This window comes from Enterobacteriaceae endosymbiont of Donacia cinerea, assembly GCF_012569925.1.
Taxonomy (GTDB): domain Bacteria; phylum Pseudomonadota; class Gammaproteobacteria; order Enterobacterales; family Enterobacteriaceae.
In genome coordinates this window covers 412,488-462,896 of record NZ_CP046204.1, presented here as the reverse complement: position 1 = coordinate 462,896, position 50,409 = coordinate 412,488, and the positions used below count along the sequence as shown (strand labels likewise).

At 17.9% G+C, this 50,409-nt stretch carries 45 protein-coding genes (1 of these 45 cut by a window edge); 17 read left to right on the top strand and 28 right to left on the bottom strand.

Translation table 11 applies throughout. The features are described from left to right. Positions 1-109: 109 nt before the first annotated feature. The 6 genes from cgtA to rplM form a co-directional block, all read right to left on the bottom strand. On the bottom strand, positions 110-1,132 hold the full coding sequence (cgtA, locus tag GJT94_RS02235; protein WP_168894504.1) for an Obg family GTPase CgtA: 1,023 nt from the start codon (positions 1,130-1,132) through the stop codon (positions 110-112). A 77-nt stretch (positions 1,133-1,209) separates the two neighbouring features. Further along, the gene (rpmA, locus tag GJT94_RS02230) at positions 1,210-1,467 is read right to left on the bottom strand and encodes a 50S ribosomal protein L27 (protein WP_168894503.1); all 258 of its coding nucleotides are present in this window, start codon (positions 1,465-1,467) and stop codon (positions 1,210-1,212) included. 11 nt (positions 1,468-1,478) lie between these two features. Beyond that, a complete protein-coding gene (gene rplU / locus GJT94_RS02225) occupies positions 1,479-1,796 on the bottom strand; it encodes a 50S ribosomal protein L21 (protein WP_168894502.1) in 318 nt (105 codons plus the stop codon). A 106-nt stretch (positions 1,797-1,902) separates the two neighbouring features. Beyond that, on the bottom strand, positions 1,903-3,165 hold the full coding sequence (murA, locus tag GJT94_RS02220; protein WP_168894501.1) for a UDP-N-acetylglucosamine 1-carboxyvinyltransferase: 1,263 nt from the start codon (positions 3,163-3,165) through the stop codon (positions 1,903-1,905). 129 nt (positions 3,166-3,294) lie between these two features. Further along, positions 3,295-3,693, bottom strand: a complete 399-nt coding sequence (rpsI, locus tag GJT94_RS02215; RefSeq protein ID WP_168894500.1) for a 30S ribosomal protein S9 — start codon at positions 3,691-3,693, stop codon at positions 3,295-3,297. Positions 3,694-3,717: 24 nt separating this feature from the next. Continuing rightward, positions 3,718-4,140 carry a 50S ribosomal protein L13 gene (gene rplM / locus GJT94_RS02210; RefSeq protein WP_168894499.1) on the bottom strand — a complete coding sequence of 141 codons (423 nt, stop codon included), beginning with the start codon at positions 4,138-4,140 and terminating at the stop codon, positions 3,718-3,720. 204 nt (positions 4,141-4,344) lie between these two features. Here rplM and argR point away from each other — a divergent pair, with 204 nt between their 5' ends. Further along, complete coding sequence (gene argR, locus GJT94_RS02205) at positions 4,345-4,824, top strand: transcriptional regulator ArgR (protein WP_168894498.1); 480 nt, start codon at positions 4,345-4,347, stop codon at positions 4,822-4,824. A gap of 37 nt (positions 4,825-4,861) precedes the next feature. Here argR and serS read toward each other — a convergent pair whose 3' ends face one another. Continuing rightward, entirely contained in the window at positions 4,862-6,145 is a 1,284-nt protein-coding gene (gene serS / locus GJT94_RS02200; RefSeq protein ID WP_168894497.1) for a serine--tRNA ligase, read from the bottom strand. A gap of 149 nt (positions 6,146-6,294) precedes the next feature. Between serS and trxB the strand changes: the two genes are divergently transcribed. After that, positions 6,295-7,263, top strand: coding sequence for a thioredoxin-disulfide reductase (trxB, locus tag GJT94_RS02195; RefSeq protein ID WP_168894496.1), 969 nt, complete (start codon positions 6,295-6,297; stop codon positions 7,261-7,263). Positions 7,264-7,337: 74 nt separating this feature from the next. Here the strand turns inward: trxB and infA are convergent, their stop codons facing one another. The 5 genes from infA to ppa all read right to left on the bottom strand — a co-directional run bounded on the left by infA (position 7,338) and on the right by ppa (position 13,031). Further along, positions 7,338-7,556: a translation initiation factor IF-1 gene (infA, locus tag GJT94_RS02190; protein WP_168894495.1), complete on the bottom strand. Its 219-nt coding sequence runs from the start codon at positions 7,554-7,556 to the stop codon at positions 7,338-7,340. Positions 7,557-7,592: 36 nt separating this feature from the next. Further along, entirely contained in the window at positions 7,593-9,344 is a 1,752-nt protein-coding gene (locus tag GJT94_RS02185) for an ATP-binding cassette domain-containing protein (protein WP_168894494.1), read from the bottom strand. A gap of 42 nt (positions 9,345-9,386) precedes the next feature. Then, on the bottom strand, positions 9,387-11,093 hold the full coding sequence (locus GJT94_RS02180; protein WP_168894493.1) for an ATP-binding cassette domain-containing protein: 1,707 nt from the start codon (positions 11,091-11,093) through the stop codon (positions 9,387-9,389). Between the two features lie 73 nt (positions 11,094-11,166). Then, a complete protein-coding gene (gene eno / locus GJT94_RS02175; protein ID WP_168894492.1) occupies positions 11,167-12,414 on the bottom strand; it encodes a phosphopyruvate hydratase in 1,248 nt (415 codons plus the stop codon). 83 nt (positions 12,415-12,497) lie between these two features. Beyond that, positions 12,498-13,031, bottom strand: a complete 534-nt coding sequence (gene ppa, locus GJT94_RS02170; protein ID WP_168894491.1) for an inorganic diphosphatase — start codon at positions 13,029-13,031, stop codon at positions 12,498-12,500. A gap of 161 nt (positions 13,032-13,192) precedes the next feature. Between ppa and rpoZ the strand changes: the two genes are divergently transcribed. Beyond that, the gene (gene rpoZ, locus GJT94_RS02165; protein ID WP_168894490.1) at positions 13,193-13,444 is read left to right on the top strand and encodes a DNA-directed RNA polymerase subunit omega; all 252 of its coding nucleotides are present in this window, start codon (positions 13,193-13,195) and stop codon (positions 13,442-13,444) included. Between the two features lie 78 nt (positions 13,445-13,522). Here the strand turns inward: rpoZ and gyrB are convergent, their stop codons facing one another. Next, positions 13,523-15,934, bottom strand: a complete 2,412-nt coding sequence (gyrB, locus tag GJT94_RS02160) for a DNA topoisomerase (ATP-hydrolyzing) subunit B (protein WP_168894489.1) — start codon at positions 15,932-15,934, stop codon at positions 13,523-13,525. A 38-nt stretch (positions 15,935-15,972) separates the two neighbouring features. After that, entirely contained in the window at positions 15,973-17,100 is a 1,128-nt protein-coding gene (dnaN, locus tag GJT94_RS02155) for a DNA polymerase III subunit beta (RefSeq protein WP_168894488.1), read from the bottom strand. A gap of 144 nt (positions 17,101-17,244) precedes the next feature. Here dnaN and rpmH point away from each other — a divergent pair, with 144 nt between their 5' ends. From rpmH to mutM, 5 genes are all read left to right on the top strand, one after another. Further along, positions 17,245-17,397 carry a 50S ribosomal protein L34 gene (gene rpmH, locus GJT94_RS02150; protein ID WP_168894487.1) on the top strand — a complete coding sequence of 51 codons (153 nt, stop codon included), beginning with the start codon at positions 17,245-17,247 and terminating at the stop codon, positions 17,395-17,397. A gap of 2 nt (positions 17,398-17,399) precedes the next feature. After that, positions 17,400-17,747 carry a ribonuclease P protein component gene (gene rnpA, locus GJT94_RS02145; protein ID WP_168894486.1) on the top strand — a complete coding sequence of 116 codons (348 nt, stop codon included), beginning with the start codon at positions 17,400-17,402 and terminating at the stop codon, positions 17,745-17,747. A 75-nt stretch (positions 17,748-17,822) separates the two neighbouring features. Then, positions 17,823-19,463 (top strand): membrane protein insertase YidC, encoded by a 1,641-nt coding sequence (gene yidC / locus GJT94_RS02140; RefSeq protein ID WP_168894485.1) that lies wholly within the window; start codon positions 17,823-17,825, stop codon positions 19,461-19,463. A 19-nt stretch (positions 19,464-19,482) separates the two neighbouring features. Beyond that, positions 19,483-20,847, top strand: a complete 1,365-nt coding sequence (mnmE, locus tag GJT94_RS02135; protein ID WP_168894484.1) for a tRNA uridine-5-carboxymethylaminomethyl(34) synthesis GTPase MnmE — start codon at positions 19,483-19,485, stop codon at positions 20,845-20,847. Positions 20,848-20,852: 5 nt separating this feature from the next. Continuing rightward, positions 20,853-21,671 carry a bifunctional DNA-formamidopyrimidine glycosylase/DNA-(apurinic or apyrimidinic site) lyase gene (mutM, locus tag GJT94_RS02130; protein WP_168894483.1) on the top strand — a complete coding sequence of 273 codons (819 nt, stop codon included), beginning with the start codon at positions 20,853-20,855 and terminating at the stop codon, positions 21,669-21,671. A gap of 19 nt (positions 21,672-21,690) precedes the next feature. Here mutM and potC read toward each other — a convergent pair whose 3' ends face one another. The 5 genes from potC to argS all read right to left on the bottom strand — a co-directional run bounded on the left by potC (position 21,691) and on the right by argS (position 27,406). After that, positions 21,691-22,491: a spermidine/putrescine ABC transporter permease PotC gene (gene potC / locus GJT94_RS02125; RefSeq protein WP_168894482.1), complete on the bottom strand. Its 801-nt coding sequence runs from the start codon at positions 22,489-22,491 to the stop codon at positions 21,691-21,693. Continuing rightward, the gene (potB, locus tag GJT94_RS02120; protein ID WP_168894481.1) at positions 22,484-23,350 is read right to left on the bottom strand and encodes a spermidine/putrescine ABC transporter permease PotB; all 867 of its coding nucleotides are present in this window, start codon (positions 23,348-23,350) and stop codon (positions 22,484-22,486) included. Before potB ends, potC begins: the two co-directional genes overlap by 8 nt. Further along, positions 23,325-24,452 (bottom strand): spermidine/putrescine ABC transporter ATP-binding protein PotA, encoded by a 1,128-nt coding sequence (gene potA, locus GJT94_RS02115; RefSeq protein WP_168894480.1) that lies wholly within the window; start codon positions 24,450-24,452, stop codon positions 23,325-23,327. The genes potB and potA overlap by 26 nt, the downstream gene beginning before the upstream one ends. A 46-nt stretch (positions 24,453-24,498) precedes the next feature. Beyond that, the gene (mnmA, locus tag GJT94_RS02110) at positions 24,499-25,596 is read right to left on the bottom strand and encodes a tRNA 2-thiouridine(34) synthase MnmA (RefSeq protein WP_168894479.1); all 1,098 of its coding nucleotides are present in this window, start codon (positions 25,594-25,596) and stop codon (positions 24,499-24,501) included. Between the two features lie 76 nt (positions 25,597-25,672). Then, complete coding sequence (argS, locus tag GJT94_RS02105; protein ID WP_168894478.1) at positions 25,673-27,406, bottom strand: arginine--tRNA ligase; 1,734 nt, start codon at positions 27,404-27,406, stop codon at positions 25,673-25,675. Positions 27,407-27,803: 397 nt separating this feature from the next. On the opposite strand from argS, the gene aspS reads away from it, so the two are divergent. Continuing rightward, on the top strand, positions 27,804-29,552 hold the full coding sequence (gene aspS, locus GJT94_RS02100; RefSeq protein WP_168894477.1) for an aspartate--tRNA ligase: 1,749 nt from the start codon (positions 27,804-27,806) through the stop codon (positions 29,550-29,552). 32 nt (positions 29,553-29,584) lie between these two features. Next, entirely contained in the window at positions 29,585-30,301 is a 717-nt protein-coding gene (locus GJT94_RS02095; protein ID WP_168894476.1) for a YebC/PmpR family DNA-binding transcriptional regulator, read from the top strand. Positions 30,302-30,839: 538 nt separating this feature from the next. Here the strand turns inward: GJT94_RS02095 and crr are convergent. From crr to GJT94_RS02080, 3 genes are all read right to left on the bottom strand, one after another. Then, positions 30,840-31,343, bottom strand: coding sequence for a PTS glucose transporter subunit IIA (crr, locus tag GJT94_RS02090; protein WP_168894475.1), 504 nt, complete (start codon positions 31,341-31,343; stop codon positions 30,840-30,842). Positions 31,344-31,346: 3 nt separating this feature from the next. After that, positions 31,347-33,080 carry a phosphoenolpyruvate-protein phosphotransferase PtsI gene (gene ptsI, locus GJT94_RS02085; protein WP_168894474.1) on the bottom strand — a complete coding sequence of 578 codons (1,734 nt, stop codon included), beginning with the start codon at positions 33,078-33,080 and terminating at the stop codon, positions 31,347-31,349. A 131-nt stretch (positions 33,081-33,211) separates the two neighbouring features. Beyond that, a complete protein-coding gene (locus GJT94_RS02080; RefSeq protein WP_168894473.1) occupies positions 33,212-33,466 on the bottom strand; it encodes an HPr family phosphocarrier protein in 255 nt (84 codons plus the stop codon). 278 nt (positions 33,467-33,744) lie between these two features. On the opposite strand from GJT94_RS02080, the gene lysA reads away from it, so the two are divergent. Next, positions 33,745-35,016, top strand: a complete 1,272-nt coding sequence (gene lysA, locus GJT94_RS02075) for a diaminopimelate decarboxylase (protein WP_168894472.1) — start codon at positions 33,745-33,747, stop codon at positions 35,014-35,016. A 21-nt stretch (positions 35,017-35,037) separates the two neighbouring features. On the opposite strand, the gene GJT94_RS02070 is transcribed toward lysA, so the two are convergent. Then, complete coding sequence (locus GJT94_RS02070) at positions 35,038-35,721, bottom strand: MutH/Sau3AI family endonuclease (RefSeq protein ID WP_168894471.1); 684 nt, start codon at positions 35,719-35,721, stop codon at positions 35,038-35,040. 72 nt (positions 35,722-35,793) lie between these two features. On the opposite strand from GJT94_RS02070, the gene lgt reads away from it, so the two are divergent. The 4 genes from lgt to recD are packed head-to-tail and all read left to right on the top strand — an operon-like array spanning position 35,794 to position 45,252. Next, a complete protein-coding gene (lgt, locus tag GJT94_RS02065; protein WP_168894470.1) occupies positions 35,794-36,651 on the top strand; it encodes a prolipoprotein diacylglyceryl transferase in 858 nt (285 codons plus the stop codon). Position 36,652: 1 nt separating this feature from the next. Further along, complete coding sequence (locus GJT94_RS02060) at positions 36,653-39,808, top strand: exodeoxyribonuclease V subunit gamma (protein WP_168894469.1); 3,156 nt, start codon at positions 36,653-36,655, stop codon at positions 39,806-39,808. A 15-nt stretch (positions 39,809-39,823) separates the two neighbouring features. After that, the gene (gene recB / locus GJT94_RS02055; protein WP_168894468.1) at positions 39,824-43,366 is read left to right on the top strand and encodes an exodeoxyribonuclease V subunit beta; all 3,543 of its coding nucleotides are present in this window, start codon (positions 39,824-39,826) and stop codon (positions 43,364-43,366) included. Positions 43,367-43,395: 29 nt separating this feature from the next. After that, positions 43,396-45,252, top strand: a complete 1,857-nt coding sequence (gene recD, locus GJT94_RS02050) for an exodeoxyribonuclease V subunit alpha (protein WP_168894467.1) — start codon at positions 43,396-43,398, stop codon at positions 45,250-45,252. 25 nt (positions 45,253-45,277) lie between these two features. On the opposite strand, the gene rplS is transcribed toward recD, so the two are convergent. From rplS to GJT94_RS02025, 5 genes are read right to left on the bottom strand one after another with little or no spacing between them, the layout of a single operon-like run. Then, complete coding sequence (gene rplS / locus GJT94_RS02045; RefSeq protein ID WP_168894466.1) at positions 45,278-45,634, bottom strand: 50S ribosomal protein L19; 357 nt, start codon at positions 45,632-45,634, stop codon at positions 45,278-45,280. Continuing rightward, positions 45,635-46,411, bottom strand: coding sequence for a tRNA (guanosine(37)-N1)-methyltransferase TrmD (trmD, locus tag GJT94_RS02040; protein ID WP_168894465.1), 777 nt, complete (start codon positions 46,409-46,411; stop codon positions 45,635-45,637). Between the two features lie 26 nt (positions 46,412-46,437). After that, complete coding sequence (rimM, locus tag GJT94_RS02035; protein ID WP_168894464.1) at positions 46,438-46,965, bottom strand: ribosome maturation factor RimM; 528 nt, start codon at positions 46,963-46,965, stop codon at positions 46,438-46,440. Between the two features lie 16 nt (positions 46,966-46,981). Continuing rightward, positions 46,982-47,221 carry a 30S ribosomal protein S16 gene (rpsP, locus tag GJT94_RS02030; RefSeq protein WP_168894463.1) on the bottom strand — a complete coding sequence of 80 codons (240 nt, stop codon included), beginning with the start codon at positions 47,219-47,221 and terminating at the stop codon, positions 46,982-46,984. A gap of 9 nt (positions 47,222-47,230) precedes the next feature. Further along, a complete protein-coding gene (locus tag GJT94_RS02025; RefSeq protein WP_168894462.1) occupies positions 47,231-48,601 on the bottom strand; it encodes a signal recognition particle protein in 1,371 nt (456 codons plus the stop codon). Between the two features lie 151 nt (positions 48,602-48,752). Here GJT94_RS02025 and GJT94_RS02020 point away from each other — a divergent pair, with 151 nt between their 5' ends. Together GJT94_RS02020 and GJT94_RS02015 are read left to right on the top strand one after the other, a co-directional pair. Continuing rightward, positions 48,753-49,499, top strand: a complete 747-nt coding sequence (locus GJT94_RS02020) for a Nif3-like dinuclear metal center hexameric protein (protein WP_168894519.1) — start codon at positions 48,753-48,755, stop codon at positions 49,497-49,499. A gap of 115 nt (positions 49,500-49,614) precedes the next feature. Further along, positions 49,615-50,409 carry the 5' portion of a basic amino acid/polyamine antiporter gene (locus GJT94_RS02015; protein ID WP_168894461.1) on the top strand. Its footprint extends 594 nt past the window's final position, so only the first 795 of its 1,389 coding nucleotides appear in the window; it begins with the start codon at positions 49,615-49,617; its stop codon lies off the right edge, out of view.

The window sequence follows — 50,409 nt, the reverse complement described above, 5'->3', positions numbered from 1 at the left end:
TTTAAGATCCAAATTAAATAAAATTTAATTTAATATAATTCTTTTATAAAAGAATATAAATAAATAATATAAATAATTTAAATAGTGAATCTAACAAAATCGATTTATATTATAAATTTTTATTTAATAAATATTTTAAAATATCCATACATAATATTTCTATTCCGATATTTTTTTTTGATGAAATAAAATAAAATTTTTTTATAAATTTATATTTTTTTAAAATTTTATTAATATGTAAAATAAAATTATTTTGATTATTTATCAAATCAATTTTATTTAAAATAAGCCATTGCTCTTTTAAAAGAATTTTTTTATTATATTTTTTAATTTCAGAATTAATTATATCTATAGCATTAGATATGCCAATATTATTCTTAATAATTGATATATCTATAAAATGTAGTAATAAATTACAATATTTAAAATGTTTAATAAAATTTAATCCTAATCCTTTTCCAATTGAAGATTTTTTTATAATGCTAGGGACATCTAATATTGAAATAGGAGAACTATTTAATTTATTTTTAATAATTCCTAAAATAGGTTTTGTAGTTGTAAAAAAATAATCACCTATTTTAGTATTAGCAGAAGATATTTTTCTTATAAATGTTGATTTCCCAACATTAGGTAAACCTAATACACTTATATCTGCTTTTAAAATAAAATCTAATTTTATTTTTTTTTTTTGTCCTAAACAACCTTTAGTACTTTTATATGGAGTTCTATTAATAGAAGATTTAAAATTAATATTACCTAACCCTCCTTTTCCTCCTCTTGCAACTAAAAATTTTTGTTTATCTCTTTTTAGAGATATAAGAATAAGTTTTTTTTTTGTATCAATAATACTTGTACCTATTGGGACATAAATAATTAAATTTTTACCATTTTTTCCTGTACGTTGATAATTTTGTCCTTTTAATCCATTTTCAGATATATAATTTTTTTTACGATAGAAATTATTTAAATTATTAATATTATTATTAGATATAAAATATATATTTCCTCCCTTACCTCCATTACCTCCATCAGGACCTCCTTTCGGAATAAATTTTGCACGATGAAAACTAATACATCCATCTCCTCCATTACCTGCTTTTATATGTATAATTGCTTCATCAAAAAATTTCATTATAACTCCATTTTATAAAAAATATATGTTTTACAAATTAAAACATTATTTAATATTTAATTAAAATAAATAAAAAATTATGTATTAATAACATTGATATATTTTTTTTTTCTGATTCCTCTAATAGTAAATTTTACAACTCCATTTATTTTTGAAAATAAAGTGTGATCTTTACCACATCCTACATTATTTCCAGCATGAAATTTATTACCTCTTTGTCTTATAAGAATAAATCCGGGTTTTACTTTTTCCCCTCCAAAACATTTAACACCTAATCTCTTAGAATGTGAATCTCTACCATTTCTAGATGAACCACCAGCTTTTTTATGTGCCATAGAATATTCTCCTAAACTAAATATTGAATTTTAAGAATTTTTATATTGGTAAATAACTGACGGTGTCCTTGTGTCTTACGAAAATGTTTTCTTCTACGAAATTTAATTATTTTAATTTTTTTATTTTTACCATGTAAAATAATTTGTGCTATTATTTTTGCTCCTGGGATAATAGGATTTCCTATATTTAGTTTATTTTTTTCATATATTATTAAAATATTTTTAAATTCAATTTTATCTCCAATTTTTCCCGTAATTTTTTCTAATTTAATAGTCTGTCCTTGGATCACTTTATATTGTTTACCACAACTGTCAAAAATAGCATACATTTATTATTATCCTTATAATATACTTTAAAAAATAAATAACTAATAATATAAAATATTCTATAAATTTATTAAATAATTTAATTATTACATATTTTAATATTATTAATTATTTATTTTCTAATCTTTTAATTTTTGCACCTAAAGAAATTAATTTATTTTCTATATTTTCATATCCACGATCAATATAATTAACATTATTAACAATTGTTTTTCCTTTAGCAATACATCCAGCTAATACTAAACTAATTGATGCTCTTAAATCTGTTGCTTTAATTTTTGCACTATATAATGATTTTATTCCTCGACAAAATACCTTATTATTTTTTATAAAAATTTTTGCTCCCATTTTAATTAATTCATGTATATATAGAAACCGATTTTCAAAAATAGTTTCTTGTATTATACTTTTACCTAAAGCAATACAGTTTAACAAAGTAAACTGAGGTTGCATATCTGTAGGAAAACTAGGATATGGTCCAGTTATAATATTTACCGCTTTTGGTTTTTTATTATTCATGTTAATACTACACCAATTTTTTCCTGTTTTAATATCTGCTCCTGTATATTTTAATTTTTTTAAAACTATTTTTAAATTTTGAGGATTAGTATTTTTACATATAATATATCCTTTAGATATGGCAGCTGCTATTAAAAAAGTTCCTGTTTCTATTCTATCATCCATTATAGTATAAACTCCTCCTTTTAATTTTAAAACACCTTTAATTATTATTTGATTAGTTCCCTCTCCTTTTATATTAGCACCCATAGTTTTTAAAAAATGAATTAAATCTTTTATTTCTGGTTCTTTAGCTGCATTATCAATAATAGTTATATTTTGAGCATAAATTGCAGCTAAAATAATACTAATTGTAGCTCCTACACTATTTTTTTTCATTATTATATGAGAACCTATAAAATTTTTATTTATAGATGCAATAATACGATTATTTTTAATATAAATATTAGCACCTAATTTTTTTAAGTATTTGATATGTAAATCAATAGGTCTCATACCAATAGAACAACCTCCTGGTAAAGATATATTTATTTTTTTAAAACGTACTAGTAAAGGACTAATTAACCAGATAGAAGCTCTAATAGATTTTATTAAATTTTCAGGAAAATTAAAATTAGTATATAAATTCCTTGTATTAATTATTAGTGATTTACCATTCTTAATTTTTACTCCTAAATTTAAAAATAATTTTATTACTACATCTATATCTTTTAATCTAGGAATATTTTTAATCTCTATTATTTCTTTTATTAAAAGGGAAGAAAATAAAATAGGTAAAGCAGCGTTTTTAGATCCAGAAATATTAACTTCTCCTTTTAATTTTACTGGACCTTTTATTATAAATTTATCCATTTTTCTCTGAAAATATTAATAAAATTATAAAACAAAAAATAAAAATCATTTTTTAATAAACAAAAATATTAAAATAAATTAAATTTTAATAAAATATTATTTTATATAATAATTAAATAAAATTTAATTTTAACGTTTAGAAAATTGAGGACTACGTCTAGCTTTTTTAAAACCTACTTTTTTACGTTCTACTTTTCGGTCATCACGTGTTAGAAAACCTTGTTTTTTAAAATTTTTTCTAAAAAAATTATCATATTTTACTAAAGCTCTTGTAATTCCATGTCGAATAGCTCCTGCTTGTCCTGAATTTCCCCCTCCTTTAACAGTAATATATAAATCTAGTTTATCCTCCATTTTTATTAATTTTAAAGGTTTCATTATCATAATACAATATGTTTTTCTAGGGAAAAAAACATTTATGTTTTTTTTATTAATCGAAATATTACCATTACCTTTTTTAATAAATACTCTAGCAGAAGAACTTTTTCTTCTTCCTGTTGCATTATAATCATAATTTATTTTTTTCATAAATTAATATCCTTAATAATATTATTAAATATTTAAAATATTTTTTTTTTGTGCTATATGATTATGTATTATTCCTGAATAAATTTTTAATCTATTTAACATTAATAATCTAATTTTATTTTTAGGTAACATTCCTTTAACAGAATGTTGAAGTATTTTACAAGGATTTTTTATAATTAATTTTTCAAACGAAATTTTTTTTAATCCTCCAGAATAACCACTATGACTAAAATAAATTTTATCTTTTTTTTTATTTCCTGTAATTTTAATTTTATTTGCATTTATAATTATAATATAATCTCCTATATCCATATGGGGAGAATATAAAATTTTATGTTTTCCCATTAAATAATGGGTTATTATACTTGATAATCTTCCTAAAACTTTATTTTTTGCATTTATAAGATACCATTGACGATAAACTTTTTTTTTTAATAAAATACTCATTTATATATCCAAAATATAAGTAATTAATGTAGTTATATTATTTATTTTTTAATTTTTTAATAAAAAAATATAAATTTTCATTAAAATATGATAGTATAGTTATATTATAAATGCAATTAGTCTTTTTTATTTTGATATTATATATTTTGTAATATCTAAAAATAATTTCTTACTTTAGATAAGTAGTATTTTTTTGGTGGCTTTATGAATATAATTTCTATAAAAAAAAAAGAAGCTAATTTAATTAAAGTATTTAAAAATTTAATAAAACAAGAAAAATTTGGAACACAAACTGAAATTGTATATGCTTTACAAGCAGCCGGATTCCATAATATTAATCAATCTAAAGTTTCTAGAATGTTAACAAAATTTGGAGCCGTAAGAATTAGAAATACAAAAATGGAGATGGTATACTGTTTTCCTTTAGAATTAGGTGTGCCACACACTACTAGTCCATTAAAAAATTTAGTATTAGATATTGATTATAACGATATTTTAATTATAATTCATACGAGTCCAGGAGCTGCTCAATTAATAGCTAGATTATTAGACTCTTTAGGAAAAGCAGAAGGTATATTAGGTACAATTGCAGGAGATGATACTATTTTTGTAGTGCCTACTCGTTTATTTAAAACTATTCAATTATATAATTCTATACAAAATTTATTTGAACAAACATTATAAAATAAATATAAATGTAAATGTAGTTTACTTAATTTTTTTATTTTATATACTTTAATCCCTGCATATATGGTCTTAAAATTTTAGGTATTTTAATTTCTCCATTTTTAAGTTGATAATTTTCCATAATAGCTGCTAATGTTCTACCAATTGCTAATCCAGAACCATTTAAAGTGTGTATAAAAGAGATTTTTTTATCTTTTATTCTTCTGTATCTAGCTTTTATTCTTCTTGATTGAAAATCCCACATATTAGAACAAGAAGAAATTTCATAATATTTATTTTTTGAAGGAAACCATACTTCTAGATCATAAGTTTTACTTGATGAAAAACTCATATCACCTGTACATAATAATATTTTTCTATATGGTAATTTTAATAATTGTAATATTTTTTCTGCATTTTCAGTAATTTGTTCTAAAGCTTTAATAGAATATTTAGGTTTAACTAACTGTACTAATTCTACTTTATCAAATTGATGTGTTCGTATTAATCCTTTATTATATTTTCCATATGAACCTACTTCAGATCTAAAACAAGGACTATGTGAAACTAATTTAATTGGTAACTCTTTTTCTTCAATAATTTTGTTATACACTAAATTAGTTAACGGTACTTCTGCTGTAGGAATTAGAAAGTAATCTTCTATATCAGAAGATTTAAATTTTTTTATATGAAAAAGATCTTCACTAAATTTAGGTAATTGTCCAGTACCATATAAAGCTTTTTTTTTTACTATATAAGGAACATAAATTTCTTTATAATTATGATTATTAATATGAATATCTAACATAAATTGAATAAGGATTCTATGTAAATATGCTATTGATCCTTTCAATACAAAAAATTTTGATCCACTTAAATTAACTCCTGCTTCTAAATCGATACCTTTATTTAAAAGACCTAATTCAATATGATCACGTATAGGAAAATTATATTTTATTATTTTACCCCATTTTTTTATTTCTTTATTTTCTTTTGAATTATTTCCTATCGGTACATCATTTAATGGTAAATTAGGTATTATGTCATAAATTTTATTTATGTTTTTTTTAATATCATTTAATATAGTTTTATTATTTAAAATTTGATTATTAATATTAATTACTATCATTTTAAGTTTAGATATATTATGAATATTTTTTCTAAATAAATTTTTCGTTATCTGATTTTTTTTAATTTGTAATTGTTCTATCTTAATTTGTAAAATTTTTCTTTTTTGTTCTAATTTATTTATTAAATTAATATCTAAATAAAAATTTCTTTTTTTTAAAATTTTATACACATAATTAATATTATTACGTAATAAATTTATATCTAACATAATATTTTCCATATATGTAAATATATAAGAATACTACATAATTTTAGCATAAAACTTTTTTTATACATATTTAAATTTTTAAAAATATTTGATATTTAATATCATATATTTTATATATAATAATTAAAATATTAAAATAGTAAATATATATGAAAAATAATAAAAAAACAAAACTTCTTATTTTAGGATCTGGTCCTGCTGGTTATACATCAGCAATATATGCTGCAAGAGCTAATTTAAATCCTATAATAATTACAGGAAATCAGATTGGAGGACAATTAACACAAACTTTTAATATAGAAAATTGGCCAGGAAATTTTCCAAATATAACTGGACAAAAATTAATGAATCAATTATATAATCATGCATTATATTTTGGTACTAATATTATAAATGATACAATAATAAAAATTATTAATTTAAATAAAACACCTTTTATTGTACAAGGTAATTTATTCACATATAAATGTGATAGCATGATTATTGCAACAGGATCATATCCAAAATTTTTGGGTTTGGATTCTGAAAAAAAATTTATAGGAAAAGGTGTTTCTTCCTGTACTGTATGTGATGGTTTTTTTTACCGAAATAAAACAGTTGCAATTGTAGGAGGTGGTAATTCTGCAATAGAAGAAGCATTATATTTATCAAAAATTACCTCTACAATACATTTAATTCATAGAAAAAGTAAATTTATCGCTGAGAAAATATTACTTCAAAAATTAAAATTATTAGTAAAAAGTAAAAAAATAATATTACATGTTCCTTATATAGTCAAGGAAATACTAGGTAATGATACTGGAGTGACAGGAATAAAAATTTCTTCTTTAAATAATAAAAACATTAAAATTATACCCGTATATGGAGTATTTATTTTAATTGGTACAATACCTAATAGTTTTTTATTTCAAAAAATATTAAATTTAGATAAAAATGGTTATATTTTAACTAATAAAAATAATTTTAAAAATTCAAATTTTACAGAAACAAATATAACTGGAATTTTTGCTGCTGGTGATGTTATGGATAATACTTATAGACAAGCAATCACTTCAGCAGCTACAGGATGTATGGCTGCACTAGATGCTAAAAAATTTTTAAGTAAAATTAATAAATAATTAGTTTTTTTTAAAATAATTAATAATATTATATAAATTATAATTTTTTAAAAAATTATTTAATTAATATTAAATTACCGACTACGAAAAATAATTCTACCTTTTTTTAAATCATAAGGTGTTAATTCAACAGTAACTTTATCTCCTGTTAATATACGAATATAATTTTTTCTCATTTTACCTGAAATATGAGCTGTTATTATATGTCCATTTTCTAATTTTACATGAAAAATAGTATTAGGTAATGTATTTAATACTACACCTTGCATTTCTATATTTTCTTCTTTAGACATTATTGTACCTTATAATATAAAATATTATGATTATAATCATATATTATTTTTTATATAATGCCAATAATATCCTTTTTTATTTATTAAATCATTATATTTACCTTTTTCAACTAAAAAACCATTATACATAAAATAAATACAATCCATTTTTTTCATAATATTAATATTATGTGTAATAAATATAATTGTTTTTTTTTTAAAAATAGTTAAAATTAAATTAACTATTTTAATAGATGAAATTTGATCTAATCCTTCTGTAAGTTCATCTAATAAAATTAAATTTCCATTATGAAATATAATTCTAGCTATTCCTAATTTTTTTAATTCTCCCCCTGAAAGGATTCTCCCTCCTTCTCCCATCCATTGATCTAAATTAAAATTTTTATTTTTATTTAATAATTTTTTTAAACCTACTAATTTTAAAATTTTCACTAAATATTTATTATTAATCTCTACATTATCTTGATTATTTAATAAAATATTATTTTTTAACGTATCACTAAATAAATATATTTTTTGAGGTAATACACTTATATTTTTTCTTAATGAAAATAAATCCCATTTTTTTAAATTATATTTATTTAAGTAAATTTTCCCTTTTACAGGATCCCATGCTCGAGTTAATAACATAAATAATGTAGATTTTCCACTACCATTATATCCAGTAATAGCCACTTTTTGTTCTTTTTTTATATATAAAGAGATATTTTTTAATATATATGGATATTTTTTATTATAATAGAAAAATAGATTATTTATATTTAATTCTATAGGATAATTAATATTATTTTTATTTTTGCTTTTTTTTATAAAATAGATAGTTGTTTTTTTATTTATAATACTAAAAATTTTTTTAGCAGAAAAAAAAATTTCATGAATATTTTGGAAAACATTATTTAGAGGAAATAATATTTTGGAAAATGTTATTAAAAATAATATAAATACTATAATTTTATATTGTAATATTAAATCATAAATATATATATGATTGTATAATAATATAATAATTATATTAATATCAGTTATAATATTTATTAATAGTTGCGAGTTAATATTTAAATTATTTTTTATTAATTGGATTTTTTGCCATTTTAATTCTAAAATATTAATTTTATTAGATATATAATTTATACCTTCAAAGATTTTATATTCTACACAATGTGATAAAAAATTATTTATTAAATAATAATATTTTTTTTTTATATCTATATTTTTTTTTCCTATTATTTTACCATTTTCATAAAAGTAAAAAACATAAAATATTATTAATATAGTAATATTAACAAATAAAATAATAAAAAAAATTATATTAAATAAAATTAAATATAATAAAATTATTAAAGTAATAATACTTATTATTAAAACAGGTGTAATTATTTGTAAATATAAAAAATCTAATGTTTCGATATCTGAAATTAACATATTTAATATTTCAATATTATCAATAAAAATTAAATTTGATGGATATAAAGGAAAAATTTTATTTAAAATTAAAATTCTTAAATTTTTTAATAAATATAAAGTATTATTATGTTGAATTATTTTTTCAAAATATTTAGTAATAATTTTTATTATTGAAATAAATCGAATAATAGTTGTAGGTATAATATAATTATAATATACATTATTATTTTTAATATTTAATAAAAAAGTAGAAGATAGTAAATATCCAGATATTATAGATAAAAACAAATTCATTAAATTATTTATTATAGATAAAAAAATTCCTAAAAAAATTTTTTTAATATATTCTTGATAATTTTTTAAAAAATAAAATAAATAAAACATTTTGAAAATTCTTTATTTTAATAAAAGTTTATTTTTAAAATATTAAAATATTTTTTTTATAATCTTTCCATTTTTCATATACCAAATTTCATTATAATAATTTATTTTATATATTTTATGTGTAATTGTTATATTAATTTTAAACGGTGAAATATTTTTTTTTATTGATTTAATAATATCACATTGACTTTTAATATCAATATTAGATATTGGTTCGTCTAATAATAATATTATATGATTTTTAATTAATGCTCTAGCAATTGCGATTCTTTGTATTTGACCTACTGATAAATATATATTTTCTTTATATAAAGATGTATTTATCCCCTTAGGTAATTTTTTTAAAAAACTTGTTATACCAATTTCTTTTATAATTTTTTGTATTTTATTTTTATTTAATTTTTTATTAAAAAATAAATTTTTTTGAATTGTTATAGCAGGTAATATAGGATTCTGTTTTACACATGAAATTTTTTTATACCAATTATATAAATCTATATCTTTAAATTCAATATTATTAATTTTAAATGAACCATCGTATGGTAATATACCTAAAAATAAATTAAATAATGTTGTTTTTCCACATCCATTTGGACCTGTAATAACTATATTTTGTCCAGAAAATATTTTAAAAGACACAGGGCCTATTAATATATGACCTTTTTTATTTTTGATAATTAAATTTTTAGCTTTTATTTCTAATTTATTTACTTTTTTTAAAAAAATTTTTTTTTTATTTTTTAAATTAATATATTTTTTATTATTTAATAATTTTATAATATCATTAGCTGCGCCAATTGCTTTAGATTTTATATGATATAGTAATCCTAAATTACTAAAATTTTGAAAATACTCAAAAATCAACATTAATATAAAAAAACTATGTAATATTTTAATGTTTTTATTATAAAAACCAAAATTTATTATGTGTAAATATGTAAAACTAAAGTACATAATAATAAAAGCTAAAGAAATAGAAGAAAGAAACTCTAAAATAGCTGAAGTTAAAAAGATAATTTTTAATATTTCAATATTTTTTTGTCTATATTTTTCTATATAAAAAGAAATTTTTTTTATTTCGATTATAGAAAAATTAAATAATCTAATAGTTTCTATACCTTTTAATCTATCAAAAAATAATCCATTTAAAATGGATAATATTTTAAAATTTTTTTTATTTTTTCTTGTTGCTTTTTCCCCAATTAATATTATAAAAAAAATTGTTACTACACTAATAATAACTAGTATTAAATCTATTATCCAACTAATATAAAAGATGATAATTAAAATTAGTAATGTTGTTACTTTAGTAGTAAAAAAATTAGGTATATATTGATTATAATAATTTTGTAAATTTTCTACTTGATTTATAATTAATGATATATCAGATCCTGATGTTTGATTTGTAAAATGTTTATAGTATATAGATTTTAGTCTATTTAAAATTTTTTTTCTAATAGAAATTTTTATTATTTGACTATAATAAAAATTGATTTTATTTATTATAAGAGTTATAAATGTTTTTATTATAAAACATAAAAATAATATTATATAATAATAAAAAATTTTATTTTTATTTTCTTTTAAAAAAAAAGTCTGTATTTGTTTGGATAATATCCAATTTTGAATAATTAATATACATATATTAATAAAATTTAATAAATAAGATATTTTTAAGAAATTTTTAGCAAAAAAACTTTGTTTTTTTAACCACAAAATTATTTCTTTTTCTGTATATTTTTTTTTCATTTTAAATTATTTATTTAATAAAATAATATTTTACTATGTTGGATATATACACAACATAGTTTATAAAAATAATTTATAATTTTTCTTCAATCCTAATTAATTGATTATATTTTGCATTTCTATCAGAACGACTCATTGAACCAGTTTTAATTTGATCAGCATTTGTTCCTACAGCTAAATCAGAAATAAATGTATCTTCTGTTTCTCCAGATCTATGTGAAATAATAATTTTATATCCTGCTTTTTTAGCTATTTTAATAGTAGATAATGTCTCTGTAAGAGATCCAATTTGATTTAATTTTATTAAAATAGCATTAGCAACTTTATTTTTAATACCTTTTTTTAAATATTTTTTATTAGTAACAAATAAATCATCTCCTACTAATTGTATTTTATTACCTAATACTTTTGTTTGGTATATAAAACCATTCCAATCATTTTCGTCTAAACCATCTTCTATTGAAGTAATAGGATATTTTTTAGTTAAATTATATAAAAAATCTGTAAATTCTTTTGAAGAAAGATTAATATTTTCACTATTTAAATAATATTTATTATTATAAAATAATTCTGAAGCAGCACAATCAATTGCAAAAGTAATATCTTTTCCAAGAATAAGACCAGCATTATTCACTGCTTTTGACATCATATTAAATGCTTCACTATTATTTTTTAAATTTGGAGCATAACCTCCTTCATCTCCAACAGAGGTAATTAATTTATTTTTTTTAAGTACAATACATAAATGATGAAATATTTCTGCACCATAACGTATGGCTTCTTTTATATTTTTTGCACCAATAGGTTGAATCATAAATTCTTGTATATCTAAATTATTATCAGCATGTTTACCACCATTAATAATGTTAATCATTGGTAAAGGCATAAAAAATTTTTTTTCTGTATGATTAATATCACTAATATATTGAAATAATGGAATATTATTAAATAAAGCAGATGCTCTAGCATTAGCTAAAGAAACAGCTAAAATTGTATTAGCTCCAAAATTAGACTTATTTTCAGTATTATCTAAATTAATCATGATTTCATCAATATTTGATTGATTTAAGGAATTTTGATTAATTAAATATTTATTAAAAATAGTATTAATTATTTTAACAGATTTTAAAACTCCTTTACCTAAAAATCTTTTTTTATTTCCATCACGTAATTCTATTGCTTCTTTAGATCCAGTTGATGCTCCAGAAGGAACAGAAGCCATACCAATTATGTTATTATTTAAATGTACTTCTGCTTCAATAGTAGGATATCCTCTAGAATCAATAATTTCTCTACCTACTATTTTTTTTATTTTAGACATCTTATTTCCTTAATAAATTTAATAATATTAATAATATATTTTTATATAATAATAATATAAATTTATAAAAATATTAATTAATATTATTTTTTTTGCTGAAATCTTTGTACAGAAAGTAAAATTTCTTTTTGTGCGTCAAAAACATTTCCCCAATTATTTACTTGACACCATTTTTTTGGTTCTAAATCTTTATAATGTTTAAAAAAATATATAATTTTTTTTTGTAATAATACTGATAAATCAATAATATCTTTTATTAAAATAAATTCTTGAGAAATCTTATTATGTGGAACTGCAATTATTTTTTTATCATCTCCTGCTTCATCTATCATATTTAATAAACCTATAGGACGACATCTTATTACAGATCCTGGTATAATTGAATAATTAGTTATGACTAATACATCTAACGGATCTTTATCTAAAGATAAAGTATTATTTATATATCCATAATTACATGGATAAAATATAGGTATATTAATAAATCGATCTACAAATAATATTCCATATTTTTTATTAACTTCATATTTTATTCCATTAGAATTAGAAGATATTTCAATAATTACATTAATATCATTAGGGATATTCTTACCAGCAGGTATACTATTAAGGTTCATATAATAATTTCCTTAAAATATAAAAGATATTTTTAAAAATATTAAAATTTCATGTTTAAAAAAAACATGATATAATAATTAACATATTTAGTATCATATTTCTTTAAATAAAATTAATAATTAAATTTATTAATTTTTTTATAAAAAATGGTTTATTAATTATGGCTAGAGTTACTGTAGAAAAAGCTGTGAAAAAAATAGGTAATAGATTTGACTTAGTTATAATAGCCTCTAAAAGAGCTAGACAAATTCAAATTAGAGGTAAAATTCCATTATTACCTGAAAAAAATGATAAAACAACTATATTAGCATTAAGAGAAATTGAACAAGGATTAATAAATAAAAAAATTATAGATAATTATGAAAAAAATATAGATAAAAAACTGCAATCTGTTGATATATATAATTATTAATCTATTTTTCCATAAATTATATTTTATAATAACACTTTTATTATTTATAAATTCTTACTTTTTTAAAAAAGTAATATATTAAATATCAATATTAGTCACTTTTAAAGCATTTTTTTTTATAAATAATCTTCTAGGTTCAACTTCATCACCCATAAGAGTAGAAAATAATTTATCTGCTTTTATTGCATCTTTAATTGTTACTTTTAACATATTCCTAGTTAAAGGATTCATCGTTGTTTCCCATAATTGATTAGGATTCATTTCTCCTAATCCTTTATATCTTTGTACAGTAAAACTTTTTTTTGATTCTTTTAATAACCATTCTAGACCTTCTTCAAAAGAGTTAATATATTGATATTTTTTACCTTTCTCTACACGAAAAATTTTTTTTTCTTTTAAAGAAATTAATTTATTACCTAATAAACATATTTTATTATATTCATTACTAATAAAAAAATTATAATCTAGTAAATATTTACTTATATTACCATATTTATCTTCATAAATTATTGGTTCAAAAATATTTTTTTGTATATTATTATGTATATTTCCTGAAAAATTAATATTACTATATTTTTTATTTAAAAATAATAATAAATTATTTATCCACAAATTTACATTATCATAGTTGTTTAATTTTTCTAATTTTAGATTATATAATAAGGCATTTAATATTTTATTAGAAAAAATATATTTTAAAGATTTCATATTTTTTTTTATAATATTATATTCATTCACTAAATTTAGTAATTTTTGATCTGACAAATTTTTTTTTGAATTTTTAAAAAAAAATATAGCGTTATTTAAAGCTATATTTAATGTAAAAATTTCCATTTCTGCATTATTTTTAATATATAATTTTTTTTTACCTTGTTTTATTCTGTATAATGGAGGTTGAGCGATATATATATATCCTTTTTCTATAATTTTAGGCATTTGACGATAAAAAAATGTTAATAATAAAGTACGAATATGTGCTCCATCCACATCTGCATCTGTCATAATAATAATATTATGATATCTTAATTTATCCAAATTATATTTTCCAGAATGTATATTACAACCTAAAGCAGTAATTAATGTAATTATTTCTTGAGAGGAAATAATTTTATTAAAACCAGCTTTTTCTACATTAAGAATTTTCCCTTTTAAGGGTAAAATTGCTTGATTTTTTCTATTTCTACCTTGTTTAGCAGAACCTCCTGCAGAATCACCTTCTACTAAATAAATTTCAGATAATTTTGGATTATTTTCTTGACAATCAGATAATTTTCCTGGTAATCTAGATATACTAAGAATGTTTTGATTTTTTATAATATCTTTTGTTTTTCTTGCTAAATCTCTTATTTTTGCTGCACGAATTATTTTTTCTATTATTTTTTTAGCATCACTAGGATTTTCTAATAAGAAAAACATTAATTGTTGATTAACATAACATTCTACTAAAGATTTTATTTCTGATGAAATTAATTTTTCTTTAGTTTGAGAGGAAAATTTAGGATTTAAAGTTTTAATAGATATAATTGCAATTAAACCTTCTCTTGTGTCTTCTCCTGTTATATTTATATTTTTTTTTTTATTATAACCTTCTTTATCTATATACAAATTAATTGTACGTGTTATAGCTGATTTTAATCCAGATAAATGAGTTCCTCCATTTTCTTGTGGTATATTATTTGTAAAACAATATACTTTTTCTTTAAAAGAATTATTCCATTGCATAATAATTTCTATATTTGTTTTATCATTTTTATTATGACAATAAAAAATATTTTTATGTATAAGATTATTATTTTTATTTAAATATTTAATAAATTCTTTTATTCCTCCGTAATATTGAAATGAATCATATTTATTATTTTTAATATCGGTAATGGAAATAAACAATCCTGAATTTAAGAATGATAATTCTCGTAATCTTTTAGATAAAATTTTATAATTAAAGGTTTGAATATTAGTAAATATATTATAATTAGGCCAAAATCTTATATTAGTACCTGTATTTTTACTTATACCAATTATTTGTAATTTATTTTGTGGTATTCCATAATAATATAATTGTTTATACAATTTACCATTTCTTTTAATAACTAATTCTAATTTTTTAGATAAAGCATTTACTACAGAAATACCTACACCATGTAATCCTCCTGATAATTTATAAGATTTATTATCAAATTTACCTCCTGAATGTAATATCGTCATAATTACTTCAGCAGCTGATATTTTAGCTTCTTTATGAATATCTGTAGGTATACCTCTCCCATCATCACTAATAGAAATAGAATTATCATTATAAATAACAACATGTATATTTTTACAATAACCAGAAAGAGACTCATCAATAGCATTATCTATAACTTCAAATACCATATGATGAAGTCCAGTACCATCATCTGTATTTCCAATATACATTCCTGGTCTTTTTTTAACTGCATCTAATCCTTTTAAAATTTGAATACTTGATGAATCATAATATTTATTTTTCAAGTTTAACTCTCATTTTTATATAAAAAATAGTACAATTTTTAAATTTTCATTGGCATAATTAAATAAATTCTATTTTTTTCATAATTATCTTCGATTTTAATACTAGAAATATTATTAGTAAAAGAAATTTTAATAATACTACTTTCTAATACATTAATAACATTTATTAAATAATTAATATTTAAAGATATATTTATATTAAATTCTTTACCATCATTATTTTTTTCTATTTCTAATATTTCTTCAACTTTTTCATTATTAATATTATTACTAAATATTTTTAAATAATTATTATTAAATAATAATGTTACTCCTTTAGTTCTTTCATTAACTAGAATAGATATTCTATTTAAAGAATTTTTTAATTCTATACGATTAATTTTTATAGTTTTGTAAAAAAATTTAGGTATAATTTTTTTATAATTAGGAAAATTACTTTCAATTAATTTAGATATAAATTTTAAATTATTAAAAATGAAACAAATATTATTACAATTAATTTTAATATTAATTAATTCATCAGTATTATTAAGTAATTTAAATAATTCAAAAATACTTTTTTTAGGAATTATAACATAATAATCAATTATTTTTGTATGTATAATAGAATTATAAATAGATAATCTATGACCATCAGTAGATACAATATATAAAATATTATTTTTAATTTGTAATAATAATCCATTTAAATATTTTCTTACATCATTATCTGCTATAGAAAAATAAGTAGCATATATAAATTTTTTTATTACCTTATTTTTAAGATAAAATTCTATATCATATTTTATAAAATCTATAGTAGGAAAATTATCTATTGGTAAAGTAGATATTTTAAAAAAACAATTTTTAGATGATATAATAACTTTATTATCACTAAATAATAATTTTATATCATTCTTTTTAGGTAAACTACGACATATATTAAAAAATTTTTTTCCTTGGAGTATAACTGAATATTTTTTTTTATTATTTATATTTTTAATAAATGATGTAATTTCAATTTCTAAATTAGTACTTTTAAAAAAAATTATTCCATTATCCATAATTTCCACTAAAATATTATTTATAATAGGATGTATAGATTTATTATTAATAATATTTGTTACATATTTTAATGGTTTAATTAATAATTCACGATTAATAGTAATAGTAATATTATTTTCCATTATTTTATAAAAAATTATAATAAAATTTTTTTATAATTATAACATAATTATATTTTTAAATATCTAAATTAAAAAAATGATATATAAAATATAAGTTTTATGTAATAATTAATTTATTTAAAATATGTATAAAGTATAAATTTTATGAAACGTACTTTTCAACCATCTATATTAAAGAAAAAAAGATCTCACGGATTTAGAAATAGAATGAAAACAAAAAATGGTAGAAAAATAATAAATCGTCGTCGTACTAAAAATCGTATATATTTGAGTATTTCAGATAAAAAATTAAAATAACAATGAATAATTTAAATTTTTCTAAAAAAAAACGTTTAACTTCATTTAATTTTAATATCGTATTTAATGATCCTATAAAATCAAATAATAAATATTATACAATTCTAAGTAAGATAAATAGAAGAAAATATTCCCGTATAGGTATTATTATACCTAAAAAAATAATTCATAAAACAAATCTTAGAAATAAATTTAAAAGAATTATTCGTGAATACTTTCGTTTAAATCAATATTCATTTATAATTATGGATTATATTATAATTATAAATAATAGAAATATTTTAAAAATAAACGATTTTTTTTCAAAAAAATATTTAGAAAATATATGGAGTTTTTTTAAAATAAAATAATTTATTTAAAATAATTGTTATTTTTAAGTTATAATTAATTTTTAATATTAAATAAATTAAAATGAGCATAAAATAATGAATTCAAAAAATAATATTATTGTAATTATTTTTTGTTTATGTAGTTTTATTATTTTAGGTAATTGGCAAAAAATATATAATTATATTCAAAATAATAGAAAAATAGTTATTAATAAAAATTTAATAAATATAGATAATAAATATAAAAAAACTTCTAATATTAATAATAATAATAATATTTTAGTCAAAACTAATAAATTTTTTTTATATATTAATCCTTATGGAGGTACTATTGAAAAAGTACAATTATTAGATTATTTAGATAAATTAAATTCTAAAAAATTTTTTACTCTATTAAGAAAAAATTCTGATTTTATTTATCAAATAAAAAGTGGTATAATTCAAAAAAATAATTTTGAAAAAAATAGATTTTTTAATAAAAATTCTAAATTTTTTTCAAAATCATATAATTTTAATTTTAAAAAAAATACAAATATATTAAAAATACCTTTATTTTTTATAAAAAAAAATATTTTATACATAAAAACATTTTCTTTTACAAAAGAAAATTATTTAATAAATATTAATCATCAAATTTTTAATAAAAGTAAAAAACCTATTTGTTTAGGTATATTTGGACAAATAGATAAATCTAGTTATACTCCTGAAAAATATTTAGATAAAAAAAAAAATAATATTTCTGCTAAAATATTTAATAATGTAGCTATTTCTACAGAAAATTTTAAATTTAAAAAATACAAATTTTCTCATATTTTAAAAAATAAAGAAATAAATATACCTGTTAATTATGGATGGGTAGCTATGTTACAACAATATTTTACTTCAGCTTGGATTATTCCTAAACTTCATAAAAAAAATAATATATATATAAAAAAATTATTTAATAATATTATTAGTATTGGTTTTAAATCTGCTAATTACTTAATTTTACCTGGAGAAAAATATAATTTTGTATCAAAATTATGGATAGGTCCTAAAATTCAAGAAAAAATGTCTAAAGTTGCACCTTTTTTAGATCTAACTATAGATTATGGTTTTTGGGGATTCTTGTCTAGACCATTATTTAAACTATTGAATTTATTATTTAATCTAATAGGAAATTGGGGTTTTGCAATAATTATGATTACTCTGATAATCAGAATATTAACATATCCTTTATCAAAAGAACAGTATATAGCTATAGCTAAAATGAATTTTTTACAACCAAAAATAAAAAAAATCAAAGAAATTTTTAGCAATGATAAAGAAAAATATACTAAAGAAATAATTTCATTGTATAAAAAAGAAAATTTAAATCCATTATCTGGATTCATACCTTTTATTATACAAATGCCGATTTTTTTAGCTTTATATTATACATTAACTAATTCTATAGAATTAAGACATGCTTCATTTATTTTTTGGATAAAGGATTTATCATCACAAGATCCATATTATATTTTACCGATAATAATGAGTATTACAATGTTATTAATTCAAAAAATTTCTCAAAATAATTTTGATAAAGATGATATACAAGCAAAATTTACATATATAATACCTATTATATTTAGTTTATTTTTTTTATGGCTTCCTTCAGGATTAGTTTTATATTATATAATTAATAATTTAATAACTATTTTACAACAAAAATGGGTTTTTTATAAAATAAAAAATAAATATTATAAAAAAATATAACAATTTTATTGATTAAATTATGGAAATAAAAAAACATACAATAATTGCAAGGGCAACTCCTTTAGGTCAAGGAAGTATAGGAGTTATAAGAATATCTGGTAATAAAGTAATAAATGTAATTAAATATACATTAAAGTTAAATTATCTTAAACCAAGATATGCACATTACTTACCTTTTTTTTATAAAAATAAAATTATAGATAAAGGTATTGTAATTTTGTTTCCAGAACCTAATTCTTTTACTGGTGAAGATATTTTAGAAATCCAATGTCATGGAAATACTTTATTATTAGATTTATTAATAAATGATATATTAAATATTTCTGGAATTAGAATTGCAGATCCAGGAGAATTTTCTAAAAGAGCTTTTTTAAATAAAAAATTTGATCTAACTCAAGCAGAAGCAATTTCCGATATTATTTCTGCTAATTCAAAAGCAGCTGTATTTTCAGCAATGAATCTTATGAATGGTAAATTTTCTTTATTGTTAAAAAAACTTAAAAAAATAATTATTAACCTAAGAACTAAAATAGAATCTTTTCTTGAATTTAATTATGAAATTAATTTTTCTATTTTTTGTAAAAAAATCTTAATAGAAATAGAAAAATTATTAAAAATTTTAAAAAATATTATAAAATATGTAAAAAATGGTATCAGAATTAAAGAAGGAATTAAAATAATATTAATTGGGCCACCTAATTCTGGTAAATCAAGTTTAATGAATTTAATTACTGAAAAAAATGTTTCTATAGTAACTAATATTCCCGGAACAACTAGAGATATTTTACATGAAAATATTTATATAAATTCAGTTCCTATAGAAATTATAGATACTGCAGGTATTAGAGATACTGATAATCAAATTGAAATATTAGGTATTAAAAAAACTTTTAAAGAAATTAAAAATTCTAATTATTTATTTTTAGTAATAGAAGATAACATATCAAAAAAAAATTTATCTCATATTATGAAAAAGTATTTAGAAAAATTTATTAAAAAAATTCCTATTATTATAATACGTAATAAAATAGATATAACAAATAATATTCCTGAAATAATATATAATAATAATTATACAATCGTAAAAATATCTACTAAAACAAAAAAAGGAATATCAATTTTAATGAATTTTATAAAAGAAAAAATTATATTTACTAATATAAATGAAGATCAATTTACAGCAAAAGAAAGACATTTAAATTCTTTAAATAATATTTATAAATATCTTATAAAAGGAAAAGATAATTTTTTAAACACAAATTCTATAGAATTATTATCTGAAGATTTCAGATTAATACAAAAAGAATTAGATTTTATTACTGGAAAATTTTATTCTAAAGATTTATTAAATAATATTTTTTCTCAATTTTGTGTTGGTAAATAAAAATTATGCCTGAATTACCTGAAGTAGAAGTAATTAAAAATATAATAAAACCGTCATTAAAAGGAAAAATAATTAATTATTCTATAATTAGAACTAAAAAACTAAAATATATTATTTCTGATAATATTATTAAGATTAATAATCAAAAAATTCTAGATGTTAAAAGAAGAGGTAGATACATTATAATAATTTTATTAAAAAATACAATTATTATACATTTAGGTATGACAGGGATATTATCTATTCTTAGTCATAAAAATATGTATTTATATACTAAACACGATCATATCGATCTGATTATAGATAATCATTTAATTTTAAGATATACAGATATTAGAAAATTTGGATTTTGGTTATGGGAAATAAAAAATTATAAAAAAAATATATTTTTGAAAAAATTAGGTCCTGAACCATTAAACAATAATTTTAACAGTTTATATTTATATAAATACACTCAAAAAAAAAATATTGCTATTAAAATATTATTAATGGATAATAAAGTTGTAACTGGAATAGGTAATATATATGCTAATGAATCTTTATTTTTATCAAAAATATTACCTATTCGAATATCCAGTACTTTAAATTTACAAGAAATTCAAACATTAGTTAAAAATATTAAATATATTTTATATAAATCTATAAAATATGGAGGTTCTACTATAAATAATTATAGATTACCTAATAATAATATTGGAAATTTTTCTAAATATTTTCTAGTATATGCTAAAAAAAATCAATTATGTCAAATATGTAAAGAAAAAATCATTAGAATATTTCAAAGAAATAGAAGTACATTTTTCTGTTCTAAATGTCAAAAATAATTATTTTTGAATAAAAAAATTAATCTAATAAAGATGTAATTTGATTACATGTTTTATATTTTATTAAAATAATTCTACTTATAATAACTAAAAACAAAGATATAATTATTAATATTGTTGCTAGAACATTAATTTCAGGAGTAATACCTATTTTTGACATTGAATAAATTTTTAAAGGTAATATTTCATATTCTGGACCTGTTACAAAAGTTGATATAGTTATATCATCCATAGATAAAGCAAAACTTAATAACCAACTAGAAATAATAGTGGGAAATATGATAGGAAATATTATTTCTGTTAAAATAATCATTTCACTAGCACCTAAATCTTTTGCGGCTTCTATCATACGACTATCAAAATCATGTAATCTAGAATGAATAGAAATAACTACATATGGAAGACAAAATGTAATATGTGAAAATAACAAAGACCAAAAACCTAAAGAAAAATTTAATAAAATAAATAATAATAATAATGAAATACCCATTACAATATCAGGAGAAATAATTACTATAAATAATAAAGTACTTATAAAAGATTTAATATGCATATTGTAATGATATAATGATAATGCAGTTAATAATCCAATAAATGTTGTAAAAGTAGCAGTAATAATACCAATACATAAAGAATGATATGTAACTTCTAATAAAGAAGAGTTATGTATAATTAATTTATACCATTTAGTACTAAATCCTTGCCATGTAATACCAAAACGTGATGAATTAAAAGAATTAATTACTAATAATATAATAGGAATATAAAAACAAAAGTAAATAAAATTTATAAAAATGATTCTACAAACACGTTTAAACATTTTTTTTAAATTCCTTTTTATCTAAAAAATTGACAATTTTAAAATATAATATTAAAAATATACCTGTAAATAATGTAACTATTGTGCTAGTTGCTGCTCCTAATGGCCAATCTCTAATATTTAAAAATTGGTTTTTAATAATATTACCAATTAATAAATTTTTAGCCCCTCCCATTAGATCAGAAATATAAAACATACCCATACTAGGTAAAAATACTAAAAGACAACCTGCAATAATACCTGAGGTAGTTAAAGGTATTATAATATAAAAAAATATTTTCCAGGATTGAGCACCTAAATCTTTTGCAGCTTCTATACAAAATTTATCTAATTTTTCAAAACTAGAATATATAGGTACTATCATAAAAGGTAGTAAAATATATACTAGTCCTATTATAACAGCAGTAGGAGTATAAATTATATGAATAGGAGAATTAATAATTTTAAAATAAAATAAGATATTATTTAACCATCCATTAATTCCTAAGAATATTTTTAAACAATATATTCTAATTAATGAATTAACCCAAAATGGTAAAAATAAAAAAAATAACATTAAAGATTTTTTTTTATTAGATATTTTTGATAAACACCATGCAAAAGGATAACCTATTAACAAACATATTAATGTTGTAATAAAGGAAATAAACAAAGAATTTATAAAAACTCTAATATATAAAAAATTAAATAAATTTAAATAATTATTAAAAGAAAATTTAAATATAAATAAGTGAGAATTACCTTTTTTTAAAAAACTAATCATAATAATTATTATATTAGGTAATAAAATAAATAAAAATAACCAGCTAATAATTATAAAAATTATAATTTTTTTAATATATTTCATTACTTTTTTCATAAGGTAATACAACCTCCCATGTTTCTACCCAATTTATTAACATTTTTTGATTTAAAGAATATTCTATATAATGATCATTTTCATTAAAAAATTGACTTACAGTTATAATTTTACCATTATTAAGTTTTAATATAGATTCTAAAGTCATACCTTTATAATTTTTTTCTTTTATATAACCAATTAAACCTGTAGTTAAATTAGTTTTACTATTAATTTTTTTAATTCTTAAATCTTCTGGTCTTAATAAGACATGTATTTTTTCTCCAATAGTAATTGGAAACGGAATTTTAATATTACATATATAACCTTCTAAATTAACTAATACTTGATACTTATCAAGTATTTGTAAAATTTTAGCATTAAAAATATTTATATCTCCTATAAATTTAGCAACAAATAAATTTTTAGGTTCTTCGTATATCTCTCTAGGAGTACCATCTTGTTCTATTTTACCGTTACGTAATAAAATAATACGATCTGAAATACTTAATGCTTCTTCTTGATTATGTGTAACAAATATAAAAGTAATACCTAATTTTCTTTGTAAAGCCTTTAATTCATTTTGCATTTTTTTACGTAATCTATAATCTAGAGCTGATAATGATTCATCTAATAATAATATTCTAGGTTTATTAATTACAGCTCTTGCAATTGCAACTCTTTGTTGTTGTCCTCCAGATAATTCATGTGGTTTGCTATTTATAAAATTTTTTAATTGAACTATATCTAAAATTTTTGCAACTTTATTATTTATTTCTTTTTTTGTTTTTTTTTGCATTCTTAAACCAAAAGCTATATTATCAAATACAGACATATGAGGAAATAGTGCATAGCTTTGAAATACAGTATTTATTTGTCTTTGTTCTGCTGGATATTTTGTTATTTCTTTTTGATTTAAAAAAATACAACCACTATCTACTTTTTCTAAACCTGCTATTAAACGTATAATAGTTGTTTTTCCAGAACCAGAAGGTCCTAATAAGGTAATAAATTCTCCGTCATTAATACTTAAATTTAAATTAGAAATAATTTTTTTACCTAAAAATGACTTATTAATATTAATTAAATTAATTAGTATTTTTTTAAAATTTTTTTTTTCCATAATAATACTTACTCTATATAAAAAATATTAAAAAAATTTATTTTAATTAAATTAATGGAATCCCACTTTCAATAATTCCACCTCCTAAACAAATTTGTCCATAATAAAATACAGCCGATTGTCCTTTTGTAATACAAGCAATAGGATCATATAAATATACTTTAATTTTATTTTTTTTTAAAAAAATAATTTTACATTTAACTTCTTTTTGTCTGTATCTAGTTTTAACTGTATATTTTTTTTCTGTATTTTTTGGTATAAAATTAATCCAATGAATTTCTTTTACTATTAATCCAATAAAATATAAATATAAATTTTCTTTACCTTGTACTGTAATTAAAATATTTTTTTTTATATTTTTTTTATAAACATACCATGGTTTACTTTTATAATAAATAGAACCTCCGATTCCAATTCCTTTTCTTTGTCCTATAGTATAATGTATTAATCCTTTATGTTTACCTATAACTTCTCCATTAATATTAATTATATTACCAGGTACAGGAGATATATATTTATTTAAAAAATTAGGAAAATTTTTTTCACCTATAAAGCAAATTCCTGTAGAATCTTTTTTATTAGCATTAATAAATTTAAATTTATTTGTAAAATATCTTACTTCTGTCTTTTTTAATCCACCTATAGGAAATAAAATTTTTTTTAATTGTTTTGCTTTTATTGTATATAAAAAATAACTTTGATCTTTATTAGGGTCAATACCTTTTAATAAAAAAAAATTATTTTTAATCTTTTTACGACGTACATAATGTCCTGTACAAATAAAATCAGCTCCTAAGTTATTAATAGCAAAATTCATAAAATATTTAAATTTAATAATTTTATTACATAAAATATCGGGATTTGGTGTATGTCCTTTTTTATATTCAAGAAGGAATTTTTTAAAAACATAATTCCAATATTCAAATGAAAAATTAATTTTATGTAAACGAATTTTTAATTTTTTACAAATAATTTCTGCATCATATAAATCTTTTGTAGAATTACAAGTATTATTTATATCATCTTCTTCCCAATTTTTCATAAATAATCCTTCTACTTGATAATTTTGTTTTTTTAATAACCAAGCAGAAAAAGAAGAATCTACACCACCAGACATTGCAACTATAACTTTTTTTTTTAACATAAATTATTTAAAATAACAATTTTTATATATTAATAAAACTAGTGATATTCTTTCTAAAAAAGAATACAGTTATTTTTTATATTTTTTTTGTAGTTTTTATTCCTAATAAATATAGTCCTTTTTTTAAAAATAAAGATGTTAAAAAAACTATTTTTAATCTGCTAATTTTTAGCATATCATCTTTTAAATTTAAAATATTACAATTTTCATAGAATGAAGTAAATAATACTGTAAGTTTATATAACCAATTACATAATATGTGTGGAGTACCTTTTTCAACAATTTTAAAAATAATTTCTTCAAAATCTAAAAATAATACAACAAGATTAAATTCATAATGAGTAATAAAACTAATTTCTAAATTTAAAAATTTTGTTAAATTAATATTAGATTTTTTTAATAAAGACTTAGCTCTTACATAAGCATATTGAATATATAAAGATGTATTTCCATTGAAAGATAACATTTTATCCCAATTAAAAATATAATTATTTATTCTATTTTTAGATAAATCAGCATATTTTATTGCCCCAATACCAATAATATGAGATAATTTTTCTAATGCTTTTTTTTCTATAAAAGGATTTTTTTTAATAATTATATTTTTAGCTTTAATAATAGATTCTTTTATTAAATTATTTAATTTTATATTACTTCCTTCTCTTGTTTTAAAAGGTTTATTGTTTTTATTTAAAATCATTCCAAACATATGATGTTCTAACTTTATATTGGCAGGGATATATTTAGCTTGTTTAACTATTTGAAAAATCTGTTTTAAATATTGATTTTGACGTGAATCTACATAATAAATAATTCTATCAGCTTTAAATTTTTCATAACGGGATTTAATACATGCAATATCAGTTGTTGCATAAAGATATGCTCCATCTTTTTTTCTAATAATAACAGCCATTAATTCTCCTTTTATATTTTTCATTCCTTTTATAGGAACAACAACAGCTCCATTATTATTAATAGCTATTCCTTTTTTTTTTAAATCAATAATTATACTTGATAACATATCATTATATGTACTTTCTCCCATAGTATCATGACGTGTAAGTTTAATATTAAGTTTATTATATAATTGATAATTATAATTCATAGTAATATCAACTATTTTTTTCCATATTTTTAAACAAGAAATATCTTTTTGTTGTAATTTAACTACATAGATTTTAGATTTTTTTGCAAAATTAATGTCTTCAATATATTTTTTTTGAGCTTTTTTATATAATTTTTCTATATCAGAAAGTAATAAATTCATTTTTTCTTTTTTCTTTAATTTTAAAAAAGCTATGAGCATACCAAAATGTGTCCCCCAATCACCAATATGATTTGATTTAATAACATTATGTCCAACAAAAGATAAAATTCTTACAATAGAATCCCCTATAATAGTAGATCTTAAATGACCTACATGCATTTCTTTTGCTATATTAGGACTTGAATAATCAATAACAATATTTTCAGATAAAATTTTTGTTGTTAATCCTAATTTTTTAGATGTTATTAATAAATTAGCCTGATTTGATAACCATTGATTTTTAATAAAAAGATTAATATAACCTAATTTAGATATTTTAATTTTAGATATTATATTTTTTATATTTAAAGATTTTACTACTTTAGTAGCTAAAGTATTAGGATTTATTTTTAAATAAATAGCTGCAGATATAACGCCATTAACTTGATAATGTCCTAATTTTTTTTTCTTACATGAACGTAATACTGGATCATATTTTTTTGGAATACCTATTTTAATCATAGATTTATGAATTTTTTTTGAAAGAATTTTTTTTATATTCATATATTTCCTACTTTATTATTTTAATACTTTATATAACTATTAAAGTTATGAATAATATTCAAAAAAACAAAATTATCTTTTCCAAAAATTTTTCTAAAATAATTTTTTTATTTTAAATGACTTAATTATAAAATAAATTATTTTTTTTATTTATTACAATATCATATTTTTTTTAAATAAAATTTAATTTTTTTATTTATATAAAGTATATTATTTTTTAATATTTAAAAAATAATAAAATATAATACTTTATTAGTTATTTTACTTAATTTTTTTATATAAAATAATAAATTTTATAAAATAAAATTATTTGTATTAAAGTTTTATTTAATAAAATATATTTTATATATAATAAATTTAGTTATATAATAATTATTTTTTAATAAAGGATTTATAAATGAAAAATAAAATTTATTGTGGTGAAATTAATAAAAAATTTATAAATAAAGAAATAATTATTTATGGTTGGGTAGATAGTTATAGAAATTTAGGAAAATTAATTTTTGTCAATATAAAAGATAGAGAAGGTATAATTCAAGCAATTTTTAAACCCAAATATGAAATAGCTTATAATATAGCAACTACATTACGTAATAATTTTTGTGTAAAAATTAAAGGTAAAATAGTAGAAAGAAAAGAAAAAAATAAAAATTTAAATTTATTAACTGGAGAAATAGAAATTATTGGTTTTAGTCTATCTATATTAAATAAATCTAAATCATTACCTGTAGATCTTAATATAAATAATTCCGAAGAAATTAGATTAAAATATAGATATTTAGATTTAAAACAAAAAAAAATGATTGTAATTTTAAAACAAAGATCTAAGATTATTAGCTATATTAGATCTTTTTTAGAAAAAAATAAATTTTTAAATATTGAAACTCCTATATTAACAAATGTTACATCAGAAGGTTCGAGAGATTATTTAGTTCCCAGTAGAATCCACAAACATAATTTTTATGCATTACCTCAATCTCCACAAATTTTTAAACAATTATTAATGATTGCTGGATTAGATCGTTATTATCAAATTGCTAAATGTTTTCGTGATGAAGATCTACGTTCAGATCGTCAACCAGAATTTACACAAATTGATATAGAAATATCTTTTATAAAATTAGAAAAATTTCGAAATTTTATAGAAAAAATGATTTTTAATATATGGAAAAATATAAAAAATATTTATTTAAATAAATTTAAAGTTCTAACCTTTAAACAATCAATGAAAGATTTTGGTACAGATAAACCTGATTTAAGAAATAGTTTAAAACTTATAGATTTAAGTAATTTTTTTAATAAAAAAAATAAAAATAGAATAATTTCCCTTTCTATTAAAAAAAAACATCTTTATAATATAAAAATTCAAAATTTAAGTAAATATATAAATTTTATTAAAAAATATGGGACAAAAGATTTAAGTATACTTCAAGTACATAATAATAAATTAATAAATATTTTAAACATAAAAAATAATTTAATTGTTAATTTAAATAATGAAAATGTTAAAAATATTATTTATAAAAATAATTGTAATCATGATGATATTATTTTTATTGGAACAGAAATTATAAATGATAATATGTCTTCAATGGGACATTTACGAAAAAAATTAGGAAAAGATTTTAATCTTATAAATGATAATGAATGGTCTGTATTATGGGTAATAGATTTCCCTTTATTTCAAAAAAATAAAATAGGTAAATTAGTTTCAATGAATCATCCATTTACGTCACCAAAAAATTGTTTTATAAAAAATATAGATCATTTTTTTAAAAAAAATCCTTATCAAATTATATCTAATTCATATGATTTAGTAATTAACGGATATGAAATAGGAAGTGGTTCTTTGAGAATAAATGATTATAAACTTCAAAAAAAAATATTTAATTTTCTTAAAATAAATAAAATAATACAAAAAAAAAATTTTGGTTTTTTTTTAGAAGCTTTAAAGTTTGGAACACCTCCTCATTTAGGAATAGCTTTAGGATTAGATAGATTAATTATGTTATTAACTAATACTAATAATATTCGTGATGTTATTGCATTTCCAAAAACTACATCAGCAAGTTGTTTATTAACTAGAGTTCCTTATAAAATAAATGCTAATCTTTTAAAAGATTTAGGATTATCATATTTATTATAATAACTATTTAATAATAAAAGGAATATAATTTTATGTCTGGACATAGTAAATGGTCTAATATGCGTCATCGTAAAGAACTACAAGATAATAAAAAAGATAAAATTTTTTCTAAAATTATTAAAGAATTAAATTCAGCAATAAGAATCGGAAATAGCATTAATCCACAATATAATTCTAAATTACGTTTAATTATAGAAAAAGCATTGTCATTTAATATGAAGAGATCAATTATTCAGAATATTTTAGAAAAAAAAAAAAAAAATAATAATCAATTAAAAGAAATATATTATGAAGGTTTTGGTCCTGATAATATTGCATTAATGATAAAATGTTTAACAAATAATAATAATAGAACTATATCTGTTATACGTAATATTTTAAATAAAATTGGAGGAAGCTTAAAACAACAAGGTGCAGTTAATTATATATTTAAAAAACAAATATTTGTTTCATATTCATATAAAAATAATTTAGATAATATTATTGATATAGCAGAAAAATTACAAGCAGATGATATTATATGTAACAAGACAAATATTCAAATAATTTTTTCAAAAAAAAAATATAAGTTTTTTACCAAAGAAATAAAAAAAATAAAAATAGAACCAATCAAGATTCAATTATTTATTGAACCATTTATGAAAAAAAAAATAAATATTTTTACAAAAAATAAATTAATTCATTTTTTATCTTTATGTAAAAAAAATAATGATATAAAACATATTTATCACGATGCTGAAATTGAATAAATAAAATTTTTTTAAAAATTTAAAAGATAAAATATTATATCAATTATTTTAAATAATAAATTAATATTTAATATTACAGCATATGAAACATAATTAATAAAAAAAATCTCAAAATAATTTATATTATATTAATTATATTTTTACTTTAAAATCAAAGATTTTTTTATTATTTTAAAATAAATTTATAAAAATATAAATGAAATAATAAGAAAAATTAAACTTACTATTTTTTTTATAGAATAAATTTTTATATTTAAAATATAAATATTATTTTAAAATTAAGATATATGAAATATAGTATAAATTTAAAAAAATAATAATCTTATTTTTCTAAAATATTCATGATTAAAATAAAACTAATTATAACACAATTAATAATAAAAAATAACATAAATACAAAATATAATATTTACGTTATTCAAACTATATTATTATTTTAATAAAATATAACTAATATATTAGAAATTATTATTTTATTAATATATAATCTTGTGTATTTATAAAAAAATATTTTTGAAATTTTTTTAATAAAAAAAATTTATTTATAAATTTCTAATATAGGATCAATACCTGCTATAACATTTCCTGAATATTTTTTAATTTTGTTAATTTTTTCAATATTAGAAATTATCACAGGAGTATATATAGATTTAGCAGTTTTTTTTAAAAAATTTAAATCTAATTCAATAATTATTTCACCTTTTTTAACTATATTATTTTTTTTTAAATTAAATTTTCTTGTAAATCCTTTACCTTTTAATTTTACTGTATCAATTCCAAAATGAACAAATAACTCAATTTTATTATATGTTTTGATTGAAAAAGCATGATTAGTTTCAAATATTTTACCAATTATTCCATCAACAGGAGCAACTATTATATTACCGGTTGGGTTAATAGCAATACCATCTCCTACAATTTTATCAGAAAACACAATATCGGGGACTTTTTCTATATCTATTATATTTCCTGAAATAGGAGCAAATATTTTAGTAAATTTAATTTGTTTTTTTTTTTTAAAAAAATTAGAAAAAATATTCATTTTTTACCTTTTAGAAAAATTTTTTTTATTATTAAATTCCAATAATAAATTTTTAATATTTTTGATTGTAGGCTGTAATAGGATATCATTAGCTAATTCTTTAGCTTTTATCATTTCTATATTTCGAATAATATTTTTAATTTTTGGAATAGAAATAGCACTCATACTAAATTCATTTAATCCCATTCCTAATAATACAGGAATAAAAAATTCATCACTTGCTAATTCTCCACACATTCCTGTCCATTTTCCTTCTGCATGTGAAGCATCTATTACTTTTTTTATTAATAAAAGCACAGCAGGATGTATTGGATTATATAAATGTGAAATTAAATCATTACCACGATCTACAGCTAATGTATATTGAGTTAAATCATTAGTACCTATACTAAAAAAATCTACCTCTTTTATTAAATAATGTGATATTATAGCAGATGAAGGTGTTTCTATCATTATTCCTATTGGGATATTTGGATTAAAATTATATTTTTGTTTTTGTAATTGTGTTTTCAAAAATTTTAATTCTTCTTTTAAAAATATAACTTCTTCTACTGAAATAATCATAGGAAACATAATATATAATTTACCAAATATAGATGCTCTTAAAATAGCTCTTAATTGTGAATGTAAGATATCTCTACGATCTATACTTATTCTAATAGCTCTATAACCTAAAAATGGATTTTCTTCTTTAGGTAAATTCATATATGGTATTTTTTTATCACCTCCTATATCCATAGTTCTGATAATTACTGATTTATTTTTCATATTTTTAGCTACAGTTTTATAAATATAAAATTGTTCTTCTTCTGTAGGTAAAGAATTACGGTTCATAAATAAAAATTCTGTTCTATATAAACCAATACCATCAGCACCATTTTCTTGAATATTATTTAATTCTTTTAATGATCCTATATTAGCACATATTTTAATTTGATAATTATCTTTAGTTTTAGCTGATAGACTACTAATTTTTTTTAATTTTTCTTTTTCTATTATATATTTATTAAATAATATTTTTTTTTCTTTAATTATATTTGTAGAAGGATTTAAATAAATATTATTATTAATACTATCTAGTATAATATAATCATTTGTTTTAACTTTAGTAGTTATATTTCCAGTTCCAACAATTGCGGGTATTTCTAGAGAACGTGCCATTATAGCTGTGTGAGAAGTTTTACTTCCTAAGTCAGTAATAAATCCTAAAATTTTTTTTAAATTTAATTGAGCTGTTTCAGATGGTGTAAGATCTTTGGCAATTAAAATTACCTCTTTATTGATTTTATTTAAATTAATCATATTTAATTTTAAAATATTTTTTATTAAACGATCTCCAATATCTTTAATATCAAAAATTCTTTCTTTTAAATAGTTATCATTTAAATTTTCTAATTTTTTAATTTGAGTATTTATTACTGAATCTACAGCTGCATCTGCAGATAATAAATTATTTTTTATTAAAAAAATAATTTCTTTAGTCATTTCTTCATCTTCTAAAAAAAGAATATATCCATCCAGAATTAATTCTTTTTCAGAATTTGTATTTTGTAATGATTTTTTTTTTATATTTTCTAATTGTTTTATAGATTTTTTTTGACTATTTAAAAATTTATTAATTTCTATATTAATTTGATTATCAGTAATTTTATTACGATTAATAATAATATTATCTTTTTTTAATAAAAAAGCTTTACCAAAACAAATACCAGGAGAAGCTATAATTCCTGAAATCATATTTTTACTCCTATTATATAATATTTTTATGTCAAATATTTATCCTTAGTTATAATTTAACTAATTTTATTAAATAATTAATTCAATTAATTAATAAAATATTTTTATAATGATAAAATTAAAAAATTGTTTTATAATTTTTGAATAATTTTAGTTAAATGTTCTATAGCTTTTTTTTCATCTATTCCTGAAGTTTTTAAAATAATTAAAGTACCTTTAGTCAATCCTAAAGTTTGTATTTTAAATAAACTTTTAGCATTTACTGTTTCTCCTTGAGAAGTAATTGTAATATCTGATATAAAATTTTTAGCTTCTTTTACAAATATTGCTGCTGGACGAGTATGAAAACCATGATTATTGTGAATAATAATTTCTTTTTGTAACATTATTTTTCCCTAAATTTTAATATATTTTAAAAATTTTACATAATTAAAATATTAAATTTTAATTAATAATAAATTAAATTATAATAAATTATATTAGTAAATTATATAGATAATTATTAATTATTTTAAATATTTTATTTTATACATAACATAGATAAATTATCTTGGCTACTAAAAATTAATTAAAGATTTTATTTATAAAAGATATTTTATATATTATTAGAATAGTATAAATTTAATTTTTATTTAATTTTATTTCCACAAATAAGGTTTTTAAAATGAAAATACAAATTTTTGATAAAAATTTTAATAAAAATAATATTACTAATAAAACAATATTATTCTTAATAAAAAAATATAAAACTCCTTTTTGGTTATATTGTGCTGAAAATATAAAAAATAAAATTTTACAATTAAAAGAATTTGACATAATTAGATTTGCACAAAAATCTTGTTCTAATATAAATATTTTAAAACTTATGAAATCTGAAGGAGTAAAAGTAGATGCTATTTCATTAGGAGAAATAGAAAGAGCATTAATTGCTGGATATAATCCTAAAAATATAAATGATATTGTTTTTACTTCAGATATTTTTGATAAACAAACATTAAAACGTATTATTAAACTTAATATTACTGTTAATATTGGTTCAATAGACATGTTACATCAATTAGGTAATATTTCAAAAGGTCATAATATATGGTTAAGAATTAATCCTGGTTTTGGACATGGACATAATAAAAAAACAAATACTGGGGGAGAAACAAGTAAACATGGTATTTGGTATAAAGATTTAAAAAAATCAATTTATTTTATTAAAAAATATAATTTAAATTTAATTGGAATACATATGCATATAGGTTCAGGAGTAAATTATCAACATTTACAAAAAGTATGTAATGCAATGCTATATAACGTATTAAAACCTTATATGCCAAAAATTAATATGATATCAGCTGGAGGAGGATTATCTATCCCTTATAAAAAAGGTGATCAAATAGTTAATACTAACCATTATTTCCAATTATGGAATAATACAAGAAATATTATTAATAATTTTTTTAAAAAAAAAATACAATTAGAAATTGAACCAGGAAGATTTTTAGTAGCAGAATCAGGAATTTTAATTTGTCAAGTATGTGCTGTAAAAAATATAAAAAAAAAAAGATTTGTTATAGTAGATGCAGGGTTCAATGATTTAATTAGACCAGTAATGTATGGTAGTTATCATTATATATCTGCAATTTCTTCAAAAGGGGAAGATATGTCTAATTATCCTAAAATTAATACTATTGTTGCAGGACCTTTATGTGAATCAGGAGATATATTTACACAATTAGATAATGGTGAAATTTCTTTTTTTATATTACCTATAGTAAATATTGGTGATTACTTAATTTTTCATGATACAGGAGCATATGGTGCTTCAATGTCTTCTAATTATAACAGTAGACCTTTAATACCTGAAATTTTAATTGAAAATAACATTCCAAAAATTATTAGACGTCGTCAGAAAATACAAGAATTAATTAATTTAGAATTATTTTAGTAAAAAATTAATTAATTTTTATCAAAAAATTTTAATTTTTTTTATTAAAGAATATAAAAATTTTTTTTTAAAATATAAAGCTTTAGGAATTATAGATATAATTTCACCTATGTTATTTATAGTTTTAGTTAATTGTTTTTTATTTCCTTTATTTTTTACTAATAAAATATAGCCATTATAATAATTTATATATTTTATTTTTCCTAAAATTAATAATTTTATTAAATTATTCCAATCATAATTTAGTTTTTTTTTTTCGTTTATAGATGGTATCCAAAAAAATGGATTACCTATTCTTCTCCTAAGAATAGGAGTATTAATATTTTTAATTATAATAGGTATCCATAAAATTTTAGATAATTTATTATCTAATTTACTTTTATAAAAAATTAAATTATTTTTATTAATTAAAGATAAAGAACAAATAAAACTATCATTAATAATCTTATTATTTATATCTATAGTAATTGTTTTAATTTCTATCCCAAGATTAGGTATATCTTGATTTAAAACATTATTTTGTTTTTTACCTGTTAAATAAAATTCAATTAATTTTCCTATTATTCCTTTATCTTTTTTAAAATTATTAGAAATTTTATAATCTAACCATCTTAAAATATCTATTATATGATAACCTTTTATTAATTTTGCTCTTAAAAAGAGAATATTTTCATTAGAAATGAAAGTAGGAAAAATTTTTTTCATATATAAAATTTTATTTATAAATAAATATATTATATAATATAATAATATTAAATTATATTAATCTATTATAGAATGTATAGAAAATATTTTATATTTCCAAATATAAATCCAATTTTTTTTAAAATAAATAAAATTAATATTTACTGGTATGGAATTATGTATTTAATTAGTTTTATTTTTATAAAAAAAATTTCTTATAAAAAAAGTAAAAAAAATAATTTTAAAAAAGAAGAAATTTATTATTTATTATGTTTTTGTTTCTTAGGTTTATTACTAGGAGGAAAAATTGGATGTATATTTATATATCACATAAATGATTTTATTAAAAATCCAATTATTTTAATTAAATTTTGGAAAGGAGGAATGTCATTTTTTGGAGGTTTAATAGGTGTTATTATAGTAATATTCGTTATTTCTTATATAAAAGAAAAAAAAATTTTACAAATAACTGATTTTATAACACCTATGGTACCGATTGGTCTTACAATGGGAAGAATTGGTAATTTTATTAATAGTGAATTATGGGGTCAAGTTACCAATGTACCATGGGCTATTATATTTCCTAATTCAATTAAAGAAGATATAATATATATTCAAAAACATTTAGAATATCAAGATATATTTTTCATATATGGTAATTTACCTAGACATCCCACACAAATTTATGAATGTTTTTTAGAAGGGATTATTTTATTTTTAATATTAAATATAATTTTAAAAAAAAATATTTTTACAGGATATAAAACTAGTTTATTTCTTTTTTTTTATGGTATAATCAGATTCTTTATAGAATATTTTAGAGAACCTGATATTCAATTTACTTTTTTTTATAATCATATAATTTTAAATATTAATCAATTATTTTCAATAATTATGATAGTTATTGGATTAATTATTTTTATAAGAAATTTATATAATTATTATATATAATATGTTTACAATTTACTCATCTAATAATATTGATATATTATTAAATATAATAAAAATACAAATTAAAAAAAATCCTTTAAAAAATCCTTTAACCTCTGAAATTATATTATTTGATAATTATAAAAGTTTTTCTCAATTAATAAAAATTAATTTTTCGAAAATTTTAGGTATATATAGTAATATAAAATTTATTTCTTTAGATAAATTTATACGTGATTTATTTATAAAAATAGTACCTCAAATCTCTCATGATAATTTTTTATATAAAGAAAATAATGTTTGGTTAATATCATTACTTATACCTAAATTAATATCTACTAAAGAATTTATAGGTTTTAAAAAAAAATTTTCATCTAAAATTAAAAATTTTAATTTTTTATTTCAATTATCTACCCAAATTTCTTATTTATATGATAATTATCAAAAACATAAACCAGAATTATTATTTTTATGGGAAAAAAATAATAATTTTTCTTTATTAAATAATGAATATGAAATATGGCAAGCTAAATTATGGAAAACATTATTAATATATTATGAAAATATTTTAGGAAAAAAATTATGGTATTATGGAAAATTATATGATTTTTTTCAAAAAAATGAAAAATCTAAGATTTTTCATTATGATTTAATTCCAGAAAGAATATTTCTATTAGATATAAAAAATATACCTATAATATACTTAAAATTATTAGAAAAATTAGAAAGATATATTGAAGTACATATTTTAATGTGTAGTCCTTCAAAATATTATTGGGAAGGTTTATCTAAATATAATAAAATTTTTAATAAAACAAATGTTAATTTTAATACATTATTATCTTCCTGGGGAAATTATTACCTTCATAATATTAATAAATTAATAAAATTATCATCTCGTTTTATTGAATCTTTTTTAGAAAATAATAATTCAAATTTATTAAATAATATCAAAAATGATATTTTATTTGCACGCGAAAATAGTTTGAAATCAAAAAAAAAAATTAATTATTTAGATAAATCTATTCAGATAAATGTTTGTGAGGATATACATACAGAAATAAAATTATTATATAATAATATATTATATACTTTAAAAAAAAATAAAGATTATTTTTTACACAATATTATTGTTGTATCTCCTAAATTAGGATTATATGTTCCTTTTATTAATTCAATATTTAAAGATGATAATATACCTATTAATATATATTCTAATCCAGAAAAATTAAAAAATATAGATATTTTGAATAAATTTTTATTTTTATTAAATTTACCTTATAAAGATTTAATACCTAAAGAAATATTTTTTTTATTAGATAATTATTATATATCTAGTAAATTTTTTTTAAATAAAAATGATATAGAATATTTACGTTTTTGGATAAAAGATTTAGGTATAAAATCTAATTTAAATATGAAAAAATTTCATAGTATTTCTTTATTTAAAGATCAATTTACATGGAAATTAGGTATACATCGTATATTTTTAGGTTTTGCTCTAAATCAAGATTCAGGAAAATGGAAAAATTTAATTCCATATAATATATCCACAGGATTATCACAAAAATTACTAGAAAATTTTATTCATTTTTTATTTACACTAGAAAAATGGAAAATAAAACTTAAGAAAAAATTTTTTTTACAAAAATGGGAAAAAATTTTATTAAAATTTTGTTATGATTTTTTTCCTAAAAATAAATTTATATATCAAAATATAAATTTTATTTTAAAAAAAATTTTTTTATTTCTTAGACAAGGTATTAATGTAAAATACAACAAAAAAATTTCAATTAATATAATAATAAAAAAAGCTAATTTTTTTATTAAAGAAAAAAACAAAAGTTTTTCATTTTGTATAAATAAAATTAATTTTTGTTCTTTAAAAATATTTCAAAATATATTTTTTAAAAAAATTTTTATAATAGGAATGAATAATGAATTTTTTCCAACAAAAAAATATCCTTTTATCTTTGATTTAATAAAAAATTATTCAAATAATGATAAAAATTTATTTTTAAAATTAATTATTTCTACAGAAAATAAATTATTTATTAGTTATACTAATAATAATTTAATTAATAATAATTTATCTAGTGTGGTTAAAAAATTATTATTATATATTTCTAAAAATTATTATTTTAAAAATAAATTTGTTAATAATACTCTTATTAAATATTTTTATAGAAAATATCAAAATAGATATAAAAAATTTTTCTATGAAAAAAAAAATTATACTATTAAACATAATATTCTTAATAAAATAAGATCAGTAAAAATTAATAAATTAAAAATTTATAATTTAATTAATTTTTGGAAACATCCTGTGAAAGGATTTTTTAATCAAGGATTAAAAATATATTTAGAAGATTTAAATAATTTACAAATATTTAATACAGAACCATTTACTATTAGTTATTTACAAGAATATATTATAAATAAAAAAATATTACATACATTAATTTTAAATAAAAATATTGATGATTTATATTTTTATTATTTAAATAATGGTATTTTACCTTATGGTATTTATGGAGAAATATGGTGGGAAGAAAAAATATATAAAATAAATCAAATTTTTAATAATGAATTTAAAAAAAATAAATATACAGAAAAAATATTTACAATTAACTTTAATATTTTAAATATTATATTAGAAGGTAAAATAAAATTTTTTAATTATAAAAATAATTTAATAGAATTTGAACCCAAAATAATAGATATTAAAACTATCATTGATCTTTGGCTTAAACATTTAATTTTATGTGCAAATAATATTAATAATAAAAATATAAATTTATTTATTTATGGTCTTAAAAAAACAAAATATAATTTTAAATTTTTAAAAAAAGATAAAGCAATTTTTTTATTAAAAAAATATATTAGTGGTTATTTATCTGGTATAAATAATCCTATATTTTTACCGATGAAAAGTTCTTGGGTATGGTTAAATCATTGTTATGATAAAAATAAAAAATATATTAATGATAATTATATGATACAAGATCAAGCAAAAAAAAAATTTTTTTATCATTGGAATAATGATAATAATATTTTTAATGAAAATAAAGATCAATATTTTAAAAAATTAAATTTTAATTTAAATAAAACAAATTGGATAAAAATTATAAAATTAATACAAAAATGGATGACAGATTTACTGTATTATAGTAATTAACTTAAAAATAATAAAATGATAAAAAAATTAATAAAATTTAAAGAATTTGATCCTTTTAAAGAAGATTTAAAAGGTCAATATCTTATTGAAGCATCTGCTGGTACTGGGAAAACATTTACTATTATTATTTTATATTTAAGAATGCTTCTAGGAATATATAAAAAAAATTGTAATATTCCATTAACTGTCGAACAAATTTTAGTAGTCACTTTTACTGATATTGCAACTCAAGATTTAAGTAAAAGAATAAGAAAAAGTATTCATATTTTAAGAAAAGGATGTGTAAAAAAAAAAAGTAAATATGAAATTATAAATAATTTTATAAAAAAAATTAAAAATTATGATATAGCTTATAATTTATTATTAAAAGCTGAATTAAATATGCATAATGCATCTATTTATACAATACATGCTTTTTGTCAAAAAATATTAAATTTTAAAAATTATGAATTTTATAATTTTTTTTCTAATAAAAAAATTATTAGTGATGAATCAATTTTACAAAAAGAAGCTTCTATACATTTTTGGAGAAAATATTTTTATAAATTACCAAAAAAAATAGCGAAAATAGTTTTTTTTTATTGGAAATCTCCTTCTAATTTATTAGATACCTTAATACCATTTTTATCAAAAAAATCTTTTCCAATCATAAAATATCCTATTAAAAATAATAATTTTGACATACAATTTCATAAAAATTTAAAATATATTCAAATAATAAAGAGATATTGGATAAAATATAAAAATAAAATAATAAATATAATTACTCATTCTGATATTAATAAACATATTTATAATAAAAAAACAATAAATAAATGGATTAATATTATTGATTTATGGAGTTTGACTGAAACTAAAAATAATTTTTACCCAAAAGAAATATCTAGATTTTCTCAAAAAATATTAATTAGTCAAACCATTAATTTTTTAAAAATTCCAAAATATATTTTATTTGAACATATAGATATTTTTTTAAAAAAATTTATTAACTTAAAATTTTTAATAATTCTTAAAGCTATTAAATATATAAATCAATATGTGATAAAAAAAAAAAATTTAAATAATAAAATTAGTTTTAATGATTTGTTAATTCTTCTAAATAAAAGTTTAAATAGTACATTTGGGAAAAAAATTATACAGGAAATAAAAAAATTATTTCCGGTAATATTAGTGGATGAATTTCAGGATACAGACATACAACAATATAAAATTTTTAAAAAAATATATTTTGATAAAAGTAATAATATTATAATACTAATTGGAGATCCTAAACAAGCTATATATTCTTTTAGAGGAGCAGATATTTTTACTTATTTAAAAGCTTCACTTGAAATAAAAAAACGTTACACATTAAAAAATAATTGGCGTTCATCTAGCACTATGGTAAAAAGTATAAATAAAGTATTTTCTTATAGATCTTATCCTTTTTTATTTAAAAATATATTTTTTAATCCTATTAAATATGTAAATAAAAAATTAAATTATAATTTTATTATTAATAATAAAATTAAATCTGGTCTTACTTTTTGGTTTATTGATAAAATTATTGATATTAATTCATATAAAAAAAAAATAGCATATGTTTGTGCATATGAAATATGTCAATTAATAATTTTAGGAAAAAAAAATAAATCATTTTTTCAAAAAAATAATAAAAAAAAAAAAATTAATATTTCAGATATAACAGTTTTAGTTAGAAACCGTTTTGAAGCTTTTATTCTACAAAAAGAATTTATAAAATTTAATTTACCTTCTATTTATTTATCTAATTCAGAAAATATATTTGAACAACAAGAAGCAAAAGAATTAGTTTTATTACTTAAAACTGTTTTACAACCACATAAAAGACAAAAAATTATTAATCTTTTATCTAGTACATTATTTAATATTAATTTATCATTTTTTACAAATAAGAAAAAAAAAATTTATATAGAAAAAATAATTGAAAAATTTATTAACTATAAATTAATCTGGCAAAAATATGGTATTTTAAACATGTTAGAAGAAATTTTTATAAAAGATGATATTTTTTATAAAATTAATACTATTAATAATTTTATGAAAAAAAAAATTAAAAATATTATGTATTTAGGTGAATTAATACAAATATCATGCATAGATATAATAAATAGTAATCAAATAATAGAGTGGTTAGTACAACAAATTACAAATACTAATGAAAATTTGTTAAATAAACAAATACAATTAAATTGTGATATTAATAAAATTAAAATCATGACAATATATAAATCAAAAGGTTTACAATTTCCTATTGTTTGGTTACCATTTATTTCTTCTAATATTATAGAAATTACAAATAAAGATGCTGTAATTTATCACGATAGAAAAAATTTTAAATTAATTTTAGATTTTAAAAAAGATGACAAGAGTAAAAAATTATTTTTGGAAGAATCACTTGCAGAAAATTTAAGGTTATTATATGTATCATTAACAAGATCAATTTTTCATTGTAGTATTGGTATTTCTAATATTAAAATTTCTAATTGGAAAAAATTAAATCCTTATATTAAATATTTTAATGCTTTAGATTTTTTATTAAAAAAAAAAAATAATATTTCTAATATAGATTTACAAAAAATTTTAAAAAATTTAGAAAATAAAGATATTTCTATTAAAATTATAAAAAAAAAAAAAACTATAAAAATAAATCATGAGATTCTAAAAAAAATAAATAATAAATTATTATTTACATCTAAAATTAATAATTTTTCTTATAAAAATAAAATAATATCTAGTTATTCTCAAATTAGTAAACAACAAAATAATAATTTAAATTATTTAAATATTAATTTAAAAAATGAATTTATAAATATAAATAAAAAAAATATAAAAAAAACACAATATAATTTTCCTCATGGAAAATATATAGGAATAATTATACATAAAATTTTAGAAAAATTAGATTTTACTAAAAATATTACTAGAAAGTTTATTAAACAAGAATTAATAAAAAAAAATATTAATCCTATTTGGCATATTATGATAACTAATTGGTTTAATAATATTATTAAAACTCCAATAGGAAATGAAAAAATTATATTAAACAAAATAAATAACACAAATAAAAAAACTGAGTTTAAATTTTATTTATCAATAAAGGACTCATTTTCTTCTATAAAATATAATGATATTATATATAAATATGATTTAATTTCTCGTAAACTACCAAAATTAAAATTTAAAAAAATTCAAGGATTTTTATTAGGTATAATAGATTTAATTTTTCTATGGAAAAAAAAATATTATGTTATAGATTATAAATCTAATTGGTTAGGAGATAATTATCAAGATTATAAAAAAAAAAATATTGAAAATGACATATGTTTAAAACGTTATGATATACAATATCAAATATATTCTTTATCTTTACACAAATATCTAAAATATCGTATTAAAAATTATAGTTATAAAAAACATTTTGGGGGAATAATTTATTTATATATCAGAGGTATTCAGAATAAAAAATTTAAAAATGGTATTTGGGAAACAAAACCTTCTTTAAATTTAATTAATGAACTAAATAAATTATTCTTTTAAATTTAATTTAAAATACAAAAATTAAATATATGAATTATTTTTTTAAAAAATTATGTAAAATAGGTATTATTAAATTAATTGATTTTTATTTTGCATCTATTTTTACTTCTGAAAAACAAGAATTTTTAAGATATTTAATATCTTTACTTAGTAATAATATTAGTAAAGGTAATATTTGTCTTCCAATATCTAAATTATATTTAAATATAAATTTTAAAAATAATAAAAATTTAGTTTTTTTAAAAAAAATAAAAGATATAAATAAAACCAAAGATTGGGAAAAAATATTACTTTTAAATAAAAAAATTATTGGTAATGGTAAAAAAATTACTCCTGTAATATTAGAAAATAATTATTTATATTTATATAAAATATGGAAAGAAGAAAATATAATAATTGAAAATTTTATTAAAAATTATTTTATTTATATAGAACCAAAAAAAATTAAAAATATATTAAATATTTTATTTGATAATGATGAAAATAATTTTTTTCAAAAAGAAGCAGTATGTGCTGCGATAACACATAGAATTAGTATTATTAGTGGCTCTCCAGGAACAGGTAAAACTAGCATAATATCAAAAATAATTTTTACATTTATCAAAATTTTTAAGAATCCTTTAAAAATTAAAGTAGCAGCAACTACTGGTAAAGCTTCTGTTAGATTAACTCATTATATAAACAAATTTTTTAAAAAAATATCTTTAAATTTAATAAATGAAGAGGAAAAAAAAAGTATTCCTAAAAAAGCAACTACCATACATAATTTATTAAAAATGAAAATTTATACTAAACAAAGTTCATATAATAATAAAAATTTATTAGATTTAGATTTATTAATAATAGATGAGGCATCAATGATTGATTTTAATTTAATGTCTATTATTTTAACCGTTTTACCTAAAAAAACTAATTTAATATTATTAGGAGATGAATATCAATTACCTTCAATAGAATATGGAAGTATGTTAAAAGATTTATGTTATTTTAAAAAATTTTTTTTTACAAAACAATATTTTTTATGGTTAAATATTATTAATAATAATAAATTAAAAGAAAATTATAATACTCCTAAATTTTTTTTTCGTAATTTTATTACTGAATTAAAACATAATTATAGATATTCAATAAATTCTGGTATTAATAAATTAGCTATAATGATTAAAAAAGGAAATATAAAAAAAATTAAAAAATTATTCTTAAAAAAAAATTTTGATATTCATTTTATTAATATTCTTAATAAAAAGAAATATATATCCATGATTGACTCATTTATTAATGAGTATGAAAAATATTTTATTTTTTTAAAAAAACAAAATAATAATCACAAAAATATTTTACATTATTTTAATAATTTTCAAATTATATGTGCTATTAAAAATGGTTTATTTGGTACAAAAAAAATTAATAATATTATAGAAAAAGAATTATTTAGTAAAAAAAATTTAATTTATGATATTGAAAAAAATAATCATTGGTATATTGGTAAACCTATCATTATTACTCAAAATAACCATTTTTTAAATTTATTTAATGGAGATATTGGAATTACTTTTTTTGATGAAATTAATAAAAAATTAAAAATTAAATTTTTATTAGCTAATGGAAAATATCAAATTATATCTATTGAAAACTTACCAGAATATGATATAGCTTATGCAATAACTACACATAAATCTCAGGGATCAGAATTTAATAATATTTCCTTAGTTTTACCAAATAAATTATATCCTATATTAACTAGAGAACTAATTTATACTGCCATCACGAGAGCTAAAAAAAAAATAAATATTTATAGTAATGAATCAATTTTTTATAAAGCAATAAAAATTAAAATTCAAAGATATTCTAATATAAAAAAAAAAATAATTCATTCTTTAAAATGAATATTTATTTAAATTATTTTTTAATCTAAATTAATCTTTCTTTAATTCGAGCTGCCTTGCCAGTTAATTTACGTAAATAATATAACTTTGCTTTTCTTACATGACCTTTTTTTTTAACTATAATTGAATGAATTATTTTAGAATATAAAGGAAAAGTACGCTCAATTCCAATACCATTGGATAATTTTCTAATTGTAAAAGAACAATTAAAACTATTTTTTTTTGTTATTGAAATAACAATACCTTCAAAATTTTGAAGTCTTTTTTTTGATCCTTCAACTACCCAAATTTTTATGTTTAATGTATCTCCAGATCTAAATGAAGTAAATTTTTGATAATTTTTCATTTGTTTTTTTTCTAAATATTTAATAATATCATTCATTTAATTATACTCCGTAATATTATTCTTCTTTAAAAAAGAATTTTTAAATTTATTTAATAAAATTTTTTCTTCTTTTGTTAATTTTTTTTTTTTTAATAAATCTGATCTTTTTAACCAAGTCATTCCTAATGACTGCTGTAATCTCCATTTTTTTATTTTTTTATGATTTCCTGATAATAATATAGAAGGAACACTATTTTCTTTTAAATTCTTTAATATTTTAGGACGAGTATAATTAGGACATCCTAACAATCCATTATTAAAAAAAGAATCAGTATTATTTGATGACATTGTATTTAATACACCAGGAATTTGTCTAACTAATATATCTATTAATATCATAGCAGGTAATTCTCCCCCACTAAGAATATAATCACCAATTGATACTTCTTCATCTACAAAATTAGTAATAATTCGTTCGTCAATACCTTTATATCTACCACAAAGAAATATCATTTTTTTATATGATAATAATTTTTTAGTATAAGAAATATTAATTTTTTTACCTTGTGGAGATAAATAAATTATTTTAACATTACTTTTCATTTCTAATTTTGCTTTATAAATAGATTTTATTAATGGTTCTGCTTTTAATATAACACCGCCTCCTCCTCCATATATAGGAGAATCTATTTTATTAAATTTATTTTTAATAAACTTTCTAGGATTCCAAAAACTAATATTTAATAATTTTTTTTTTATACTTTTATTAATTAATCCATATTTAATAACTTTCTTAAACATTTCAGGAAATAAACTGATAATACTAATCCACATAATGATTTTTTATTTTATCTATAAAATTATAAACTCCAGTTTACTTTAATAATATGATTAATTAAATCAATATTTTTAATTATATTAGGTTCAATAAATGGAATTAATATTTTTTTATTTTTTTTATATAAGTTATTAGATTTAATTATGATAATATCATATATTTTTGTTTCTATTATGTTTATAACTTTACCTAAATAAACTTTATTAATATTTAATATATGACATCCAATTATATCATTCCAATAATATTCTTGTTTATCTTTATATTTAACTAATTGATATTTAAAAATATAAATTTTATGATTAATAAAATTTATAATTTCTTCAGTTTTATAAAAATTATTTATTTGTACAATAAAATACTTTTTTTTTTTTATATATTGATTAAATTTTATAAAAAAAATATTTTTTATATTTTTTTGTATAAATAATTTTTTGTATAAAAAAATATTTTTCTTATTTTGGGTATAAGAAAATAATTTAATCCATCCTTTTATACCATAAGTTTTACCAAATTTTCCTAAAGTTATTTTTTCTTTTAAAATATTCATAAATAAATTTATTAATTTATTTAATTAAACTATTAACTCTTTTTGAAAGAACTGCTCCTTTAGATAACCAAAAATTTATCCTTTCTTTATTAAATTTTAATATTTTTTTTTTAGAATTTTTTTGTAAACTTAACGGATTAAAATAACCTAATTTTTCTATAAAATATCCATCTCGAGAATTTCTACTATCAGTAACAATTATTTGATAAAAAGGTTTTTTTTTTATTCCTTTTCTAGATAATCTAATTTTAACCATATTTTACTCCTAATTTTTAAAATTAAAAAAATTTTTTACATATTTAATTATTTTATTAATACTATTATTTTTTTTCATTTTTTTAGTGACTAATCTCATTTGATAATATTGTTTTAGTATAGCATTTATTTTTAAAATAGAAACTCCAGATCCTAATGATATTCTTTTTTTCCTAGAATAATTAATTATATCTATATTTTTTCTTTCTACATTAGTCATAGAATTAATTATTGTTTTAATATCATTTATAGTAGAATTATCTATATGTAAAATATTCATAATAGGATGTACAGAATATATATTATTTATTTGCATTTTTTTTAATAAATAAGTAATATTTTCATTACCTATTTTCTTTATTTGTTCTAATTGTTCCACAAAATCTTGTAAACTTAATGTATTTTTATTTTTTAATTTATCAATTAATTCTTTATTTTTTTTTAAATTAATTTTATTTTTAATATTTTCAATAATAGCTAACTCAGAAGACATACCTAATATTTTAGAAGCAATAATTTCAGGAGAAAATATTGCAATATTATTTATCTTTTCTCCATTACCAATAAATTTTATAGGTTTTTTAATTATATATTTTACAGATAAAACAGCACCTCCTCTAGTATCACTATCAGTTTTTGTTAAAAAAATTCCTGTTATTGATAATAATTTATCAAATTTTTTAGCACTATTAATAGAATCTTGTCCAGTCATTGCATCTATAACAAATAAAGTTTCTATAGGACATAATAAATTAGAAATATTTTTTATTTCTTCCATCATTTTATCATTAATATGTAACCTACCCGCTGTATCTATAATTAATACATCATAAAAATTTATTTTAGCATAATAAAAAGCTTTTTTAGATATTTCTATTGGAGAAATATTTGAATCTATATCAAAAAAATTAATTTTTACACTTTGTGCTAAAATTTTTAATTGTTGTATAGCTGCAGGTCTATATATATCTGTTGATACTACTAAAATTTTTTTTTTATATTTTTTTTTTAAAAAATATGCTAATTTTACAACACTAGTCGTTTTTCCTACTCCTTGTAATCCAGCAAATAATATTACAGCTGGAGGTTGAGTTGCTATGTTAATATTTTTATTAGAAGAACTCATTAATTTAATTAAATTCTCATGTATTAATTTAATAAATTCTTGTCCTGGAGTAAAATTATTATTAATTTTTTTACCAATAACTTCTTTTTTAATATTATTAATTAAATCTTTAATTACTATTAAAGCAACATCTGATTCTAATAAATTATTATAAATTTCATTTAAAGTATCTTGAATATTTTTTTCTGTTAAACGTCCATAATTCCTAATTTTTAGTAATATTTTAGATAATTTCTTACTTAAATTTTCAAACATTTAATTTCCTCACATAAATTTTATTTTTTTCTAAAAAAAAAAAAAAAAAAAAGATTCTTTTATCTTAAAAGATGAATTATTAATTTCCTAAAATTTAAAAAAAAATATAAATTTATTTTATAAATAAAATTAACATTAGTAAAATAATATGATAAAAAATAAAGAATTAGAGATTATTATTAATAATAAATTAAATACTAACATTAATATAAAAGATTATATACCTAATGGATTACAAATAGAAGGTAAAAAATATATAAAAAATATTATAATGGGTGTTAGTGCTTGTCAAAAATTATTAGATATTGCTGTAAAATTTAAAACAGATGCTGTTATAGTTCATCATGGATATTTTTGGTATCATGAATCTCCAATAATTAGAGGATTTAAAAAAAAAAGAATATCTACAATTTTAAAAAATAATATTAATTTATATAGTTGGCATCTTCCTTTAGATATTAACCTAAAAATAGGAAATAATGTTTATTTAGCTAAACTATTAAATATAAATATTATAGGAAAAATTAATCCTTTTATTTTTTACGGATATTTAAAAAATAAAATTAATATAAAAAATTTTCTTTTTAAAATAAAAAAAAAACTACATAGAATACCATTACATTTTGGAGAAAATGCTCCAAAAAAAATCTATAAAATTGCCTGGTGCAGTGGAGCAGGACAAAAATTTTTTGAAGAAGTTATAAAATTTAATGTAGATGTTTTTCTTACAGGAGAAGTATCAGAAATGAATATTCATATTGCTTATGAAAATAGAATTCATTTTATTAGTGCTGGACATCATGCTACTGAAAAAGGAGGAGTAATAATGTTAGGGAAATGGTTAAAAAATAAATTTAAGTTAAAAACTAATTTTATAAATATACATAATCCAGTATGAAAAAATAATTTTTTTATAAAATTTATATATAAATATTTTATTATTGATTTTAATAAAATTAATATTTTAAATTAACAATATAAAATTAATAATTTATATAAAAAAGGGAATTATTTTGAATAAAAAATTAAATTTAATATCACTTATATCGTTAGTTCTTAGTTCTATGTTGGGAGCTGGAGTATTTAGTTTACCACAAAATATGGCTTTAATTGCAAGTCCTTTAGCTTTAATTATAGGATGGAGTATTACTGGGATTGGAATTATTTTTTTAGCTACAACATTATTATTACTTAATCAATTAAAACCTAAATTACAAGGAGGAATTTTTGCATATGCCAAAGATGGATTTGGTAATTTAATTGGTTTCTACTCTGCATGGGGATATTGGTTATGTGCTGTTATTGCTAATATTTCTTATTTAGTAATAGTATTTTCTGCAATTAGTTTTTTTGTTGATACTCCAACTCATATTATTTTTAGTAATGGAAATACATGGCAATCTATATTAGGAGCCTCAATTTTATTATGGTTAGTTCATTTTTTATTACTTAATGGAACACAAACTGCTTCTATTATCAATATAATAACTACATTATGTAAATTAATTCCTTTAATTATTTTTATATTTTTATCTTTTATTGCTTTTAATTTTAAAATATTCAAAATAGATTTCATGGGATTAAATTTAAATATTCCAATTTGGAAACAAATTAAAAACACAATGTTAATAACATTATGGGTATTTATTGGTGTAGAAGGTGCTGTAATTTTATCATCTAGAGCAAAAAACAAAAATGATGTAGGTAAAGCAACTTTATTATCAGTTATTATTGCATTATTTATATATTTATTAGTAACTTTATTATCTTTTGGGATTCTTGATAGAATTGATTTAGCAAGTATGAGA

Bases quoted from the DNA above. Each gene is read 5' to 3' on its own strand.
- rpsP (WP_168894463.1), bottom strand. From the start codon at position 47,221: ATGGTTAAAATTAGATTATCTAGAAAAGGAATAAAAAAAAAACCTTTT.
- rplS (WP_168894466.1), bottom strand. From the start codon at position 45,634: ATGAATGATATTATTAAATATTTAGAAAAAAAACAAATGAAAAATTAT.
- eno (WP_168894492.1), bottom strand. From the start codon at position 12,414: ATGTCTAAAATAAAAAAAATAGTAGGTAGAGAAATTATTGATTCTAGA.
- dnaN (WP_168894488.1), bottom strand. From the start codon at position 17,100: ATGGAAAATAATATTACTATTACTATTAATCGTGAATTATTAATTAAA.
- potA (WP_168894480.1), bottom strand. From the start codon at position 24,452: ATGGAAAAAAAAAATTTTAAAAAAATACTAATTAATTTAATTAATATT.
- serS (WP_168894497.1), bottom strand. From the start codon at position 6,145: ATGTTAGATATAAATTTATTACGTAATAATATTAATTATGTGTATAAA.
- rnpA (WP_168894486.1), top strand. From the start codon at position 17,400: ATGAATAATTTAAATTTTTCTAAAAAAAAACGTTTAACTTCATTTAAT.
- mnmE (WP_168894484.1), top strand. From the start codon at position 19,483: ATGGAAATAAAAAAACATACAATAATTGCAAGGGCAACTCCTTTAGGT.
- GJT94_RS02185 (WP_168894494.1), bottom strand. From the start codon at position 9,344: ATGTTTTATTTATTTTATTTTTTAAAAAATTATCAAGAATATATTAAA.
- argS (WP_168894478.1), bottom strand. From the start codon at position 27,406: ATGAATATAAAAAAAATTCTTTCAAAAAAAATTCATAAATCTATGATT.
- potC (WP_168894482.1), bottom strand. From the start codon at position 22,491: ATGTTTAAACGTGTTTGTAGAATCATTTTTATAAATTTTATTTACTTT.
- cgtA (WP_168894504.1), bottom strand. From the start codon at position 1,132: ATGAAATTTTTTGATGAAGCAATTATACATATAAAAGCAGGTAATGGA.
- potB (WP_168894481.1), bottom strand. From the start codon at position 23,350: ATGAAAAAAGTAATGAAATATATTAAAAAAATTATAATTTTTATAATT.
- GJT94_RS02060 (WP_168894469.1), top strand. From the start codon at position 36,653: ATGTTTACAATTTACTCATCTAATAATATTGATATATTATTAAATATA.
- murA (WP_168894501.1), bottom strand. From the start codon at position 3,165: ATGGATAAATTTATAATAAAAGGTCCAGTAAAATTAAAAGGAGAAGTT.
- trmD (WP_168894465.1), bottom strand. From the start codon at position 46,411: ATGTGGATTAGTATTATCAGTTTATTTCCTGAAATGTTTAAGAAAGTT.
- rpmH (WP_168894487.1), top strand. From the start codon at position 17,245: ATGAAACGTACTTTTCAACCATCTATATTAAAGAAAAAAAGATCTCAC.
- aspS (WP_168894477.1), top strand. From the start codon at position 27,804: ATGAAAAATAAAATTTATTGTGGTGAAATTAATAAAAAATTTATAAAT.
- rpmA (WP_168894503.1), bottom strand. From the start codon at position 1,467: ATGGCACATAAAAAAGCTGGTGGTTCATCTAGAAATGGTAGAGATTCA.
- GJT94_RS02080 (WP_168894473.1), bottom strand. From the start codon at position 33,466: ATGTTACAAAAAGAAATTATTATTCACAATAATCATGGTTTTCATACT.
- argR (WP_168894498.1), top strand. From the start codon at position 4,345: ATGAATATAATTTCTATAAAAAAAAAAGAAGCTAATTTAATTAAAGTA.
- GJT94_RS02180 (WP_168894493.1), bottom strand. From the start codon at position 11,093: ATGAAAAAAAAATATACAGAAAAAGAAATAATTTTGTGGTTAAAAAAA.
- crr (WP_168894475.1), bottom strand. From the start codon at position 31,343: ATGAATATTTTTTCTAATTTTTTTAAAAAAAAAAAACAAATTAAATTT.
- rpsI (WP_168894500.1), bottom strand. From the start codon at position 3,693: ATGAAAAAAATAAATTATGATTATAATGCAACAGGAAGAAGAAAAAGT.
- yidC (WP_168894485.1), top strand. From the start codon at position 17,823: ATGAATTCAAAAAATAATATTATTGTAATTATTTTTTGTTTATGTAGT.
- recD (WP_168894467.1), top strand. From the start codon at position 43,396: ATGAATTATTTTTTTAAAAAATTATGTAAAATAGGTATTATTAAATTA.
- rimM (WP_168894464.1), bottom strand. From the start codon at position 46,965: ATGAATATTTTAAAAGAAAAAATAACTTTAGGAAAATTTGGTAAAACT.
- rpoZ (WP_168894490.1), top strand. From the start codon at position 13,193: ATGGCTAGAGTTACTGTAGAAAAAGCTGTGAAAAAAATAGGTAATAGA.
- rplU (WP_168894502.1), bottom strand. From the start codon at position 1,796: ATGTATGCTATTTTTGACAGTTGTGGTAAACAATATAAAGTGATCCAA.
- ppa (WP_168894491.1), bottom strand. From the start codon at position 13,031: ATGAACCTTAATAGTATACCTGCTGGTAAGAATATCCCTAATGATATT.
- mnmA (WP_168894479.1), bottom strand. From the start codon at position 25,596: ATGTTAAAAAAAAAAGTTATAGTTGCAATGTCTGGTGGTGTAGATTCT.
- GJT94_RS02095 (WP_168894476.1), top strand. From the start codon at position 29,585: ATGTCTGGACATAGTAAATGGTCTAATATGCGTCATCGTAAAGAACTA.
- lysA (WP_168894472.1), top strand. From the start codon at position 33,745: ATGAAAATACAAATTTTTGATAAAAATTTTAATAAAAATAATATTACT.
- rplM (WP_168894499.1), bottom strand. From the start codon at position 4,140: ATGAGTATTTTATTAAAAAAAAAAGTTTATCGTCAATGGTATCTTATA.
- GJT94_RS02025 (WP_168894462.1), bottom strand. From the start codon at position 48,601: ATGTTTGAAAATTTAAGTAAGAAATTATCTAAAATATTACTAAAAATT.
- ptsI (WP_168894474.1), bottom strand. From the start codon at position 33,080: ATGATTTCAGGAATTATAGCTTCTCCTGGTATTTGTTTTGGTAAAGCT.
- GJT94_RS02070 (WP_168894471.1), bottom strand. From the start codon at position 35,721: ATGAAAAAAATTTTTCCTACTTTCATTTCTAATGAAAATATTCTCTTT.
- lgt (WP_168894470.1), top strand. From the start codon at position 35,794: ATGTATAGAAAATATTTTATATTTCCAAATATAAATCCAATTTTTTTT.
- trxB (WP_168894496.1), top strand. From the start codon at position 6,295: ATGAAAAATAATAAAAAAACAAAACTTCTTATTTTAGGATCTGGTCCT.
- mutM (WP_168894483.1), top strand. From the start codon at position 20,853: ATGCCTGAATTACCTGAAGTAGAAGTAATTAAAAATATAATAAAACCG.
- recB (WP_168894468.1), top strand. From the start codon at position 39,824: ATGATAAAAAAATTAATAAAATTTAAAGAATTTGATCCTTTTAAAGAA.
- infA (WP_168894495.1), bottom strand. From the start codon at position 7,556: ATGTCTAAAGAAGAAAATATAGAAATGCAAGGTGTAGTATTAAATACA.